This window comes from Acidithiobacillus sp. HP-11, from assembly GCF_015100075.1.
Lineage (GTDB): Bacteria > Pseudomonadota > Gammaproteobacteria > Acidithiobacillales > Acidithiobacillaceae > Acidithiobacillus > Acidithiobacillus thiooxidans.
In genome coordinates, this window is sequence record NZ_JACKYY010000023.1 from 1 (window position 1) to 44080 (window position 44080).

Annotated in this window: 45 protein-coding genes, 1 pseudogene and 1 riboswitch; of the genes and pseudogenes, 18 read left to right on the forward strand and 28 right to left on the reverse strand. The window is 53.7% G+C overall.

The features are described 5' to 3' along the window. The coding region (locus H7F08_RS08210) for a hypothetical protein (protein WP_227487842.1) at positions 1-651 on the forward strand (651 nt) is incomplete at its 5' end. A gap of 57 nt (positions 652-708) precedes the next feature. Here H7F08_RS08210 and H7F08_RS08215 read toward each other — a convergent pair. Both H7F08_RS08215 and H7F08_RS08220 read right to left on the reverse strand, forming a co-directional pair. Then, positions 709-2253: a 2-isopropylmalate synthase gene (locus tag H7F08_RS08215; RefSeq protein WP_193640301.1), complete on the reverse strand. Its 1545-nt coding sequence runs from the start codon at positions 2251-2253 to the stop codon at positions 709-711. A gap of 86 nt (positions 2254-2339) precedes the next feature. After that, positions 2340-3731 carry a sigma-54 interaction domain-containing protein gene (locus H7F08_RS08220; protein ID WP_226831382.1) on the reverse strand — a complete coding sequence of 464 codons (1392 nt, stop codon included), beginning with the start codon at positions 3729-3731 and terminating at the stop codon, positions 2340-2342. Positions 3732-4094: 363 nt separating this feature from the next. On the opposite strand from H7F08_RS08220, the gene H7F08_RS08225 reads away from it, so the two are divergent. The 4 genes from H7F08_RS08225 to H7F08_RS08240 are packed head-to-tail and all read left to right on the forward strand — an operon-like array spanning position 4095 to position 6715. Further along, positions 4095-4472 (forward strand): DsrE/DsrF/DrsH-like family protein, encoded by a 378-nt coding sequence (locus H7F08_RS08225; protein ID WP_226831380.1) that lies wholly within the window; start codon positions 4095-4097, stop codon positions 4470-4472. 12 nt (positions 4473-4484) lie between these two features. Continuing rightward, positions 4485-4715 carry a sulfurtransferase TusA family protein gene (locus tag H7F08_RS08230; RefSeq protein WP_010637198.1) on the forward strand — a complete coding sequence of 77 codons (231 nt, stop codon included), beginning with the start codon at positions 4485-4487 and terminating at the stop codon, positions 4713-4715. Between the two features lie 45 nt (positions 4716-4760). Beyond that, positions 4761-5900, forward strand: a complete 1140-nt coding sequence (locus H7F08_RS08235; protein WP_024894824.1) for an NAD(P)/FAD-dependent oxidoreductase — start codon at positions 4761-4763, stop codon at positions 5898-5900. 11 nt (positions 5901-5911) lie between these two features. Further along, entirely contained in the window at positions 5912-6715 is an 804-nt protein-coding gene (locus H7F08_RS08240) for a hypothetical protein (protein ID WP_075323230.1), read from the forward strand. A gap of 84 nt (positions 6716-6799) precedes the next feature. Here H7F08_RS08240 and H7F08_RS08245 read toward each other — a convergent pair whose 3' ends face one another. The 11 genes from H7F08_RS08245 to H7F08_RS08295 form a co-directional block, all read right to left on the reverse strand. Then, positions 6800-7090 (reverse strand): hypothetical protein, encoded by a 291-nt coding sequence (locus tag H7F08_RS08245; protein WP_024894822.1) that lies wholly within the window; start codon positions 7088-7090, stop codon positions 6800-6802. 124 nt (positions 7091-7214) lie between these two features. Then, positions 7215-7730, reverse strand: coding sequence for a YiiX/YebB-like N1pC/P60 family cysteine hydrolase (locus H7F08_RS08250; protein WP_024894821.1), 516 nt, complete (start codon positions 7728-7730; stop codon positions 7215-7217). Further along, positions 7709-8134, reverse strand: a complete 426-nt coding sequence (locus tag H7F08_RS08255; RefSeq protein ID WP_193640304.1) for a DUF4878 domain-containing protein — start codon at positions 8132-8134, stop codon at positions 7709-7711. Before H7F08_RS08255 ends, H7F08_RS08250 begins: the two co-directional genes overlap by 22 nt. Before the next feature lie 101 nt (positions 8135-8235). Beyond that, positions 8236-8772, reverse strand: a complete 537-nt coding sequence (locus H7F08_RS08260; RefSeq protein WP_193640305.1) for an OmpA family protein — start codon at positions 8770-8772, stop codon at positions 8236-8238. A gap of 167 nt (positions 8773-8939) precedes the next feature. Then, on the reverse strand, positions 8940-9416 hold the full coding sequence (locus H7F08_RS08265; protein WP_193640306.1) for a group I truncated hemoglobin: 477 nt from the start codon (positions 9414-9416) through the stop codon (positions 8940-8942). Positions 9417-9438: 22 nt separating this feature from the next. Next, positions 9439-10557, reverse strand: coding sequence for a DUF3034 family protein (locus H7F08_RS08270; protein ID WP_031575683.1), 1119 nt, complete (start codon positions 10555-10557; stop codon positions 9439-9441). A gap of 324 nt (positions 10558-10881) precedes the next feature. Beyond that, positions 10882-11754, reverse strand: coding sequence for a phosphoribulokinase (locus H7F08_RS08275; protein ID WP_010637179.1), 873 nt, complete (start codon positions 11752-11754; stop codon positions 10882-10884). A 150-nt stretch (positions 11755-11904) separates the two neighbouring features. Further along, positions 11905-12723 carry a methylenetetrahydrofolate reductase [NAD(P)H] gene (gene metF / locus H7F08_RS08280; protein ID WP_031575686.1) on the reverse strand — a complete coding sequence of 273 codons (819 nt, stop codon included), beginning with the start codon at positions 12721-12723 and terminating at the stop codon, positions 11905-11907. Continuing rightward, positions 12723-14129 carry an adenosylhomocysteinase gene (gene ahcY, locus H7F08_RS08285; RefSeq protein ID WP_031575688.1) on the reverse strand — a complete coding sequence of 469 codons (1407 nt, stop codon included), beginning with the start codon at positions 14127-14129 and terminating at the stop codon, positions 12723-12725. Before ahcY ends, metF begins: the two co-directional genes overlap by 1 nt. Positions 14130-14149: 20 nt before the next feature. After that, positions 14150-14233, reverse strand: a riboswitch (S-adenosyl-L-homocysteine riboswitch). 37 nt (positions 14234-14270) lie between these two features. After that, entirely contained in the window at positions 14271-15440 is a 1170-nt protein-coding gene (gene metK / locus H7F08_RS08290; protein ID WP_031575691.1) for a methionine adenosyltransferase, read from the reverse strand. Between the two features lie 128 nt (positions 15441-15568). Next, the gene (locus H7F08_RS08295; RefSeq protein ID WP_226831378.1) at positions 15569-16210 is read right to left on the reverse strand and encodes an outer membrane beta-barrel protein; all 642 of its coding nucleotides are present in this window, start codon (positions 16208-16210) and stop codon (positions 15569-15571) included. 86 nt (positions 16211-16296) lie between these two features. On the opposite strand from H7F08_RS08295, the gene H7F08_RS08300 reads away from it, so the two are divergent. Continuing rightward, positions 16297-17238 carry a carbohydrate kinase family protein gene (locus H7F08_RS08300; protein WP_024894812.1) on the forward strand — a complete coding sequence of 314 codons (942 nt, stop codon included), beginning with the start codon at positions 16297-16299 and terminating at the stop codon, positions 17236-17238. Between the two features lie 56 nt (positions 17239-17294). Here the strand turns inward: H7F08_RS08300 and H7F08_RS08305 are convergent, their stop codons facing one another. Next, on the reverse strand, positions 17295-17681 hold the full coding sequence (locus H7F08_RS08305) for a rhodanese-like domain-containing protein (protein ID WP_010641172.1): 387 nt from the start codon (positions 17679-17681) through the stop codon (positions 17295-17297). A gap of 211 nt (positions 17682-17892) precedes the next feature. Between H7F08_RS08305 and H7F08_RS15670 the strand changes: the two genes are divergently transcribed. The 10 genes from H7F08_RS15670 (at position 17893) to H7F08_RS08350 (ending at position 30818) form a co-directional block, all read left to right on the forward strand. Continuing rightward, on the forward strand, positions 17893-18402 hold the full coding sequence (locus H7F08_RS15670; protein ID WP_264674690.1) for a glycogen/starch/alpha-glucan phosphorylase: 510 nt from the start codon (positions 17893-17895) through the stop codon (positions 18400-18402). After that, on the forward strand, positions 18368-20380 hold the full coding sequence (locus tag H7F08_RS08310) for a glycogen/starch/alpha-glucan phosphorylase (protein ID WP_264674691.1): 2013 nt from the start codon (positions 18368-18370) through the stop codon (positions 20378-20380). The genes H7F08_RS15670 and H7F08_RS08310 overlap by 35 nt, the downstream gene beginning before the upstream one ends. Positions 20381-20446: 66 nt before the next feature. After that, positions 20447-21976, forward strand: coding sequence for a 2,3-bisphosphoglycerate-independent phosphoglycerate mutase (gene gpmI / locus H7F08_RS08315; RefSeq protein ID WP_031575704.1), 1530 nt, complete (start codon positions 20447-20449; stop codon positions 21974-21976). Beyond that, a complete protein-coding gene (locus H7F08_RS08320; protein ID WP_031575708.1) occupies positions 21977-23464 on the forward strand; it encodes a murein hydrolase activator EnvC family protein in 1488 nt (495 codons plus the stop codon). Positions 23465-23524: 60 nt separating this feature from the next. After that, positions 23525-24976: a S41 family peptidase gene (locus tag H7F08_RS08325; protein ID WP_031575711.1), complete on the forward strand. Its 1452-nt coding sequence runs from the start codon at positions 23525-23527 to the stop codon at positions 24974-24976. 109 nt (positions 24977-25085) lie between these two features. Then, on the forward strand, positions 25086-25649 hold the full coding sequence (locus H7F08_RS08330; RefSeq protein ID WP_031575713.1) for a DJ-1 family glyoxalase III: 564 nt from the start codon (positions 25086-25088) through the stop codon (positions 25647-25649). A gap of 63 nt (positions 25650-25712) precedes the next feature. Continuing rightward, entirely contained in the window at positions 25713-26489 is a 777-nt protein-coding gene (locus tag H7F08_RS08335) for a peptidylprolyl isomerase (RefSeq protein WP_024894842.1), read from the forward strand. A 173-nt stretch (positions 26490-26662) separates the two neighbouring features. Further along, a complete protein-coding gene (gene clpS, locus H7F08_RS08340; RefSeq protein ID WP_193640307.1) occupies positions 26663-26971 on the forward strand; it encodes an ATP-dependent Clp protease adapter ClpS in 309 nt (102 codons plus the stop codon). A gap of 5 nt (positions 26972-26976) precedes the next feature. Next, the gene (gene clpA, locus H7F08_RS08345) at positions 26977-29235 is read left to right on the forward strand and encodes an ATP-dependent Clp protease ATP-binding subunit ClpA (RefSeq protein WP_010642911.1); all 2259 of its coding nucleotides are present in this window, start codon (positions 26977-26979) and stop codon (positions 29233-29235) included. A 107-nt stretch (positions 29236-29342) separates the two neighbouring features. Next, positions 29343-30818 (forward strand): protein adenylyltransferase SelO, encoded by a 1476-nt coding sequence (locus H7F08_RS08350; RefSeq protein WP_193640308.1) that lies wholly within the window; start codon positions 29343-29345, stop codon positions 30816-30818. On the opposite strand, the gene H7F08_RS08355 is transcribed toward H7F08_RS08350, so the two are convergent. The 12 genes from H7F08_RS08355 to H7F08_RS08410 form a co-directional block, all read right to left on the reverse strand. Next, positions 30794-31501, reverse strand: a complete 708-nt coding sequence (locus H7F08_RS08355; RefSeq protein ID WP_031575719.1) for a type 1 glutamine amidotransferase — start codon at positions 31499-31501, stop codon at positions 30794-30796. The genes H7F08_RS08350 and H7F08_RS08355 overlap by 25 nt on opposite strands. A 156-nt stretch (positions 31502-31657) precedes the next feature. After that, complete coding sequence (locus tag H7F08_RS08360; protein WP_024894838.1) at positions 31658-32314, reverse strand: peroxiredoxin; 657 nt, start codon at positions 32312-32314, stop codon at positions 31658-31660. Positions 32315-32458: 144 nt separating this feature from the next. Continuing rightward, positions 32459-32842, reverse strand: a complete 384-nt coding sequence (locus tag H7F08_RS08365) for a hypothetical protein (protein ID WP_024894837.1) — start codon at positions 32840-32842, stop codon at positions 32459-32461. A 92-nt stretch (positions 32843-32934) separates the two neighbouring features. Further along, positions 32935-33456 (reverse strand): inorganic diphosphatase, encoded by a 522-nt coding sequence (gene ppa, locus H7F08_RS08370; protein WP_081577584.1) that lies wholly within the window; start codon positions 33454-33456, stop codon positions 32935-32937. A gap of 21 nt (positions 33457-33477) precedes the next feature. After that, positions 33478-34236 carry a 3-deoxy-manno-octulosonate cytidylyltransferase gene (kdsB, locus tag H7F08_RS08375; RefSeq protein WP_193640309.1) on the reverse strand — a complete coding sequence of 253 codons (759 nt, stop codon included), beginning with the start codon at positions 34234-34236 and terminating at the stop codon, positions 33478-33480. Then, positions 34233-34415: a Trm112 family protein gene (locus tag H7F08_RS08380; RefSeq protein WP_010637160.1), complete on the reverse strand. Its 183-nt coding sequence runs from the start codon at positions 34413-34415 to the stop codon at positions 34233-34235. The genes kdsB and H7F08_RS08380 overlap by 4 nt, the downstream gene beginning before the upstream one ends. Continuing rightward, positions 34405-35418, reverse strand: coding sequence for a tetraacyldisaccharide 4'-kinase (gene lpxK, locus H7F08_RS08385; protein ID WP_193640310.1), 1014 nt, complete (start codon positions 35416-35418; stop codon positions 34405-34407). The genes H7F08_RS08380 and lpxK overlap by 11 nt, the downstream gene beginning before the upstream one ends. Continuing rightward, the gene (locus H7F08_RS08390) at positions 35415-36560 is read right to left on the reverse strand and encodes a hypothetical protein (protein ID WP_193640311.1); all 1146 of its coding nucleotides are present in this window, start codon (positions 36558-36560) and stop codon (positions 35415-35417) included. The genes lpxK and H7F08_RS08390 overlap by 4 nt, the downstream gene beginning before the upstream one ends. A gap of 3 nt (positions 36561-36563) precedes the next feature. Next, the gene (locus H7F08_RS08395) at positions 36564-37208 is read right to left on the reverse strand and encodes a lysophospholipid acyltransferase family protein (RefSeq protein ID WP_226831529.1); all 645 of its coding nucleotides are present in this window, start codon (positions 37206-37208) and stop codon (positions 36564-36566) included. Positions 37209-37238: 30 nt separating this feature from the next. Next, positions 37239-37643: an ExbD/TolR family protein gene (locus H7F08_RS08400; RefSeq protein WP_142087435.1), complete on the reverse strand. Its 405-nt coding sequence runs from the start codon at positions 37641-37643 to the stop codon at positions 37239-37241. After that, positions 37640-38260: a MotA/TolQ/ExbB proton channel family protein gene (locus H7F08_RS08405; protein WP_010637155.1), complete on the reverse strand. Its 621-nt coding sequence runs from the start codon at positions 38258-38260 to the stop codon at positions 37640-37642. Before H7F08_RS08405 ends, H7F08_RS08400 begins: the two co-directional genes overlap by 4 nt. An 84-nt stretch (positions 38261-38344) precedes the next feature. Next, complete coding sequence (locus H7F08_RS08410) at positions 38345-40558, reverse strand: ComEC/Rec2 family competence protein (RefSeq protein ID WP_226831528.1); 2214 nt, start codon at positions 40556-40558, stop codon at positions 38345-38347. Here H7F08_RS08410 and H7F08_RS08415 point away from each other — a divergent pair. After that, the gene (locus tag H7F08_RS08415) at positions 40543-41106 is read left to right on the forward strand and encodes a DUF2062 domain-containing protein (RefSeq protein ID WP_193640312.1); all 564 of its coding nucleotides are present in this window, start codon (positions 40543-40545) and stop codon (positions 41104-41106) included. The genes H7F08_RS08410 and H7F08_RS08415 overlap by 16 nt on opposite strands. A gap of 266 nt (positions 41107-41372) precedes the next feature. Here H7F08_RS08415 and H7F08_RS08420 read toward each other — a convergent pair. Further along, positions 41373-42724: pseudogene (locus H7F08_RS08420) on the reverse strand (IS1182 family transposase). 316 nt (positions 42725-43040) lie between these two features. Here H7F08_RS08420 and H7F08_RS08425 point away from each other — a divergent pair. Further along, the gene (locus H7F08_RS08425) at positions 43041-43196 is read left to right on the forward strand and encodes a hypothetical protein (RefSeq protein WP_193640314.1); all 156 of its coding nucleotides are present in this window, start codon (positions 43041-43043) and stop codon (positions 43194-43196) included. 10 nt (positions 43197-43206) lie between these two features. Here the strand turns inward: H7F08_RS08425 and H7F08_RS08430 are convergent. Further along, positions 43207-44080: ATP-binding protein (locus tag H7F08_RS08430; RefSeq protein WP_193640315.1), on the reverse strand; the 874-nt coding region annotated here is incomplete at its 5' end.

Genomic DNA, 44080 nt, shown 5'->3' on the forward strand with positions numbered 1-44080 from the left:
GTGCCCGATCAATCAATGAAAGATCGGGCACAGGCCGTCCTCAGCGAAACCCCCCAATTCCAGCAAGTGAACGAACTCCCCGAATGGCGCTTACAGTTTGCCCGACTACAAGGACAACGTGGCCAGGCGCTACTTATTCAGGGCAAACTGCAAAATGCGATACAGCAAAATGGTGAGGCGGAAAAGCTGCTGACCACATTACGCGAACAATTCAAGAATAATGACATGCCCGCTCTAAGCCTGCAGTCCGCCCTCAATCTGAATAATCAGGCTCAAATATTCGCCTGCACCAGCGACCACGAGCAAGTGATTACTTTGCTGGATAAATCAGCGCGCATATTTGAAGAATTGCGGGAAAACATGAATAAAGACTTTGGTCCGCATTTGTGGATTAGCTTGGCCAAGACTCACCTACAACGAGCCAATTCGGAGTTGGCCATGGGAAAGCCCAAGATTGCACAAACTTCCTGTGAGCACGCCACAACTATCCTTGAAAACCTGCGCAACCAGGAAAACATCACTCATACATCAGTTCTTTTGCAAACATTGGCCGAGTCTCTTAGCCTACAGGGTAAAATTTACGCGCTCTTGGGTGACACGCAGTCTGCCATGGGGGCTTTCGACCAAGCCGTCAACATACTGTCTGCCTAAGTATTTTGAATGAAGGATGACCCGGCGTTGTCTTGAAACAGTCGGGTCCGTTCTTTCCTATAGTTGCGGATGCTGGCGATGTGACGGACCCTGCAAACGATTCATCGCCGAAAGGTAAGCCTTGGCACTGGCCACAACAATATCAGTATCGGCACCCTGTCCATTCACGGCCCGACCACTGGCGTCCTGCAGACGCACGGTCACATCGCCCTGGGCATCGGTACCTGTGGTAATAGCATTGACTGAATACAGCAGCAAACGGGTTTCACTGTTCAAAATACTTTCCATGGCCTGGAATGCCGCATCTACCGGCCCGCCACCTACGGCCTTGGCGGTTTTGGCCACCCCGTCCACCCAGACTTCCACCGTAGCTTCGGGATGCGTACCCATTTCCGAGCAAACCCGCAAATAACCCAGACGATAATGTTCAGCCTGCTCTTCCTGCAGGTCTTCGTTGACCAGCGCCTGCAGGTCTTCATCAAATATTTCCGCCTTACGGTCGGCAAGATCCTTGAAGCGGGCAAAAACCTGATCCAGCGTGTCTTTCTCCAGATGAATCCCCAATGCCTCCAGACGCGCACGTACCGCCGCCCGACCGGAAAGTTTTCCCAGCGTCATGCGATTGGCCGACCAGCCCACATCTTCCGCACGCATGATCTCATAGGTCTCCCGATGCTTGAGCACACCATCCTGGTGAATGCCTGACTCATGGGCAAAAGCATTCGCCCCGACAATGGCCTTGTTGGGCTGGACCGGAAAGCCGGTAATCGTAGACACCAACTTGCTGGTAGCCACAATCTGGCTGGTATCAATGCGGGTATCACAGGCAAAGGCATCTTGCCGCGTGCGCACCGCCATCACGATTTCTTCCAGGGCGGCATTACCCGCCCGTTCACCCAGACCGTTGATCGTGCATTCAACCTGTCGGGCACCATGCTGCACAGCAGACAGGGAGTTGGCCACCGCCAGGCCCAGATCATTGTGGCAGTGTACTGAAAAAATGGCTTGATCGGCATTGGGAATCCGGTTGCGCAAATTGGCAATTAGCTGACCAAAGCGATCTGGCAGATTATAACCAACGGTGTCAGGAATATTGATGGTACGGGCTCCTGCTTGAATGACTGCTTCAATCACCCGGCACAGGAAATCTTCCTCGGAACGGCCCGCATCTTCCGCTGAAAACTCCACATCATCACAATATTGCCGCGCCAGTTTTACCGCAGCCACTGCACGTTCCAGAACCTGCTCCGGGCTCATCCGTAATTTTGCCTGCATATGAATCGGGCTGGTGGCAATGAAGGTATGAATACGTGCAGCATTGGCTTCCTTCAACGCCTCACCGGCACGGCGAATGTCTTCATCGCGCGCCCGCGACAGCCCGCATACCCGACTTTCACGTACGGTCCTGGCGATGGCTAGCACGGCGGCAAAATCCCCGGGGCTGGCAACTGGAAAACCGGCTTCAATGACATCCACCTGCAAGCGTTCCAAGGCCTGGGCAATACGCAGTTTTTCATCCCGGGTCATGGAAGCACCCGGGGATTGCTCGCCGTCGCGCAAGGTAGTGTCAAAAATAATCAAATGCTCTTTGGACGTTGTCATAGCTTGTGTCTCCCAATCAATTGAGAGGATTGTACCCCGCTACAGACAATTAACGAAGACAATGCATCTTCTTCTTCGTGAAGGATTCAGGCACCTCGCCGCAACCAGCGATAAACAGTGCGCTCACTGACCCCGAGGGTTTCCGCCACCCTCCGCCGGTTGCCTTGATACTGACGCAACAAAGCCTCCAGATCATCCGGTTGCGCGCCACCGCGTGGGACTGATGGCGCAGGTCCAAAATCTCTCACTGCACCCGGCGAAGCCGCATGCGCCTCAAACGCTGGTCTGGCTCCCGTAAAATTCAGATGATTTGCCTGAATAACCGGTCCATCCGCCAGTGCTGCTGCTTTTTGCAGAATATTGCGCAACTCCCGAACATTTCCCGGAAAATCATAAGTAAACAGGCGCCGTTCTGCATCTTTCGACAGCGTCCACTGCCCCCCCCAACTTTTACCAATGCGTTCCAGCAACACCGCCGCAATACCCGCAATATCATCACGACGATCCCGCAAGGGCGGTAAATCAATGGTAATAGCCGCGAGACGATAATATAAATCTTCCCGAAATTGTCTTTGCCCGGCCATTTCCAATAAATTACGGTTGGTCGCCGCGATGATACGCACATCGGCATGCAAGGTCTCTGAGCCCCCCAAACGCCGGAAAGTCCCGGTTTCCAGAACCCGCAATAATTTAGCCTGCATACTTAAGGGCAATTCCCCCACCTCATCCAGAAACAGGGTTCCCCGGTCGGCCATTTCATACAGTCCACGCTTACGTCCCAGACAACCTGTGAAAGCACCTCTTTCATGACCCAGTATTTCACTTTCAAAAAGTGTTTCTGGTAGCGAGGTACAATCCACAGTAATAAATGCTTCAGAGGCCCGTGCAGAAAATTGATGCAGCGCGCTGGCTGCCAACTCCTTGCCGACCCCACTTTCACCATAAAGCAAAATACTGGCATCCGTACGGCCCGCCATTTCAATGTGATTCAGACATTTCATGAATGCCGGAGAACGGCCCACCATGCGCATGTCACCACAAGTAATGTCTTCTTCCTGATGCGGCAAGCGAATGATTTCCTCACCAAGATAGGTATTCCCTTCCTGATCTTTGATGGCATGTCCACGAATACGCACATGTTCAGCATGATTCTGGTGATCATAGTGAATGTGCCGGACATCGTGGGCTTCTCCCGTTGTAAAAACAGCCTGATGGGGACAATCTTCTCCACGCATATGGCAAGGCACCGGCGAATGGTGGGAAATTTCATGACAGCAACGTCCTATGACCTCGTCGGATTGCACGCCATAGGCTTCCTGATAGGCCCGGTTCGCCGCAATGATCCGGTAGTGGTCATCAATCAAAACCATTGGATTCTGCTGAATATTCAAAACACTCTGAACATCCAGACCAGTTGCTGACTGATGCTTTTTTGTGGGCTTATGCACATCAGGAGTAGTACGGTCACGATTCTGCATTTCCATAATTTGCCTCGGCGTCTGGTCGGCTACTGCTTTTAAGATCTAAAAAATATCCTTTCGTAAATAATACGCATCCTCTTTCTTTTTGGATGCAAGAAAATTTCTATTACCATAACTTAATTATATTTGTTTATGAACAAGGTGTTCTGCTTGTCAGCACATGTCATGACATGTCATGACACATTTCATCCGTCGCGATATAAAAATGAGTTAGCAATACAGTTAATTAGTTTATTCTTAATTTTTAATTATCTAGCGTGATAAGCGAGTTAGCTTCAATCTAATAACGTCCATACAGGCTGGCATATTTACTGCTATTACTGAACCATTCACTTACGATGGGGAGACAAAATGTCAGGCATGCACATCATTTGTTTAAGTGGCGAGCGCGAGAAGTTGCAATTCGCAGCCATGGCGGCGTCCGTAGCGGCGGTATCCGGAACCGACGTCCATATTTTTCTGTCGATGAACGCCTTCCCCTACTTTGTGAAGGGTCATAGCAAGGAAGCCCCCGCTGAAGGCAAGCTGGGAGAGGTCATGGCCGAACGTAAAGTGCCCCCCTTCTACCAGATTTTCGAGCAGGCGGTGGAACTGGGCGATGCCAAAATCTGGGCTTGCTCCATGGCTATGGATGTTCTCGGCGTCAAAGAGGACGGCATGGAGGAAATCGTAGCCGGGCCTCTGGGCCTGACCAAATTCCTGAGTGACGCCGAAAATGGTCAGATTCTGACTTTTTAAAAGGAGGAGCACATGAGTGAACGCGTTGTAGATGCCCGTGGCAGTTTTTGTCCGGGGCCGCTGATGGAACTGATTTCCAACATGAAAATGATGCAGGTCGGGGACACCCTGGAATTGTTGTCCACAGATGCCGGTTCTGCTGCGGATGTGCCGGAGTGGATCAAAAAAGTCGGTCACGAAATGGTAGATACTGAGCAGGACGGCGAAGGCACCTGGCACATTCGGGTCCGCAAGGCCAAGTAAGCGCACAAACAATCGCAGGCGTAAAACCCTAAGGAGAGTGACATCATGAGAATTCTGGTCATAGGTGGCGGTATGGGCGGTACTATTTTTGCCAATCATCTGGCACGGCGTATTCACCATGAAATGAAAACCGGCAAGGCACGCATCACGATGTTGTCCGCCAGTCATGAGCATGTGTATCAACCCGGCTGGTTGTATGTCGCCATGGGTCGGGCGACGCCCGATGAACTGGTCCGCGAACAGCAAAGCCTGCTGGAGCCGGGGATTGAATTTCATGTGGATCCGGTTGAAGAATTTCATCTGGCCGAGAACCATGTCAAATGCAAAAGCGGCAAGGTGCATGAGTATGACCTCATCGTCATTTCGACCGGTTCGCGTGCCCTGCCCGAGAAAGTTCCCGGTCTCAAGGAAAATTCCATCAACTGCTATACCGCAGAAAATGCCGTAGAATTCTTCAAGCAACTGTCGGACTTCAAGGGTGGACGCATCGTGGTCACCGTCGGTCTGCCGCACAAGTGCCCGATGATTCCCCTGGAAATCACTTTCGCCATGCACGACTTCATCAAGGATCGCGGCCTGCTGGACAAGACCGAGTTCTACTACACCTACCCCATTGGCCGGGTTCACAGTCTGGAAAATGTCGCCAAGTGGGCAGCGCCGGAATTTGACCGGATGGGCATTAAATACGAAACCCTGTTCAACATGAAGGAAGTGGATGGTAAGAATGCCCAGGTACTGAGTGAAGAAGGCGGAGCAGTGAAATACGATCTGCTGGTAGCCGTGCCGCCCCATAAGGGTCAGGAAGTCATCGAGAAGAACGGTCTGGGTGAAAACGGCTGGATTCCCACCAATCGCTCTTCCCTGCACATGGAAGGAGAACATGGCAAGAATGTTCTGGTACTGGGAGATACCACCAATTTGCCCATCAGTAAGGCCGGTTCAACCGCCCACTTCGAAGCGGAAGTGGCTGCCGAGAATGTGGCGGCGGTCATCAAGATGGGACGGCCAGTGCGCAGTTATGATGGCAAGGTGTTCTGCTTCATTGAGGCGGGCAAGGACCGGGCAACGTATGCCATGTTCGATTATAAAACCCCACCCCAGCCGAAAGCGCCTACCGGAGCCGTACACGCCTTCAAGATGTCCTATAACAAACTCTATTGGGCTACCGCCCGTGGTTTACTCTGAGGAGGTGACGTATGGCTGCGGTCATGGCAGAAACTTCTGAAGATGAACTGCAACGCGCCCAGGAAGCCCTAGTCCATCTGGTGCAGAACGGGGATCTCGAACGCATTGTGCACCTAGCACGACTGAGTGGTGCGGCAGCAGACTCCATGAGTGATGAGATGGTGGGTCGTCTGGCGGGGTTGGCCAGCGACGGTCTGGATTTGGTGGATCAGGTCACCCGCAGTCAGGTGGCGCGGGCCCTGCCGGCCATCAGCTCCCTGGTGGAAAACGGGGATCTGGAGCGCATCGTGCAACTGGCCCGGCTGAGTGGGGCCGCCGCCGATTCCATGAGCGATGAAATGGTGGGTCGCTTGGCCGGTCTGGCCAGCGATGGCATGGATTTACTGGATCGGGTGAACCGCAGTCAGGTGGTCAATGCTTTACCGGCCATCTCGGCACTGGTCGAAAACGGCGATCTGGAGCGCATCGTTCATCTGGCCCGCATGGCGGGTGCCGCTGGCGATTCTATGAATGATGAGATGGTCTCACGCCTGGCCACTTTGGCAACTGATGCCATGTGCCTGCTGGATCGGGCAACGCGCACCGGGGTCATGGACCGTTTGCTCGCTGTCGCTGAGAAAATGGATCAGGATCATATCCTCACCGATTTCCTGCACTGCCTCAGTGGCGCCACTGAGGAGGCCGCCAGCGCCCCCATTCCCAAGGGAGGAATCGCCGGACTCTGGGACATGATGAAAAAACCGGAAACCCAGCAAACCATCCAGTTCCTCATGCTGGTCGGCAAACATTTCCGTTCCTGCCGACTCAGGCACTGATCATGAACTAACTTTTACCGTTTTAACGTGTTCTACTCGCCCCGCTTGCAGCCCCTGTTGTTCAGGGGCTTTTTTATTTAAGCGTTAGCTAGAAATAGGTGTATAGGCAAAGCAATATCCATGTGGGCTGATTTTGCCCGCAACCACTTTACAGGTGCCATCCGCACTGGGAGAGGCTCCCGGTACAAAATGTGCGCAATTACTGCACATGTCCTTGCCACTGGGATGATCCTGATAACTGACAGAACTTTTGCTTTGCAACCCACCTGCAGTACCAGCCTCAGCCATGGATGAAAACACCAAAGGAGCCACTGCGGCCGCTGCGGCTATTTTACCTGTTGATTTCAACCATTCACGACGATTCATAGATTTCATAGTATATTCTCCCAAATGATGAATGAGGCGCCTATAAAGGGCCCACTTAGTTCTACGTAATCTGCGCCGGAATGGATGCAGGCAACAGAAAATTGATCCCCATCATATATTCATAATTGGACAATCAACTGCGTAGAGTAAAAACATTATTGAATACCGGCTTCATTCCGATCAAATCTCCCGGAAATACCACCTTCCGCACCCCTACCAAGGGTATGGATAAAGTACTTAACTCCGCTGAGATCAGGTTGATCTGTATTTGCAAAAATGCCTTATAAACAAACTCGGAACAATATAATGCCCGATCATCCTGCAAGTCATAATTATCATCAAAAGGAATACGCAACTTCACCTGTTTATGACACCAGTGAAACAAATTTTCACACTGTGGTTCTACCAAGCTAATCGGTATGTAGCCCACTTTTACAGCACGTTCCGGCGCACAAAAATCGTCCAGGCTACCCATATGCACCCCACCTCGGGTGCGTTCCGTAGACGGTATGCTTTCAAATAAAGCACCACCTACCAAAACCCCGACATGCGTCCAGGGCCCGCGATTTTTGAGGCGCACCAGGCGTGCCTCTACCCCCAGCCCTTCGCGAAGCAGTAGATATGCCGTCAGTCCACACTCACGAACCATTTCCCGTCCCTGCGTACCAGTTGCAACGTCGTATTCCGAGGGCTTCCTTTCTCAGGAATCAGGCTGATAATCACCGTGGCATGCTCAATGCCATGTATCATGGTCCGTTGGTTTTTGACTATTTTGGCCTCCTTCAAACCGCCTTCAGCTTGCAGACGCTGATAAGTAGCCATCACATATCCATTCACTTTCGCTTCTTCGAGCCGCAGTGCATAGGGTTGTGCAGGATTTTGCACCTCAGGTCCCCAATAAACCAGTTTGTCTACTTTCTGGATGTCCCCTTTCGCCATACCATGCACAAAATGCATAGCCGTATTCTCTGGCCCTGAACTCGAAAACAGTCCACAGGCTGAGATTCCCACTGTTAATCCAGCCACTGTGAGTTTTTTTAGAATACTTCGCACACAAATTCTCCTCGATTAAAGCGATCCAAAGAAAAACAGGCAATACCTTAAGCGCATTGCCTGTTGATCATGACGTCTTGACTGGTGATTCATCAAGCCAGTTAGTACACAGTTTTATGTACCTTGATACTGGAATTGATTTCTACGCGCTGATTCAGGAAACGTCCCCGTGGCGTCGCATTGCTGGCGACGGGATCCAGATAGGAATGCCCCTTCGTCATAATCCGTGAAGCAGCTATACCATGCGCTTCCAGATAACCGGCAACGCTTTGTGCACGTTGCTCAGAGAGTTTTTGATTGTAAGCAAAACTACCTGTTTTACTGCAGTAACCATTCACATCCAGAACAGCGGCTGAATGTTTATGGGCAAAATCGGCCACCTGATCCAGCACGGCAATATCATGGCTGATCAGTTTGGAAGAATTGGTCTGGAAATTAATCCCGGTAATGGTAATTGGTTTACTCTCCAGAACCGTATGCTGCACCGGTGCAATAGGTGCCACAGGTGCGGGTTTTGCGGCTGGAGCCGCCGGTGCGGCCGGGGGAATCCCGGGAGAACAGGCAAAAGGATTAGTACCACAGCCAGCAGCGGCCAAGACCACTGCCACAGCCAGTGTTTGCTTGTATATTTTTTTCATATTACGTCTCCTTAGTAGCTGATTTTTTGGGTAGATGCATTCACTTTCTACAATTTTAACCAACAAATTCAATGACAAAATAGGCCCCATCCAGGATGGAGCCTGAAGTTCCCGATTTTGCTAGCGGGAGGAGGAGACTGCATACAACATTTACTTGATGTCCCTTTTCAGCCCAAGGGGCCGTTAGCGGTGACGATTTGTGGTTCCATGGAAGCCAGAATAGCAATCAGGTAATTCTGCGCCGACATGGGAATCCTTTGGGTTTGCATCGCATCCATCATGTCCTGGGCCAGATAGTTGAAGGCTGCCGTAGTAACACCCATCCCTTCATGGGCTTTACGCATACTCAGGCCGGTGTATTTGCAGGGACCGCCCACCGCCATACACACCTGCTGCACCAATTCGTACTTCAGGTGGGGGATATTGGTATGTGCGAAGTAGTAGTTGATGTGCGGGTCATTAGCAACATTACCCACAAACGTATTAATCAGCTTGGTAATGCCCGCCTTACCGCCGTACTGGGCATAGTAATCCTGAGCGGATGCGGTCGAAATTCCCATCATGGCAACAGCCGTAAACCCTGCCGCCAAAGCGACACCCTTGGCTACTGCCGAAAGACGGGAAGAGGTTGGTATAAATGACATGGTAAACTCCTCTTAAATTAGGTCAAAAGCTGCTGGTCAGAGATAAATACAGACCGTTTTGGTTCTTTTCTGTGGCAATAGTACCCAAATCCACATAGGCTGCTGTCAGTGAAAGCTGCTTGTAGGGGAACCAAGCGACATAAACGTCTTTCCAGGCACTCGTTTTGGATACCGCATCACCGACAGCACCCAAATGTAGAGGAATACCTCCTCCCGGCGTAACAACTGTACCAGAAGCTGCTATGAGTTGATTTTGTGGCATATCTCGATACTCAGCACCCAAGACCACATGGCGGTTCAGAAAAACACCCACCGAAGCAGCCGGCAATACTTTGTAACCCATACCATTGACGCCACCGAAACCCAGCAAGCCTTGCTGATTGGCGTTGGTAACATCAATATTTACATCCGCTAAAGTCGTCAACCCGAATATACCGTTAATCCAGACTTTAGTAGCCGATAGATAATAGCTGACGCCATTACGCTTAACACCCAGTGTCGCTGCAAAATCTTTGGGCATCTCATTGTGGTGGAAATCGACACCCACGGATACCTGTGGTTCCCACCAGTTTTGATCGTAAATAACATTCCCGAAGAGACGCACCTTCAGACCTACGATATCCTGATTTAAATCGTAATTGCTACCAAAAAATGCGGGACCCCCGGCAAATGCTTTATCGGCAGTCAAACCCGCTGTGGTCGTCGTTCCGTACGGGAAGGATACACCTGGTGTTGTTACTGCTGTGCCAAGAATCTTATTATCAAGTACCTGCCCTGTATTACCTAAACTAAACCCCTGCCGGGCAAAAGAGATCTCAACCCGGTTGAATAATCCGACCGATGCGCCGTAAGCGTTCAAGTTATAGTTGTTCAGCAATACATGTGAATAAAAAGCGGTCGCGCCAATTTGCTGATTGGTGCCATAACCCGAAATCACTGCCCAGGGGTTGATACCACCACCAGCAGCACCGTCTATCGCTGTTACTGCTCCGGTGCCCAAAATACGGCCCTGGCCAAATAAACAGGCCGAACCTATCGCCGCATTGGCGGCCACAGGGACCATTGCACCCAACGTGCAGGCCACTGCCAGAATGACTGCTTTTGTAGCGGGTGATTTCGCAGACTTACCCATAATTTTCATACCTCCTCCTAGCCGTTAAGCGGTTCTTGAATGCCAGAGCACTCAAAAAACTTAAGAGCAAGAAAGGGGCCAAAATCTCAGAAACCTCTACAACACACAAGAATTATTTGTAACAACTTGTTTATTATGAACAAGCATCAACACATCATACAAATAGAACTGTTTGTATTTCTTCTGATTCTGCATGACACGTCATGACATCTCTACAGTTTCGTCATGACAGAAACTGCTGATCTGCCTTCTCTGGCTTAAAATGCAGGACATAAAAAATCCGGTATCGATGTTACCGATACCGGATGTCACCAGGATGAAACTAACGCGCTATCAGAGTGCTTCTTTTTTTTCATCCAGCATCTGTTCAATGCGCGGACCGAGAATCACTTCCATGGCGAAGCCCATTTTCGTACCCGGAATAACCAGGGTATTGGAGCGCGACATAAAGCTTCCGGGAATCATTTGCAATAAGGTCGGGAAATGCTCAATTTTGTGATCCCGAAAGCGAATGACTACCATGCTCTCATCAGGTGTGGGAATATCCCGGGCAATGAAAGGATTGGATGTATCCACCAAAGGGACACGTTGAAAGTTGATATGCGCGCGCGAAAACTGGGGGGTTATATGATTAATATAATCGGGCATGCGGCGCAAAATTGTGTCCACAATGGCTTCCGCTGAATACCCACGCTGGGAATTATCACGATGAATTTTCTGGATCCATTCGAGATTCACAACCGGCACGACACCAACCAGAAGATCCACATAATTGGCGACATCCACATCTTCGGTTTTCACCCCGCCGTGCAGCCCTTCATAAAAAAGCAGATCGGTGCCAGTAGGCATATCCTGCCATGGCGTAAAGGTTCCCGGAGCACTACCCCGCAGTTCCGCTTCCTCATCATCATGCACGTAGTAACGCATCTGGCCATGACCGGTCTCTCCGTAACTACGGAACAGACGTTCCAGAGACTCAAAATCATTACCTTCGGGACCAAAGTGGCTGATGGTCTTACCTTCTGCTGCTGCTTTGGCAATGGCTTCACGCATTTCCGCCCGGTTATAACGGTGAAAACTGTCTCCTTCAATGATGACCGGATTGACCTTCAGGCGCCGGAAAATGTCATGAAATGCATGTTTGACCGTAGTTGTACCAGCTCCCGAAGAGCCGGTGACCGCAACAACAGGATACTTTTTAGACATGGTATGAACCTCTTATAGTGAAAAATTCTTTTGCTGACCAATATATTCCATGGCCGTCTTGAATCCAGTTTAACAAAGGTTATCAGCCGGTCAACATAAAACACGCCATTACCAACGCTTTCGAGGCTTCGATAATGGCGTCAAAAGTACTTAAAGCCCGAGATTCTGCCAGATGGCCGTAGTCGCCTCGGACTGATTCAGCGTATAAAAATGCAGGCTGGGTGCGCCTTGCGCAAGTAATGTCTCACACTGCCGACTCAGCAACTCAATCCCCAACTGATATTGGGACTGCAGATCTTCCCCATAAGCTTCCATGCGGCGCCGCAGATATTGCGGTAATTCGGCTCCGCACATGGCCGAAAAACGGGAAATCTGTTCAAAATTTGTGATGGGCATGACACCCACTACAATCGGCACCTCAACGCCCCGCCGTTGTAAATCATCCCGGAGCTGCAAGTACGCATCGGGATTATAAAAATACTGGGTGATAACCGCATCTGCACCCGACTGCACCTTTTCCACTAGATGCTGCAAATCCTCTTCAGCAGAAACGGCCTTGGGATGCACTTCCGGATAACCGGCTACATAAATTTTAAAACCGCCGAACTGACGGATAAAACCCACCAGATCGGCTGCATATTCAAAATGACCAGGGTTACTCATGCCTTCTGGTAAATCACCACGCAGGGCGACAATGCGCTGAATACCTTGGGCCCGGTAATCTTCCAGAATCTCCCGGATACCCGATTCCGTTGAGCCAATGCACGAAAGATGCGGAACAGCTTCCAGATCATAGTCCTTGCGGATCATGTCCACCGTGGCAAAAGTTCGTTCACGGGTGGAACCACCAGCCCCAAAAGTCACTGAGGCATATTCCGGCCCCAAAGGTAACAGAGCAGCAATGGTTTCGCGCAGGCGCTCCTCGCCTGCAGCATTTTTGGGCGGAAAAAACTCGACGGAGTGCGCCATCAGTAACGATACGCGTCGTTCTTGAAAGGCCCGTGGACGTCAACGCCCAGATATTCGGCTTGAGCTGTTGTCAACTGGGTCAGCACCCCGGCAAAACCTTCCACCATGTAACGGGCCACTTCTTCATCCAGGGTTTTCGGCAGGACGGTGACGCTGATGTGCGAAGACTTCTGTGCGGCAGGCAGATCAGCAAAGCGCTCCCCGTAAAGATGTATCTGCGCCAACACCTGATCGGCAAAAGAACCATCCATGATGCGACTGGGATGCCCGGTAGCATTGCCCAGATTCACCAGTCTGCCTTCAGAAAGGAGAATCAGGTAATCATCACTGTCTGCATCAAAGTCCCTGCCTGCCGGCGCATCACGATACACTTTATGCACCTGAGCCTTAACCTCGTCCCAGGCCCAGTTCGCACGCATGAAAGCCGTATCAATTTCATTATCGAAATGACCAATATTACAAACGACAGCGCCTTTCTTGAGGGCCTTCAACATGCCCGCATCGCAGACATTGTAATTACCGGTAGCAGTAACCAGTAAGTCCGTCTGGCCCAGCAGATCCCGATCAATACAGGCATCGGTACCATCGTTGATACCCTTTTTGTAGGGCGAAACCACTTCATACCCATCCATGCAGGCCTGCATGGCACAAATGGGATCCACTTCGGTGACGCGCACAATCATGCCTTCCTGACGCAGGGAGGCTGCCGAGCCCTTGCCCACATCCCCATAGCCCAGAACCAGGGCGCGCTTACCAGACAACAAATGGTCCGTGGCTCGCTTGATGGCATCATTGAGGGAGTGACGACAACCGTATTTGTTGTCATTTTTGCTTTTGGTCACCGAGTCGTTGACATTGATGGCCGGCACCTTGAGCTTGCCTTCCCTGGCCATTTCCCAAAGACGATGCACACCTGTGGTCGTTTCTTCGGAAACACCATGGATGCCCTCCAGCAACTCGGGATACTTCTCATGGAGCAATCCTGTGAGGTCTCCACCATCATCCAGCAGCATATTGGGGCGCCAGCCGTCAGGACCCATAATGGTCTGTTCTACGCACCACCAGTATTCTTCCTCGCTTTCGCCCTTCCAGGCAAAAACAGGAACGCCTGCGGCTGCAACAGCTGCTGCAGCCTGATCCTGCGTAGAAAAAATGTTGCAGGAAGACCAGCGCACTTCAGCCCCCAAAGCCACCAGGGTTTCGATAAGTACAGCGGTCTGGATGGTCATATGAATGCAGCCCGCAATACGCGCACCCTGCAAGGGCTGCTGAGCCTGATATTTCCGGCGGATAGCCATCAATGCCGGCATTTCCGTTTCAGCAATACGGACTTCCTTACGTCCCCAGGCGGCCAGAGACATATCAGCCACTTTAAAGTCTTCACCCGTTTTAAGCACAGCATTCATGTAGGTAGTTCCTTTGATCATGAAAGCGAGCGCGGTTTTACACGAAGGAAAACGGGCCGAGCCTGACCACCAGAGACCTGGCGACTGCAGCGCTCCTCGGCCCGAACTTCCGGCGGAGAGGTTCTCCGCGCAGAGGTCTTTTTATCGCAATCCAGCAGCATCCCGCAAGGCTGCAGCCTTGTCGGTACGTTCCCAGGTAAATTCCGGTTCTTCACGACCGAAATGCCCATAAGCAGCGGTTTTACCATAAATCGGACGGAGCAGATCCAGCATCTGAATAATACCCTTGGGACGCAGATCAAAATGCTCACGGACCAGCGCCGCGATGCGATCATCATCAATTTTACCGGTGCCAAAAGTATCAACCATCAGGCTGACCGGCTGGGATACCCCAATGGCATAAGCCACCTGAACTTCACAGCGACTCGCCAGACCTGCAGCAACAATATTTTTAGCAACGTAACGACCGGCGTAAGAAGAAGATCGGTCTACCTTGGAAGGATCCTTACCTGAAAAAGCACCACCACCGTGACTGCCCTGACCACCGTAGGTGTCTACAATGATTTTGCGGCCCGTCAGGCCACAATCGCCTACGGGTCCGCCAATGACAAAGCGTCCGGTGGGGTTGATCAGATATTTGGTATCCTTGTGCAGCATTTCCGGCGGCAATACCGGCTTGATGATTTCTTCCCGCACCGCTTCCACCAGATCGGCATGACTGATATCTGGGCTGTGCTGGGTGGAGAGGACGACGGCATCAATAGCCACCGGGCGACCATCTTCGTAACGCACCGTCACCTGACTTTTGGCGTCGGGACGTAACCAGGGCAGGCGGCCATCCTTACGTACCAGAGCCTGGCGTTCGGTCAGACGATGGGCAAAATAAATGGGAGTTGGCATCAGCACGTCGGTTTCATCACAGGCAAAACCAAACATGAGACCCTGATCACCAGCGCCCTGGTCCAGATCCAGACCGGCCCCTTCATTCACACCCTGGGCAATATCCGGAGACTGCTTGTCGAGCGTCTGCATCACTGCGCAGGAGGCCCAGTCAAAGCCCATTTCCGATGAATCATAGCCAATCCGGCGCACCGTCTGACGGGCAACGTCTGCGTAATCGACGGTAGCCGTCGTCGTAATTTCGCCGGCCAGAACAATAAGGCCGGTAGTAATCAGGGTTTCAGCGGCTACCCGACCACGCGGATCCTGCGCCAGAATGGCATCAAGGATGGCATCGGAAATCTGGTCTGCGACCTTATCGGGATGACCTTCGGAAACAGACTCAGAAGTAAAAAGATGGCTTTTGGACATGCGTTCAGGCTCCTTGCTGGCGTGGCCGATGAATTGATCGTCGACGGGGACAGAGCGCACTATAGCAAAGGATACACGGCCAAGCGAAGTGAAAGACGCTCACCCCGCAAACAAAATCCACTCAAGCTTCAGGGATGGGCAGGACCGATGACTGGAAAGGCCGATTTTTTGCTGCCGCCCCAAAAATAGGAAATACCGCCCGTCACCTGCACATTGTTGAGGTTTGCGGCGCTGGGCGTCGGGGTATTGAACAGCAGTTGATCCTGGACATCCAGGCGCAACCCAAAATGATCCCCCAGGGAATATTGATAACCCAGTCCCAATACGCCCATCAGCGAAGTACCGCGCCCCAGATCCTGATTAAAGCGATTACTGGAAGCACCCAGACCCAGAGAAACATAGGGGGTGTCCGGGCCGGCAAAGGCGTACACATTGCCGAGCAGCGCGCCACTGTACTGGTTAGCGTCAGCATTGGGTGCAGCGTCCTGCAAATGGGCAAAAGCCGCAGCCACCTGCGCCTCGACACCCAGATGCGCACTGAGACGTTGCCCCAAACGCAATCCCAGCACCGCATTACCATCATGATGAGCGAGCCCAGTAGCACCGCTGAAAAAAGTATTACCCCCGAAAAGGTTCACATAGGTCTGATCGTGGGCAGCAGAACCCTCAGCCCAAGCCGGAACGGCAAGAGCCAGCATGGAAACCGCCAGCAATGTACGCAAACCCCTGTTCATGACCAGACCCACCCCGGACAGGACAACACAATTCATAAAAACCTGTTATGATAATAGTCTGTTTTCAGCAAAAATACCACACCCAACCCAACAATTTGACAAAAACCCAACAAGGAGTTGCCATGTCCACACTCGTCTGCGGATCACTGGCCTTTGATACCATTATGGTGTTTCAGGACCGTTTCAAGGCCCACATCCTGCCTGAGCAAGTACACATGCTGAATGTGTCTTTTACCGTACCGGAAATGCGTCGCGATTTTGGCGGTTGTGCCGGTAACATTGCTTACAATCTCAAGCTGCTGGGAGGAAACCCCGTCATTGCCGGCACCGCTGGCCAGGATTTCACACCCTACCTTGAGCACATCAAACAGCAGGGCCTGGATACCCATCTGATTCGCATCCTCCCCGATCATTATACGGCGCAGGCCTTTATCACCACCGATCTGGACGACAATCAGATCACCGCTTTTCATCCCGGTGCAATGTTTATGGCCCAGGAAAACCATCTGGACGGGCAAATCCCCAGCGATGTGCACTGGGCCATTGTCTCACCCGATGGTTTGGGGGCCATGATCCAGCATCTGGAGGACTTGACCCGCGCAGGCATTCCCACACTGTTTGATCCCGGACAGGGGCTGCCGCTGTTTGACGCAGCAACCCTGACCCGTCTCATTGATATGGCCGACTATCTGACGGTTAATGACTACGAATGCCAGATGGTTCAGGCCCGTACCGGCTTGAGCGTCGCGGAGTTACGCCAGCGCCTGAAAGCGCTGATCGTCACCAAAGGCGAACAGGGTTCCGTCATCTATCACGAAGACCAGGAAACCCACATTCCTGCAGCAAAACCCAGGGCCGTACTTGATCCCACCGGTTGCGGCGACGCCTATCGGGCAGGTTTGCTTTACGGCCTTGAACATAATCTGGGCTGGGAAACCAGTGGTAAAATTGCCTCGTTGATGGGCGCCTACAAAATCGAAACGGCTGGCACCCAAAATCATCATTTCACTTGGAGCGAATTCAAAAAACGTTACCAGGAAAATTTTGGAAGCCAGATTGAGTAATTGATGCCGTCGCTTCAATCGGGCCGCTGCCAGCGGCCCGATTGAAGGTCAACGCATCAGGTCACAATGGGCTTATCTTCTGCATCCCAGACATTGATGCCGCCACCCAGGTTATATACCTCGTTAAAACCCATTTCCTGCAAAGTGACGGCAGAAAGTGCGGAACGCGTTCCGCTGTCACAATACAACACCACCACCTGATCCCGCGCCTGGGATAACACCGGGTGGCAATGCCCGTAATCCGGATCAGCGAGGGCTTCCAGATAGCCTCGGGGAACATGAATAGCGTCCGGTAGATGCCCCTCGACAAAAGCATGGGCTTCCCGCACATCCACCAGCACCAAGTCGTCGCGGGTACGCAACCAGTCTTCCAGAGTATCGCAATCCACTTCACGAATCTGACTGCGCGCACTGCGTATAAAATCCGCCAAAGATTTAGCCATGGACGACTCCTTTTCAAGAGGATGAAACGCTGACCGGAGATCTGGCCAGATATATTTTTGTCACCTCAAGATTAGCATCTTTGCCACGCTGATCTGAAATAGTGCCCATCCATGAAATATCTGCAAATTCCAACACCATAACCCCTTTCAATTCCCCATAACATCATTCTATGATGGGGGTGTCGACCATCCGCACATGAGGAGCCACATCATGCCTGCCAGACGTCCTGCGAAAATCGTCTGTGTCTTACCCCCTCTTGGTATGGATGCCAGCAGCCTGTGCTCCGATACCCGTCATTACCTGTTTCATACCTTGGGTGCAGAGGCAGAAACCGGTTCAAAAATTAATGTATATACCGCGCTATCCATGAGCCTGCGTGATCGTCTGGTGGAACGCTGGAAAAAAACCCACAAGAAAGTTATGGAAGAGAAAGGCAAACGTACTTTCTACCTGTCCCTCGAATTTTTGCTGGGCCGCACCATGGGTAACGCCCTACTTAATCTGGGGTTGGAAGAAGCGGCAGGAGCAGCGCTTGAACAGGAACACCGGCAGTTGACGGACATCATTGAGACCGAACCCGATGCCGGCTTGGGAAATGGCGGTTTGGGTCGTCTGGCTGCCTGCTTTCTCGATAGTTGTGCGTCACTGGGGCTCCCCGTCACGGGTTATGGCATACGCTACAGTTATGGCATGTTTCGTCAGGAAATTCGGGGGGGGTGAGCAGGTCGAAGAACCCGACCACTGGCTGAAAAATGGTTACCCCTGGGAACTGAAACGACCAGAACGCGTGCGTCATATTCATTTTTTCGGGCGCAGCGATGTCTATAAGGATGCTCAGGGCAAATTACATCATCGTTGGGTGGATACCCACGATGTCCTCGCTGTCCCTTATGACATTCCCATACCGGGTTATCGCAATGAGGTCGTCAACACCCTGCGACTGTGGCGCGCTGCCTCCACCGATATATTTGATCTCGGCGAATTCAATGCGGGTGCCTATCCCGAAGCCGTAGCGGCCAAAAATAATGCTGAACATATCAGCATGGTGCTTTACCCCAATGACAGCAGTGAAAATGGTAAGGAACTGCGTTTGCGTCAGCAGTATTTTCTGGCCTCGGCCAGTCTACAGGATGTGATGGCCGACTGGGTCGCTGTACATGGTGAAAATTTTACCCATTTTGCCGAACATCACTGTTTTCAGCTCAACGATACGCATCCCAGTTGCGCAGTACCGGAACTGATGCGCCTGTTGATGGATGAACATGGCCTGGACTGGGATAGCGCCTGGAAAATTACCAGCCACACCATGGCCTATACCAACCATACCCTGCTTCCAGAAGCTCTGGAACGCTGGCCGGTACGCCTGTTTCGCCAGCTCCTGCCGCGCCTTCTGGAAATCATTTTTGAAATCAATGGCCGTTTCCTGCAGGAAGTGGCCCGTCGGGCGCCAGGGGATAATGCCTTACTACAACGCCTGTCCATCATCGAGGAAAATGGCGAACAAATGGTCCGCATGGCCCACCTGGCGGTGGTGGGGAGCTTTTCCGTCAACGGCGTAGCCGCACTGCACACGGAACTGCTTTGCGACGAGCTATTCGCCGACTTCCACAAGCTCTGGCCCCAAAAGTTCAACAACAAAACCAATGGCGTCACGCCCCGGCGCTGGTTGCAGTGGGCCAACCCCGCCTTGCGGGAACTGCTTACCGAGCAAATTGGTCCTGACTGGAAGAACGACCTGGATCATCTCAAGGCCCTGGCCCCCTTTGCAGAAGACGCCACGTTCCGCAAACGCTGGGATGCGGTTCGCCAAATTAACAAGGCCCGCCTCGCCAGACTGGTTCTGGAACAAACCGGTGTGCATTTTATTCCGGGTGCCATGGTTGATACCCAGGTCAAACGCATTCATGAATACAAGCGGCAACTGCTCAACGCCCTCCATGTCATTCACCTTTATGATCGCATCAAACGCGGTGAAGGCTCCGAAGTCACCCCGCGTAATGTGCTATTCGCCGGGAAAGCCGCCCCCGGTTATTTCATGGCCAAGCGGATCATCAAACTCATCAACAACATTGCCAACGTGGTCAATCATGATGCCGATACCGCCGGTCGCTTGCGGGTCTGTTTCCTGCCGGACTATCGGGTTTCCCTTATGGAACAGATTTGTGCAGCCACCGATTTGTCCGAGCAAATTTCCACGGCAGGCAAGGAAGCCTCAGGAACCGGCAACATGAAGTTCATGATGAACGGCGCACTGACGATTGGTACGCTGGATGGTGCCAATATTGAAATACGCGATGCCGTCGGGCCCGAACACTTTTTTCTGTTTGGCCTGAATGCCCAGGAAGTCAGTCAGTTAAGGGGCAACTATCATCCAGAAGTTTATTTGCAGGCCGACCACGATCTGCAGAGAGTGATGGATCTCCTGCACAGCGGGTATTTCAATGCCTTTGAACCGGGCATTTTTGATCCCATCATGCACACCCTCAATAATCCGCATGATCCCTGGATGGTACTGGCCGACTTCACCAGCTATAAGCTGAAACAACAGGAGGCAGCAGCATTGTGGCGTGACCAGACCGAATGGCAGCGTCTGAGTATTTTGAACAGTGCTGCCAGCGGTGTCTTTTCCAGCGACCGCACCATTCGGGAATATAATGCCGATATCTGGCATCTCAAACCCCTGGTGATGACCCCATGACAGAATTCGCCTGATCTGCTTTAATGCGTCCTTAATTTGTATTCCTTCCCGGTTTAGAGGAAATTGATGGCCCACACACCGCGCCCCGTACTGTTGCTGATCCTGGATGGCTGGGGTTATCGCGAAGATCCTGAAAACAATGCCATTGCCCTGGCCCATACGCCTAACTGGGACGGCTGGTGGCGTAGCCATCCTCATAACCTCCTCAATGCCTCCGGGGCTTCCGTAGGGTTGCCCGGCGGACAGATGGGCAACAGTGAAGTCGGGCATATCAATATCGGGGCCGGACGGGTTGTTTACCAGGAATACGAACGCATCAACCGTGGCATCATGGACGCAAGTTTCTATAAAAACAGCGCACTTTGTGCGGCAGTTGATACGGCCAAAGCTCAGGGCGGAGCGGTCCATATCCTTGGATTACTCTCGGCGGGGGGGGTTCATTCCCACGAAGAACACCTGTTTGCCGCCCTGCGTCTGGCTCGAAGTCGGGGAGCGGAACGGGTGTACGTACATGCTTTTCTGGATGGACGCGACACCCTACCCCGCTGCGCGGAAAATTCTCTGGAAAAACTGTCAGCCGAATTGAAAACCCACGGTGGCGAACTGGCCTCGCTGATTGGTAGGTTTTATGCCATGGATCGGGATCATCGCTGGGATCGGGTACAACAGGCTTATGATTTGCTTACTCTTGGCAAAGGTACCCACTATGCCACGGGTCAGGAGGCGCTGGCCGCCGCTTATGCCCGGGGCGAAAGTGATGAATTTGTTGCCCCCTCACAAATCGGCGGCACACCCATCTGTATTAAGGATCATGACGCCGTCCTGTTCATGAACTTTCGTTCTGATCGCGCCCGGCAGATTACCCGCCCCTTCATTGAGCCCGACTTCGACGGCTTTCCCCGTCAGGCCACGCCCAAACTCGCAGATTTTGTGACACTCACTGAATATAGTGAACATTTTGACGTCCATGTGGCTTTTCCTCCGACCCGGCTCAAAAACACCTTCGGGGAATGGCTTGCCCAACACGGATTACATCAGTTACGCATTGCCGAAACAGAAAAATACGCGCATGTAACCTTCTTTCTGAATGGTGGCGACGAAACCGTTTATCCTGGCGAAGACCGGATTTTGATTCCTTCTCCCAAGGTCACCACCTACGATCTGCAGCCGGAAATGAGTGTGAACGCTCTGACGGATGCGCTGGTAGAGCAGGTGGAAAGTCGCCGATATGATGCCATCATCTGCAATATTGCCAACCCCGATATGGTTGGTCACAGCGGCAAACTCAGTGCCGCCATTGCGGCAGTAGAGGCCGTCGATCAAAGCCTCGGACGTATTGTCAGCGCCGTACGTAATGTCGGTGGAGAAGTTCTGATTACCGCAGACCATGGGAATGTTGAGCAGATGCTGGATACCGAAAGTGGTCAGGCACACACTTCGCATACCTGCAACCCGGTCCCCCTGTTGTATATTGGACGTCCTGCCGAGCTATTGTCGGGCGGTGCTCTGGAAGATCTGGCGCCAACGCTTCTGCATCTTATGGGTTTGCCCAAACCACCGGAAATGGGCGGAAAAAATCTGGTGCAGACTGCCTAAATGACCTCGAGGATTTTGCTCCGTTCGGTTACTCTGCTGATACTGACCGGATTACTCCCACTGGGAGCAGATGCCAGTTCGCTTCAGGAAAAAATCCAAAACAGTCGCGAAAAACTGGAGCATCTCCACGAGAATCTGGGGCAAATTCAGGCCCATCTGAACGCCGGTCAAAAAACCCAGGCGGAGCTGCGCGACGAAATCAAAACGCTTGATCTAAAAATTGCGACGACCCGAAAAAAGCTGGCTGACATTCAGGCGCAACAACAACAAACCCAATTAAAACTGAATGAACTGAAACAAAAAATAACGGCATTGCAGGCAGAGTTGGTCCAGCAGAAAGAAATTCTGGGTAAACAATTGCGGGGGGCTTACATGCTCGGTGGGACAACCCCCCTCGCGGTCTGGCTACAAACCGAAAAGCCCGGAGAATTGGGACGGATGAGTGTTTATTACGCTTCCCTGGCCAAAGCCCGCAGCACGCTCATTGTAAAAACCCAAAATACGGCGGCACAAATCGTTCAGACACAACACCAGGTAGAGCTGAGAGAAGCGGGATTAGTGAAACTCGCCACGCAAATCCAGGCCCAGGAAAATACCCTGAACCAGCAGCGTCAGCAACATGCCACTCTCGAAAATCAGCTGACCGACCGGATCGCCAAAGACAAGGCCAAAATTGCCGAATTACAGGCTAACGCCAATATTCTTAATGGCTTGGTGAGTCGCCTGGTGGTTCAGTTCCGACACCAGGAGGCTGTTGCCGAAGCAGCGCGACGCAAGGCAGCGGCCGAAGCGGCGGCGCGTGCGGCAGCGCAAGCACGCGCCGCCGCCGAGGCAAGAGCTGCCCAACAACGCCGCCTGGCTGCGGAAAAGCGTGCCGAACAACGCGCTGCAGCCGTGCAAAAAGCCGAGGAACAACAGCGTGCGGAACAAGTCCAACGTGCTGCCGAAAATGCTGCACCTCCGACGACCGAAGTTCATCCGCCGCACATTACCACGGTTCCCCAGAAACCTGTTCCGGCAGCGGTCTCACCCTCGATACCTCCGCCGCCAGCACCTCGGCCTGCTCCCAGCCCGAGCATCAGCCCGCCCAGCACCCCGATCATCGGCCATGGCCGTTATCCGGCACCCGTTAACGGTCCCATTACCGCACGCTATGGCAGTCCGCGCGTAACCGGCGGTCTCGACTGGCAGGGTATTACTTTTCAGGCGGCACAAGGAACACCGGTTCGCGCCATTGCTCCCGGCATGGTACTTTATGCTGGCCCGCTCAGAGGTTACGGACAAATTGTGATTGTCCAGATTGGTCATAGCCTGCTCAGCATCTATGGACATCTGGGTTCCACCGATGCCCATGTCGGTGAACAAATCGCTGCAGGGCATCAGGTAGGCACGGTAGGCAGTGGCGGTGAACTGGGTAATGATGGACTTTACTTTGAAATTCGCAACGCCGGTCATCCCGTCAATCCTCTGGATTACATTCACAACTGAATTTCATCCGGATCCTCCGATTCCTGGAAACCGGACCCATGCTTTTTGGAGAAATGCATTATGATCCCGCTCAATCGCATCCTGTCGCGCCCAGCTGGCACATGGCTCAAGCTCAGTGTTGTGTTGATGCTGGGCCTGGGCAGCAGTTACGCGGGTAGTGCTTACGCAGATGCGGATCAGAACCACATCCCCCTGGAACAAATCCAGACCCTCAGTCAGGTCTTTGAAATCGTCAAATCCAATTATGTGGACCCTACTTCTGACAAAAAATTAATGACCGGTGCCATCAGTGGCATGGTCAGCGCCCTCGACCCGCACTCCGCTTACCTGACGCCCAAAGAATTCAAGGAGATGCAGGTGGTCACCGATGGCAAGTTTGGTGGCCTCGGCATTGAAGTGACCGGAGATCATGGTGTGCTTAAGGTCGTCGCTCCTATTGATGGCACTCCTGCCGCCAAAGCTGGCGTCGAACCCGGAGACCTGATTGTCAAAATTGACGGCAAGGCACTGCAGGGTATTGGTCTGCAAAAAACCGTGGACATGATGCGCGGCAAACCGGGCACTCAGGTCACCCTGACCATTTTGCGTCCGCATCAGAATCAGCCCATCCACTTGACCCTTACCCGCGCCATTATCAAGGTTCAGAGTGTACGCTCAGCCATGCTGGCACCGGATTATGGCTATATTCGCATCAGTCAGTTCCAGGAAAACACCGGTCGGAAAACGCGCCAGGCCGTGGAGCAACTGGAAAAAACCGCTCATGGACACCTGAAAGGTCTGATTCTGGATTTACGTAATAATCCCGGTGGGGTCCTTGGCGCCGGTGTAGAAACCGCAGATACCTTTTTAAACAAGGGACTGATTGTTTACACCAAAGGGCGAACCCCCGACAGCGACATGCGCTTTACGGCACATGGCCCGGATTATCTTCACGGCGCGCCCATGATCGTCTTGATCAATGGCGGCTCTGCTTCGGCTGCCGAAATTGTCACTGGCGCACTCAAGGACGACCACCGTGCCCTCGTCATGGGGCAGCGCAGTTTTGGTAAAGGTTCTGTCCAGACCGTCATCCCCCTGAGTAATGGTGGCGCGCTCAAACTGACCACCGCTCTGTACTACACGCCGGCGGGTTGCTCCATTCAAAGTCAGGGCATTGTGCCCAATGTGGAAATTCAGCCTGCCAATCCCCAGCTGCGAGCGATGGATGAAGATCTGCTCAAGGAATCGGAATTACAGGGCGTTCTCAAAGCTCCCGACACTTGCAGCAAGGTAAAACCGCAGTACACCATTACGGCACCGGCCAGCAAGCCCGCCCTCGTCACAGCAAAAACCAGTAGTGGCTCTGCTTCGGAAGAGGCCATGGAAGCTGCCAGCGTCCTCAAACCGAATCTGGGAAAAGATTATGTTTTGCGCGAGGCTTTGGCAATTCTCGAAAAACAGGCAGTACCTGTTGATGAAAATGGTCATAGCGTTCAGGAAGTGATTCCCTTGTCTGTTGCCTCTGGCCAATAAATTTGAATCGGGATAAATCCCATGAAAATGCGGTCAAAGCACCGTGGTTTCTGAAATGAGCGGACTTGATAATCATGCACTTAGGTAAAAATTACGAGGTTGCTGTCTAATGTCTTCAGCCATTCAGGTACTCATACCGGTCGCCGACGGCTTTGAAGATATGGAAGTCGTTATTTGTAGTGACATTCTGCGCCGTGCCGGATGTCAGGTGACGATCGTCGCGTTGCGCCCGGGGCCGGTCACCGGTGGTCGCGGCCTCTGCCTGATCCCCGACACCACCTGGGATGAGCTGGCCGCTACCGAGGTGGACGTGATTGTGCTTCCCGGAGGAGCAGCCGGCGTTGAAAACCTCGAAAAACACAGCCCTCTTCGGGAGTTGCTGCTTCAGCGGAAACAGCAGGGGAAACTGATTGCGGCCATTTGTGCGGCACCGGGTTTGCTGGCCCGCCAACACTTGTTGGAAAACCGCCATGTAACGGCCTACCCGGGAGTGCTGGATCCGCTCAGCAAGGAATATCATTATGAAAGTTCTGCCGTAGTCGTTGATGGTCCACTAATCAGTTCACGTGGTCCCGGTACGGCTATGGACTTTGCCCTTACCTTGGTGGAACTCCTTCTGGGTCCTGAAAAAAGACAGGAAACAGAAATTCCACTGCAACGTAGTTCCTGCTAACACTTCCCCTTTGTCTGTGACTATGGATAATAGGGGAGCATTACTTAACCTGAAGGAAAATTTATGAAACTTCGCGCGGTCATTCTTGCTGCCACTCTCAGCGCTTTTGCAGTACCTGCTTTTGCTGCTCCTGTAGCCACTGTCAACGGTACCCCCATCGACAATAGTGAAGTCCAGGCCATCATGTCCATGAGTCCGGCGCTGGCCAAAGAGCCCAATGCCCACGAGCAGGTCGTGCAGAATCTGGTCAACATGGAAGTCCTGTCCCAGTATGCCACCAGCCATAACCTGGCTCAGTCTCCTGATGTCAAAGAACGACTGGCTATGGCCAAGCGCCAGATATTGGCAGATGCCGCTGTAGACCAATATGTTCAGGAGCATCCAGTTCCCGAATCCGATATTCAGGCGGCGTACAACAAATTTGTGCAGGCCATGGGCAAAAAAGAATACGAAGTCCGGCATATTCTGGTCAAAACCAAGGCAGAAGCCGACAAGATCATGGCTGAACTCAAGGCTGGCAAGAAATTTTCAACCTTGGCAGAAAAAGACTCCATCGACAAGGCCAGTGCAGCCCATGGCGGCGAACTCGGCTGGATTGTTCCTGGTATGGTGGTACCGCCTTTCGCCCAGGCTATCGAAACCGCGCCGATTGACAAGCCTGTAGGTCCGGTACAGACCCAGTTCGGCTACCATGTCATTGAAGTACAGGCGACGCGTGCTTTGACCCCGCCGCCTTTGAGTGCCATGAAGGATCGCATCAAGGCCCAGCTTTCCCAGCAGGAAGCCGCCAAGTTCGTATCCCAGCTGCGGAGTCAGGCGAAAATCAACATTACCAAGTAATTGCAGCAGTTTTGCATCTGCTGGCGCCGGGATTTTCCCGGCGCTTTTTTTTGTCGGTGCCCGCCCCCATATCCAATCGAGCCTGAGCTGTTTTTTTAAGCGGTTTCGCCTTGCCAGCGGTCGGGGCAGACGCCACAATGAAGGCAGACAAAGTAAATCATGGAGCTTGGGAAATGAGTAAAACGCAGTATCGCCGCAGTACGATCCTGGAGCGTGATCCGAAGACGGAAGAGCCGAGGATGTACAAGGTATTGCTGATGAATGATGACTTCACGCCGATGGATTATGTCGTGCATGTTCTTGAAGCCTATTTCCATAAACCTCATGAGGAAGCCGTTGCGGTGATGATGTCCGTACATCATCAGGGTAAGGGTCTCTGCGGTATATTCCCTTATGATCTGGCCGAAACCAAGGTCGCACTGGTCACGGCAGATGCCCGGCAACACCAGCACCCACTCCGCTGCATCATGGAAAAGGAGTAGTCCTAATGATTGACAAGGCCTTGGAAAAATCCATCAACCAGGCATTTCAGATTGCCCGTCAATACGGTCATGAGTATGCGTCTGTAGAACATTTGCTGCTGGCTCTGCTGGACAACCCAGAAGGGCTGGATGTACTCAAGGCCTGTGGCGGGAATGCCGAGCATCTATCCATGGAATTGCAAAACTTTCTGGAGCGCAAGGTGCCCGCCATGGGCCCCGCCGGAACCGTCAACACCCAGCCCTCCGTAGGGTTTCAGCGGGTCATTCAGCGCGCCCTCTACCATGTCCAATCCGCAGGCAAGGATGCCGTTTCCGGGGCCAATGTTATTGTCGCCATGTTTGCCGAGCGCGAATCCCATGCGGTTTACTTCTTGCAGAAAGAACACGTTACCCGACTTGACGTTGTCAACTATCTGGCGCACGGAATGCGCAAGGATGAAGCCATGGACGAGGAAGAAGAAGAAGTCGAAGGGAGTACCGAAAAAAAGGGCAACAGCAAGGACCCTCTGCAGGCTTATGCACGCAATCTCAATGCCATGGCCCGTGCCGGACGCCTGGACCCGCTGATCGGGCGTCAGGAGGAAGTCATCAGAGCCTTGCAGGTATTGGCACGTCGCCGCAAAAACAATCCCTTGTTTGTCGGCGAACCGGGGGTCGGCAAGACGGCTATTGTGGAAGGCATTGCCAGAGCCATTGTCGCCGGGAAAGTGCCGGAAATGCTGGAGAATGTCACCATATACGCGCTGGATCTGGGTGCCCTGATTGCCGGATCCCGATATCGGGGAGACTTTGAGGAACGCCTCAAGGCGGTTTTGAAAGCGCTGCGCAAACAGCCGGGCAGCATTCTCTTCATTGATGAAATTCACACTCTGATTGGTGCCGGAGCAGCCTCCGGAGGCGCCATGGATGCTTCCAACCTGCTCAAGCCAGCGTTGGCCTCCGGCGAGCTCAAATGCATTGGAGCCACTACTTATCAGGAGTTCCGCCAGCATTTCGAGAAAGACCGGGCGCTTACCCGGCGCTTCCAGAAAATTGATGTTCCGGAGCCCTCTCAGGAAGAATCTGTGCAAATACTACGCGGGCTAAAAGGCCAGTTTGAGCAGCACCACAATCTCCGCTACACCGACACGGCGCTGCGGGCAGCAGTGGAGCTTTCGGTCAAGCATATTCATGATCGCCACTTGCCTGACAAAGCCATTGATCTGATTGACGAAGTGGGTGCGGCTCAGGCATTACTGCCTCCCTCGCGGCGGAAAAAAAGCATTGGCGTCCACGACATTGAAGAAATGGTGGCCCGCGTAGCGCGCATTCCCGGCAAAAATGTTTCTTTAGATGATCGTCAGGCGCTGAAAAATCTGGAAAGAGATCTGGGTCTGGTCATCTACGGACAGGCAAAAGCCATTCATGAGCTTTCCGCAGCCATCAAAATGGCCCGGGCCGGGCTCCGGCATCACGAAAAACCGGTGGGCACATTCCTGTTTTCCGGACCCACTGGCGTGGGCAAAACCGAACTCAGCCGCCAGTTGTCCAGCCTGCTGGGTATCCCGTTATTGCGCTTCGACATGAGTGAATACATGGAGCGCCATACGGTATCCCGTCTCATTGGCGCGCCTCCGGGTTATGTGGGGCATGATCAGGCCGGTCAACTGACGGAAGCGGTCAGTCGTAACCCCCATTCCGTGCTGCTGCTCGACGAAATTGAAAAAGCCCATCCGGATATTTTCAATGTATTGCTGCAAGTCATGGACCACGGCAAGCTGACCGATGCTGGCGGTCGTTCGGTAGATTTCCGCAACGTCGTCCTGATCATGACCACCAATGCCGGCGCCGAGACCCGAAACAAGGCCAGCATTGGCTTCATGAAGCCCGCAGAACTGGAAGGTGGCCAGGAAATGGAAACCATCCGGCGGGTATTTTCACCGGAATTCCGAAATCGTCTGGACGCGGTTGTGCCCTTCAGCGCCCTGTCTCGGGACACCATTCTCCATGTGGTCGACAAATTCATCATGGAACTGGATGAGCAACTCCTCAGCAAGGGATACAGTCTCGAAATCAGTCCTGAACTCCGACAATGGCTGGGCGATAAGGGCTATGATCCGCAAATGGGCGCACGGCCCATGGCGCGCGTCATTCAGGAACACCTAAAAAAGCCTCTGGCCGAGCATATTCTTTTTGGAGATCTGCCCAAGGGCACCCGGATCAGCGCCACACTGGAAGACGGTGCAGTGAAGTTGCGGATTCCCGAAGCGGTGACCCAGGAATGAACCTGAAAACAGCAGAGGGTCCGGCGGCTTTGCCGCAATTTTGGCTCGTGCCGTTAGCACAGAAAGCCTCCGGGCCCTCTGCCAAATTCTGGATACTTCGATAAATCATGAGCACTTACGGCTTTCATTTTGACAATAGCTACGCCCGTGAACTGGAGGGATTTTTCGCCCCCTGGCAAGCGGCAATGGTGCCCTCCCCCCATATGTTGCTTTTCAACCATGCTCTGGCGACGCAACTGGGACTGGACGCTGCCGCCCTGGAGAGTGACCAGGGCGCTGCTATTTTTTCCGGCAATGAAATTCCGCAGGGTGCGCAGCCTTTGGCCCAGGCTTATGCCGGGCATCAGTTTGGCAATCTATCCCCGCAATTGGGAGATGGTCGAGCCTTGTTGCTGGGTGAACTACTCGACCCGAACGGTCAACGTTGGGACCTCCAGCTCAAAGGCTCCGGACGCACCCCTTTTTCGCGCGGTGGGGACGGCAAAGCAGCCATTGGCCCCGTACTCCGGGAATACCTCATGGGTGAAGCCATGGCCGCCCTCGGCATACCTACTACCCGCGCACTGGCGGCCGTCAGCACCGGGGAAATCATTCATCGCGACATGCCGCTGCCCGGTGCCATTCTGGCGCGCATTGCGGCCAGTCATATTCGCGTCGGTACTTTTCAGTTTTTTGCGATTCGTAATGATCCGGAAAAAGTCCGGCAACTGGCCGATTACACGATTGCCCGTCATTATCCTGCAGTACAAAGCGTTACCAATCCCTATCTCGCCCTGTTTAATGCCGTCGCCGACCGGCAGGCGGCGCTGCTTGCCCGGTGGATGCTGGTGGGATTCATCCATGGCGTCATGAACACCGACAACATGAGCATTGCCGGAGAGACCATTGATTACGGTCCCTGCGCTTTCATGGACCGCTACGACCCTGCCACCGTATTCAGCTCTATCGACAGTCAGGGACGCTATGCCTACGGCAATCAACCGCTGATCGCCCAGTGGAATCTGACCCGTTTTGCGGAAACTCTGGTCGAACTGGTTGATCCTGACAGCGAAGCCGCCATTCGCCAGCTGACCGCAGCCATCAACCATTTCCCGAAAGTTTATGCAGCTTACTGGCTACAGGGTATGCGCGCCAAACTGGGCCTGCACACAGAGGAAGAACAGGACCAGGAATTGGCCCAGGACTTTCTGACGACGCTTGAAGGTCAATCCGTGGATTATACCCGGGCATTCCGAAGCCTGTCGGCTGTAGCTCTGGGGAACCCTGCGGCGTTGCGCAGCCAGTTTGAAGATGCTGCAACTGCGGATGCCTGGTTGCAACGCTGGCAGGATCGCCTGGCGCGGGAACGCATGCAGGCTGAGGAAATAGCACGACATATGGATCAGGTGAATCCCATCTATATCCCGCGCAATCATAAAGTGGAAGAAGCCCTGAATGCAGCCACCCAAAACCGCGATCGCGGTCTTTTCCGCCAGCTGCTCGAAGTCCTCGCCGAGCCTTTTACTGAACGCCCCGGTCTGGAAAGCTACGCGCAGCCCGCACCCGAAAGCTTCGGAGTTTACAAAACCTTCTGTGGCACCTGAGTGCTGAGAAAATCCAGAACGCGCTGAACCTGTGCGTGGATTTGCTCATAAGCGTCTGAAGGAGCATCCAGCATCTGCTCCACACTCTGAATAGTAGGCTGATCGGGAATAATTTCATCCGCACAGTGCCGGATCAGGGCATCAATGCTGAACGCCGTACTTTCCAGGTGGAATTGTAATCCTATGATTTGATTTCCTATCTGAAAAGCCTGATTCTCACAGGCGGCGCTATGGGCCAGACGGGTCGCTCCAGGCGGCAAATCAAAAGTCTCGCCATGCCAATGGAAAGCCTGTATTTGCCGGGGAAATTGAAAATGATCGGCGTCAGATACTTCCGCATATACGGGAAACCAGCCAATCTCCTTCTGCTTGCCCGGAACAACCTGCGCCCCGCAGACATTAGCAACCAGCTGCGCACCCAGACAAATGCCCAGAATCGGCAAATCCGCTGCTATGGTTTCACCAATAAAGCGTTTTTCCGCAGACAACCAGGGATAAGTCGCTTCATCGTGAATACTCATTGGACCACCGAGAATAATCAGTAAATCAAACTCTGTGGTTGCTGGCAATGCGCTATTTTCATAAAAGCGCGTCCAGGACACTCTGGCTTTGCGGTCCTCAAGCCAGGTTTCCATACTACCCAGTCCTTCAAAAGCCACATGCTGGAGAACATGAACGCGCATCGCTGAAAATCCTCCTAAGATATTTCTCCCGACCCTTGAGATTATGCCCTGAATGGGGAGGATTCAACTGAAAATGTTTTTGATTAAATTAAAAACATAAGCCCCGTCAAATCCGGATGAACCTGACGGGGCCATGACTACAACACTTAGCAGCCCTTATTTTTTAGGGGCTTTAGCCATCCGTAAGTAGGGCAGCTTGATATTGATATCGCCAAACTTGTCTTTGGCCTGTTCATCATTGAGGGACAGCGCCACGATCACATCCTGACCGGGTACCCAGTTGGCCGGGGTGGCAATCGGCACCCCATCGGTAATCTGAATGGCATCCAGAGCCCGCAGAATTTCCGCAAAGTTGCGGCCTACTGACATGGGGTAGAGCATGGTGAGCCGTATTTTCTTGTCGGGTCCGATGATAAATACCGAGCGAACCGTTGCCGTATTGGCTGCCGTCCGGCTGTCCGGAAGATAGGCATCCGCAGGGAGCATGTCGTAGAGCTTGGAAACGTGCAGAGAAGTGTCATCGATAATCGGGAAATCGGCAGGTGCGCCCGCAAAGGCTTCAATATCCCGCTTCCACTTTTTGTGCTCTTCCACATTGTCCACAGAGACGCCCATGACCTTGGTGTTGCGTTTGGCGAATTCGGGAGCCAGTTGGGCTACCGCACCAAATTCGGTGGTGCAAACCGGGGTGAAGTCACGCGGGTGGGAGAAGAGAATGGCGTAGCTATCGCCAATCCACTCATGGAGATTAATCTTTCCGGCTGTGGAGTCAACGGTAAAATCTGGAGCAACATCATTAATACGAATCGTCATCTGAGTCATCCTCTCTATATAACCAACGAAGCAACGGGTCAGGAACTGCTCAACTTCACTACGAAAGTCAATATCCCATATCCACTTTAGACTGTCAATATATATTTTATTAGTTAAATATTAGACCAATTATAAATTATTAGCTTAAGCACTACGCCAGTAGGGAGCCAATAACAAAGCCTCTGGCACCAGCGTCTTGATGGCGGCAGGAATTTCGAGGGTTAGACCGGGGCGAGGGCGTATACTCACCCAGAGCAAATTGGTGCGCATGTTCATATCTGCAAATACCACCCAGGCACCATAATGTTTGAGTACTGCATTGATAATACGCAAGGTATGCTGCTGACGCAGGCCGCTACGATCCCGTAATCCGGGGATAAGCATACGAAAATCAGCGAGAAGATGACCGTTTTCGTCACGACTGGGAACCCTTCGCCAGAGCGGCTCGTCAGGGTGCAGGGCGGCATGAAAGGAGTTTTTCAGGCCTTTTTGTTGCGGTTGCCGGGATACTGGCGGTGCTGCAGACATGGGGTTGTCTCCTGCATGTGCGAGTCACCCCCCTAGTCTGCCTGCTCTGCCTAGGGGCGGCAAGCCCCGGCAGAGCAACGCGATGAAAAAACCTAACCGTGTCTTTTGACGTCCGCTTCGATGATTTTGCGGGCTTCGGCCAAGTTAGCCCAGTCCTTCATTTTCACCCATTTGCCTGGCTCCAAGTCCTTGTAATGTTCAAAGAAATGCCGAATCTGCTGACGAATGTTTTCCGGCAGATCTTCGACATCGCGAATGTCCGCATAGCCTCCAGCCACCTTTTCATGGGGTACGGCGACAATTTTTGCATCTATACCGTGTTCATCTTCCATCATCAGTACACCAACCGGACGCGCCCGAATCACCGTACCGGGAGCCACCGCCTGGGGAGACCAAACCAGACAATCGGTGGGGTCACCATCATCAGACAGGGTGTTGGGAATAAATCCGTAATTGAGAGGGTAGTGCATGGCAGTGAACAGAAACCGATCAACAAACACCGCGCCCGCTTCTTTATCCATTTCATACTTGACGGAAGAACCCTGGGGAACTTCAATCACCACATTGATATCATCTGGCAAGGACTTACCAGCCGGTATTTTTTTCAGATCCATACGACACTCCTTGAGGTTGGTTTAAGAAAAGAGGGTACGCACTCGCTCCAGATCAGCCGCCGTATCGACGCCAGATGCGGGAGCTTCTGCTGCGCAATATACCGCAATTTGCACGCCACGCTCCAACGCCCGCATTTGTTCCAGGGATTCAATCTGCTCCAGGGCGCTGGCGGGCCATTGCGCATAATCCTGGAGAAATCCAACGCGATAAGCATATAGGCCCAGATGTCGCCACCAGTTTCCGGAATCAGGAAGAGCTGCTCCTGCCCGCAGGGGAAATTGCTCCCGGCACCAGGGAACAGGCGCGCGGGAAAAATACTGGGCATGGCCCAGATCATTGCGGATCAGTTTCACGACATGCGGATCTGCGAGCTCATCCCAGTGCCCAATGGGAACTGCAGCGGTGGCCATCTGCAAGCCGGCATCTTCCAGTAATAGTTGGGCCGTAGCCTGCAGAAGTGCGGGATTCATTCCGGGTTCATCTCCCTGCAGATTGACAATAATTGCCTCCGCAGGCAATTCCAGCAGACGCGCAGCTTCGGCAAGACGTTCCGTACCGCAAACATGGGCCGTGGACGTCAGTACTGCTTCGCCATCGTAGCTCTGAATGCATTCAACAATTTCTTGATGATCAGCGGCAACGACCACCCGGGAAGCGCCACTTTCGAGCGCCCGGCGCCGCACCTGTTCAATCATGGGCAAACCACCAACATCCAGCATGACCTTGCGCGGCAGGCGCGTAGATGCCAGGCGCGCCGGAATAAGCACACAAAAACTCATGCGGGTTTATCCTCGTAAGGTTTGGCTTCATCCAGTAAAAGAACAGGAATATCATCGCGAATGGGATATTGCAGATGACAACGCGGGCAACACAGGGACTGACGCTGTGCACAAGGTTGCAGACTCCCCTTGCATTGGGGGCAGGCCAACAAATCCAGCAAACGACGATCAATGCTCATGGTTTCTCCAGTTTGATAGCGCCCCTTCCAGCCAGGGCATGAAATCCGGTACCAGTTCGGCGCTAATCCGCAAAGCCCAATCGTCAGGCTGCGCAAATTTCCGACATTTTACGGCATCTTTTTCGGTCATGACGAGGGGGCGCGACAGTGTCTCCAGATCTGCCTGCGTAAATACGTGATGATCCGGAAAAAACCGGGAATCTGCACCTACGTCAGCCCCCAGAGTAGCCAAGGTATCCACGAAGCGTTGTGGGCGGGCTATTCCCGTGACCACCGTCCAGTGTTCTCCGGTCAGACTGTCCAGGCTGCGGATACGTTGTGGATCCGCAACCGCCTGTAAATCCTGAGGACGCACCTGAAAACCGAATTGGGGGGGAGATTCAGTCTGCGCCAGGGCACTGGCTGCGGCAGCATCCACCAGCAAGGCGTCAGCCGCCGCCAGGGCCACCCGGGGCTCGCGCAATGGCCCAGCGGGAAGACAGTAGCCGTTGCCAAAAGGGCGCGATCCAGACATCACCAGCAGACGCAAGCTCGGATGCAAGGCAAGGTGCTGGAAACCATCATCCAGCAAAGCGAGATCAAAGCCGTCGGCTACGGCTGCAGCAATGGCCTGGTGACGATCGGGACAAATATATACCGCCTGGGTTTGATTCTGCAGTTGCGCCAGGAGCAGTGGTTCGTCACCGGCACGCTCGGGAGAATCATGCGCCTGAACCCGATAGGGCCAATGCGGTGGATGCGCGCCGTAACCGCGACTGATGATGGCAACCTGCCATCCCGCCTGCTGCAGCACCTGTGCCAAGGCTGCCACCAAAGGCGTCTTGCCACTGCCGCCCACACTCAGGTTGCCGACCACAATGGTCGGAATATCTGCTTCCCGACCATGGATATGGCGCCGCCGCCAGGTGGCAACCGCGCCCGTCAGCCCCCCCAGCGGTCGTAAACTCGTGGCGAGCCAGCCACCCTCTTGCCATTGCTGTTCGAGGGTCTGGCGGAAACTCACCAGTCAAAAACCCGCTGCAAAAATTCCGGAAGACGTTCTCCCGCCAGGCGTCGCTCCTGCCAGAAAACCCGGCGGGTTGCGTCGCCGCGTTGCCGTGCTTGCATCACATCGGCATATAGATCCTGCCAGTGCTGAAGCACCTGACTGGGATTATTGAGGGCTTGCACAGCACCGGCTTCGAGTTGTCGGGCAGCATTGAGGTCAACTCCGGGGTGCACGCTCACCGGTCGGGAGCCCGCATAAACCTGCCACTGCAGGAAAGGTGCGGCAGACTGCAGATGCACCGCCTGCGCAGCCGCCGCCAAGGCGGGATACCAGCGGTCTTCATCCACGGCCAGAACAGAACCGGCAGGCAGGGGCTGGCGCCGCCATTTTGATAACAGCGGTAAGTCTTCCGGCCTTTCAGCTCCACCCAGAAACAGCAGTCCCTGGCGAGAAAGCGGCGAAGCCGCCCAGGCCTGACGCCAGTCCTGCCATTGTTTTCCGGTCAAGCCCTCGACCCACCACAGCAGTCCCTCATCCGTGCCACTGATCATGCTGCGGAAATTGGGATCGACCTGGGCAATGGTAAAAAGCGTCGCAAAATCCACCGGTTCCTGCAGCACCGCTGCGCTGACCTTTCCCTGCCACTGCTCCGCCTGTCGCGCATCCCGGGGATAGACCGCTTCGAGCAGAGTCGGTACAGGGTTTTTGGGGTCTGCAGCCATCAGCACGCTGGGGATTTGTCGCTGCTTCAGGGCAGCACTCAGCCCCTTGCGCGGCATCTGACCCAAGGCCAGGTAACGCAGCGGTTTGAGTTTATCCAGAGTCCGCTCCACAGCCTGAGCATGATCGCAGGGTCCAAAACCATAGCCCAGCCGCTCCAGGGATTCGGTATGCTGCTGCAATAACTGCGGATATTCCGTTTCAAAAGTCATGACCATACGCAGGTCCCGGCGTTTTTCAGCAATGGCTCTGGACAGCTCAATACCCAGACGCTGATTGTCGGGATCGCTGAAACTCTGCATCCAGAGAATAGGTCCGCGCTCACCGGGAGCTTTAATCCAGCCCCAGCGCGCATTGGCCTGTCCTCTGCGACCGGCACGGGCATCCTGCCAACTTGCCCAGCGGCCGCGCAACAAACCATTTTCGTAATAGCTCATAATTTAATCATACTCACGGCCCACCAGCGTGTCGGCCTGTTTGCGCAAATCAATCATGCTTGTTTCCAGTTGCTTCTGCAGCTCGGTTTGGAGAAGATCGTCGGCATCCCGGGGAATGTACAGCGCCTCACCCCAGGTAACGACAAGACGTGTTGCTAACCGGGGCAGCAAAAAACCATCCCAACTGGAAAAGCGCCTGGCTCGCCGCGCAGAATAACTCACCGGGATGATCGGCAGGCCGGAAATGCGGGCGAGATCAATGACCCCTTTCTGCAGCACCTCCCGAGGACCTCTGGGACCATCAGGAGTAATCGCCAGAGTTCGCCCACTCAGAGCAGCCTTGAGCATCCCTCTCCCCCCTTTTACCGCACCCCGACGCGTTGAGCCGCGTATGGCGGAATATCCCCAGTAAGCCAGGGTCATGGCAATGAGTTCACCGTCCCGATGTTCGCTGATGAGCACATCAATATCACGACCACCCACCCGTCGGTAAGCTTCCGTAATCATCACCCCGCGTCCATGCCAGAAGGCCAGAATAAAAGGTTTTCCAGCAACAATCAGTTGCCGCACCTGGGCATCGCCAAACTCTTCCCAGCGCAAAGTCGCAGATATACCCCTGATCAGATAGGCCGCCAGTCGGGCAGCCAAGCGCAGGGAACGCCCTTCCAGCCGCACTGCTCAGCGATTACTCAAAGTGGCAAAACTGATCCGGGTCAGCCCCGCTTCCTGGGCCGCATCCAACACATCAATCACATATTGCTGCGTGGTGTTTTTATCCGCACGCAACACAATCACGCGTTGCGGATCTTTTGCCGCAAGAGCCTTGAGCCGTCCCAACAAATCCGCCATGGGCACGGGCTGCTTGTCCATCTGCACCTGTCCACTGGCGCTGAGATCAATGGTGATGGGCGTTTTCGGCAAACCGGCGGCGGCCTGCTGAGCTTTGGGTAATTGCATGGATAAATGGGATTGATGCTCAAAACTGCTGGTCACCATAAAAAAAAGCAGCAGCACCAGCACGATGTCGACCATGGACACCACATTGATGTCGGGCTCTTCGTTGACGCGCGGGCGCAGATTCATTTTCCTGCTCCTCCGGAAAGGGTATTCACCACTTTCAGGGCTTCTTTTTCTATGGCCAGGACCATTCCATCTACTTGTCCCTTGAAATAACGATAGAACATCAGACTGGGGATGGCGACAATAAGACCGCTGGCAGTGGTAATAAGCGCCTCGGCAATGCCGCTGGCCAGGGCCTTGGGATCACCCGCCCCGACCATGCCAATGGCCGCGAAAGCATGCATGATGCCGAAAACCGTGCCCAGCAAACCCAGCAGGGGCGAAACCCCGGCAATACTTCCCAGAAAATTCAGGAAACGGTCGAGATGGGCGACTTCCTGGCGACCACTTTCTTCGACGGTTTCCTTGATGGCATCCCGGGATTGCCCTGCCTGTTGCAAGGCTACCAGCATCAGCCGCGCCAATGGGGTATCGTTTTCATAGAGCAGCTTGACGGCTTGCTGCACTTTTCCCGACTCCACCAGATCAGTGACCCGGGGGGCGAGATCCTTGGGCGCAATGCGGGCCTTACGCAGGACCCAGAAACGGTTTCCGATAATCGCCAGGGCGATGACGGCCAGCAGAATCAGAAGGGGTAGGACAAAACCACCCAGTTTAAATAACTGCAGCAACTCCTGCACACCGCCTCCAGCATTCAATCAGATTGGACGAAGCAGGAATATAGCACAAGACCCGACAAACGGCAGTGGCAGCAATCTGATTTTTCAATCCTCTATTTGCCAGTAAGCCCGCACTGGAGAAACAGATTGGACAAAATGCCGGTTTTGCCAGGACCATATCCCGGATGGGTCGTCCCCCGCATAGTGAATGGCTGCATTGGGCATGAGCCCGGCCAGAAAAGCCCGCTCTGCAGTCACGAAACTGGCTGGCGCGAAAGCCAGTTTTACCTGCCGAAAAGACAAAGACCCAACTTTTCCGAAGCGCTGTAGCGTAGCCAAATCCATGTCTCCCAGAATCAGCAGATCAGGACCTGCTCCCCAGGATAAAATACAGGGCTGGACGGCTTTACCCAAATCCACAAAATGCATTCCAGCAGGCGGATTGGGGGCATCCTTGCGACAAACAGAAAGCAGTCCGGGGTTTTGCGGGTAGTTCCTTGCGCCTGGCGGCCCCCACTGATGTATTGCCGACAGGGCGGGCAAGGGTGTGGAAATATCGGTGCGCACCCAGTCCGAGACCCGGGTCAGTCCTTTTTGCTGCAAAACTGCCGAAAGTCCCTGACCTGCTTCACGCCGCGTAGCGGATTTCCAGAGATTGGCGGTCATCACGCCACTATCCTGCGCCTTTTGCCAAAACAGGACCATACCGGAATGCACCAAGAGATTGCGCAGCTCAAAATTCGTATTCCCTTCAGCGGGCACCAGAAGCGGCACCAGTCCGAGTAGTGCCAGAGGGCGACCAGGCCAACCTTTGGGAAGAAAGAAAATGCTGAGTCCGGCTGTTGCGGCCAGTAAAGCCCAGATCCGCCCGGTGCCCGTCCGCACCTGAGCTAAAGGAATATGGAGCAAGGCGCTGAGGAGCGCCGTAATCCCGTCCATCTGCACGGCCACCAGGCGAAAAAGTATCCGACTGAGCCATTCCATATCCACCAGCGCCAGAAGGGTTCCCAACAAGGCAAGAGGAACCGCCAGCAGCTCGACCAGAGGAATCACCAGAATATTGGCCAGCGGCGAAACCAGTGAAATCTGCCCGAAAAGGCCCGCCAGGATCGGCAGCAAGCCAATAAACACAGCCCATTGACTGCGCAGCAGGGTACGCCAGCCCCCTTCCCCATAGCCAACAGCCACCAAGGCCGCTACCGCCCCCAGAGAGAGCCAGAAACCGACATCCACCATAGCTCCAGGGTTCCCTAAAACAATAAGCAGCGCGGCCAGAGCTAAGCCCTGCCAGGCCTGATGCGACCTGCCCAGCAACCAGGCTATTGCCGCTGCGCTGATCATCCAGGCGGCGCGTTCGCCGGGAATCTGCATACCCGCAAAACTGGCGTAAGCCCAGGCGGCCGGAATACTGGCGATTACCCCCGCCGTTTGTGCCGGCCAACGCGTTACCAGCCAGGGAATACGCCGCCAGCCCCATTGTACCAGCCACAAAATCAGACCAGCGACTACCGCCACATGCGAACCGGAAATCACCAACAAATGGGCCGTACCCGTATCTCGGTAAACCTGCCAGATTTGCGGGGAAAGCTGGTTACCCACCCCCACGCTAAGGGCCTGGACGAAACCGGCTGATTCACGGTCCAGCGCCATATTGGTCGCCTGCAGCACGGCCTGGCGGGCAGCAGCAATCTGATCACCCAGATTCCACAAGGAAGGCGGCAGCAGTCGGGCATTTTCGATGCGTGCCACGCCCCCAATACCCTCCCAGAAGCGCTTACGGTCAAGATCCGCAAAGGGACTCTTGGGCAAAGTGCTGAGCGCTTCACTATGCAGTTGCAGCTGCCAACGCTGGCCAACCACCGGCAGTTCGGGAAGGGATCCGTGAATCTGCAAAATGGCGGGATGTTTTCCGGCAGGAGAATCGCCCGACCAACGCTCGGGAGTCAGTTGAAAGCGATAATCGCGCCCGCCCAATTGGGGAATGGAGCTGATGCGTCCCTCCACCGAAAAAGTCCGGGCGCTGGTCCAATGCACGGCGAGGCGCGACTCAGCCTGCCAGACACCCCAAGAGAAAGCCGCCACAGCCAGAGTCAACAGCACCCCATGTCGCCATTTCCAGGCAAAGGGCAAGGACACAAGACATAAGAGCAAGGAAATCCACAGCGGGGGTAACTGCCGGAAACTGTGAAAAGCCCCCATTCCCAGACCGGCAGCCAGCACCACCAAAACCAAAGACGGCCAGGATTTGGTTCCAGGCAAGAGCTTGGCTACACTAGGGCGAATATTGTTGTGGAAATATCCCATTGCGCCTACCCGCATTTGTCCGCCTTCCCACCCGTGAGGAAATCCTCAAAAAACGTCCCCTCGGACGTTTTACCCATTATCTGGCGCGCCCGGTGCTCTGGCACCCGCATCGCCATAGTGTCGCCCGTGCTGCCGCCATTGGGACTTTTATTGGAAGCCTGCCTTTTTTTGGGCATTTACTCAGCATCACTTTGCTCTGCCTCTGGCGCAGAGCCTACATCCCCATCGGCTGGGTTATGCCCTGGGTGGTCACGGGTCCGTTAACTATCATACCGTTTTTTTTCGCTTGTTATGAATTCGGTTTCTGGCTACTCACCCAGTTGCACATCGCGCCTGCCATCACCATCCATTATCGTGATATTCATCAAATATTTCATGGTGATATCGGCATCATGGCGATGGGGGACCGACTCTGGCATGCCTACCTGGTAACCTGGATAGGCAGCCTGATACTGGGCGCCGCCCTCGCCCTGGTGACTTATTTTGGCATCATGCAGGGCTGGCGCATCTGGGTGATCTGGCGTCTGCACCGCAGACGGCTACGTCAGAGCAGAGCCAGATAAAAGGGGTAGTTATAATTATTATCATCCAATCGCTTTGCCACCAATACGACTGAGCAGTCGCCGCGCCATTGCTTCACGTCACTGTGCACTGAGGTCACCGGAATATCGTGGTCAGCTTCTGCAAACCTAAAAACCGTCTAGCAGCCCGTCGGTTTTAACATCGGACTACCGCCAAATTTTAGCCCGATTTTTTTGAAATGGCTCATTTTGGGTCTTTTTCGGTCATTATTACCCTGTTTTTTGCGGTTTATCTGCATTTTCCTGCCCTACAGACGCAATACGGCCATGCGTTTTATGTTCCACGCCAGGCAGACCAGACTCCATTCTCCTTGAACCTGACGCAGGCCGCGCAAGGAGAACTGCCGGAATCCCATCACCGATTTGATAATCCCGAAGACCGGTTCTACCGTTTGTTTGCGCAGACGGTAAACACTTCGGCCTGCCTGCGTCTTCAGACGATGTATCATCGCCTGCATGCGGGTCGCATTTTCCGGGAGGGCTTCCGGTTCTGTGTGCCGTTGCCGCCAGTCGGGATGGTGCTCTTCTCTGGCCACGGCAATGAATGGGGTGATCCCCAGTGCTTCGCAGGCCTCCACATTCTTTTCGCTGCAATAACCCGTATCGGCCACCAGCGCTGCTATTGGTCCCAGTTGCGCTGTTTGTGCCTGGAGGGTTTCCAGCATGGGGATGACCTGTTCCTTGTCATTGGGGGCCTGACTGACCCCGGTGGCTACCACCAGCATCGTCTGGTCATCCACGGCGGCCTGGGCATTATAGGTTTGTTCAAAGCCACCGCCTGAGACCGGCATGATGCGGGATTCTTCATCGGTGAGATTGATCTGGTCTTGCGCTTTAGGCGCAGGGTCCGGTGCCTGGGGGGCTTTGCCTCGGGGTTTTTGCCCCAGGGCTTCTTGTTCCGCACGGCGCGCCATTTTCGTGTCGTAATGTTCTTTCTCTTTGGCATAACGGACCTGTGCCCGCTCGGCAATCTTCGCCTTGGCCACTGCCATCACGGCCAACCGGTCTTCTCGACGCTGGATCTCTTCGGGCAGATTCACGCCCTCGGGAATTACAGACTGATCCGCTTGTTCTGCCAGCGCAAAGAGCTCCTGCACTTCGGCTTGGAGATGACGCTCCATTTGCTCAATATGCCCATGGGACAGGGCTTGATGTTTGGAAGCGTTGGCGTGAATCTTGGTGCCATCCAGACACACCCGACCAATCTTCAGCAGTTTCATCTCCTGCGCCAGTTCCAGCACCTGCACGAACAATCCTTGCAGTTCGCCCAGAAAACGGCGACGGAAGGTGGCCAGGGTATCGTGATCCGGATGGCTGCCTGCCGCGAGGTAACGGAAAGCCACGGAATCGTAGGTGGCTTGTTCCAGTTTACGGCTGGAAAAGACCCCGTTGGCATAGCCGTAGACCAGAATCGCCAGGAGGATGGCCGGGTGATAGGCCTTATGACCACGACCCGCATATTCTTGGACCAGTAGCGAGAGATCGAGCTGATCAATGACTTCCACAATAAAACGGGCCAGGTGCCCTTCCGGGAGCCAGTCGTCCATGGAGGGGGCAGAAGATAATCGGTCTTGCGGTCAGTATCGAGGAATTGGGCCATGAAATCACTCATCACATTGAATCATAAGTAATTATATGATAATTTTAGGCAAAGTGAAAGTCCGACAGCCTGCTAGCTTCGAAAGTTTACATCCTAAATTCCATTGTAATAAAGTTTGCTCCTGGGGCTGAGTTCCAGAATCATCATCTCCAAGAAGAGAATCTGATTTTTCTGATCCTGTTGCAACCGGCCGAGCTTCTTAGTGAAGCCCCGGCGTCACATAAAATGGTCGATTGAACAAGACAATGAATGTACTCTACAAATCGCCGTGCCAGTGTGCGCGGTGCAATAGACGCCCATTTTCTCGACCGTGTTCGTGGCCGACTTTCCGGTGGGAGAAACCATTTCTCAGGAAGGCTCTCTGCAAGGCCCCCTCAGTGGCAAATGCGGCAATATTGCCTGGCACGATCTCAGCCCTGCCGCCGAAGCCAATCTCCGCAAGTTGTGCCCGGCGCAAAAGCCGACACCCTGAACAGATCGGTTCAGTAAGGCTGACGCAAGGGCAGGACCAGTTCGGCAACCAGGCCGCCATCAGGGGCATTATACAAATTCAACTGCCCGTTATGGTAGGCCATAACCCGTTCGACAATGGCCAAGCCCAGACCAATCCCACCGCCCTTGCCCGCCTGGGCAAAAGGAGCGCGTACGGTTTGTAACTGAGATTCAGCAATCCCTGAACCATGATCCCGCACCCGGATCAGCATCTGCTGGCCGACTTTTTCGGCATAAATATCTACGGGTCCCACGCCGTGCACCTGAGCATTATCAATCAGATTTTGCAGAGCCCGCGCCAAACCGATCTCCTGGATGGCCAATTTCGGCAAAGGACCAGGCGAAGGATGCCAGCGCACATCAGCCTGCTGACGCAGCACCAGTTGCTGCAACCAGCTCCCGATATCGGTTTCCACCAGCAGCTCGCGTTCGCCGCTGCGCGCATATCCCATGAACTGATGGATGACTTTGTCCATTTCCTGAATATTGTCGATGATTTCCTGCCGGGCTTCTTCCTCAGCTGGCAGAAACTCCGCACTTAAACGCATCCGCGTCAGAGGCGTCCGCAAATCATGGGAAACGCCCACCAGAACCATTTCCCGCTCTCGCCACAAACGCTGCAGGTCGCGCAGGGTCTGATTGAACCTTTCCGCCAGACGCCGTAAATCCGCAGGCCCTGCTTCCGGCAAATCCCCCAGGGTATCCCCGCTGCGCAAGCGATCTACGCCCTGCATCAAACGCGTCAGGGGGCGGGTAACCTGGCGGACAACCAAATACGCGCCCAACCAGGACAAGAGCAGAATAGCGGCAAGCTTGAACCAGGGCAGAGGTAAGCCCTGGTTCAAGCTTGCCGCTATTCTGCTC

What these genes read in the sequence shown, in the direction of transcription:
- H7F08_RS08220 (WP_226831382.1), bottom strand. Translation starts at nt 3,731, where the DNA reads ATGCAGAATCGTGACCGTACTACTCCTGATGTGCATAAGCCCACAAAA.
- H7F08_RS08240 (WP_075323230.1), top strand. Translation starts at nt 5,912, where the DNA reads ATGGCTGCGGTCATGGCAGAAACTTCTGAAGATGAACTGCAACGCGCC.
- H7F08_RS08365 (WP_024894837.1), bottom strand. Translation starts at nt 32,842, where the DNA reads ATGTCTGCAGCACCGCCAGTATCCCGGCAACCGCAACAAAAAGGCCTG.
- H7F08_RS08330 (WP_031575713.1), top strand. Translation starts at nt 25,086, where the DNA reads ATGTCTTCAGCCATTCAGGTACTCATACCGGTCGCCGACGGCTTTGAA.
- H7F08_RS08320 (WP_031575708.1), top strand. Translation starts at nt 21,977, where the DNA reads ATGACCTCGAGGATTTTGCTCCGTTCGGTTACTCTGCTGATACTGACC.
- H7F08_RS08295 (WP_226831378.1), bottom strand. Translation starts at nt 16,210, where the DNA reads ATGAATTGTGTTGTCCTGTCCGGGGTGGGTCTGGTCATGAACAGGGGT.
- H7F08_RS08325 (WP_031575711.1), top strand. Translation starts at nt 23,525, where the DNA reads ATGATCCCGCTCAATCGCATCCTGTCGCGCCCAGCTGGCACATGGCTC.
- H7F08_RS08230 (WP_010637198.1), top strand. Translation starts at nt 4,485, where the DNA reads ATGAGTGAACGCGTTGTAGATGCCCGTGGCAGTTTTTGTCCGGGGCCG.
- H7F08_RS08305 (WP_010641172.1), bottom strand. Translation starts at nt 17,681, where the DNA reads ATGGCTAAATCTTTGGCGGATTTTATACGCAGTGCGCGCAGTCAGATT.
- gpmI (WP_031575704.1), top strand. Translation starts at nt 20,447, where the DNA reads ATGGCCCACACACCGCGCCCCGTACTGTTGCTGATCCTGGATGGCTGG.
- H7F08_RS08335 (WP_024894842.1), top strand. Translation starts at nt 25,713, where the DNA reads ATGAAACTTCGCGCGGTCATTCTTGCTGCCACTCTCAGCGCTTTTGCA.
- kdsB (WP_193640309.1), bottom strand. Translation starts at nt 34,236, where the DNA reads ATGAGTTTTTGTGTGCTTATTCCGGCGCGCCTGGCATCTACGCGCCTG.
- ppa (WP_081577584.1), bottom strand. Translation starts at nt 33,456, where the DNA reads ATGGATCTGAAAAAAATACCGGCTGGTAAGTCCTTGCCAGATGATATC.
- H7F08_RS08270 (WP_031575683.1), bottom strand. Translation starts at nt 10,557, where the DNA reads ATGAAAATTATGGGTAAGTCTGCGAAATCACCCGCTACAAAAGCAGTC.
- clpS (WP_193640307.1), top strand. Translation starts at nt 26,663, where the DNA reads ATGAGTAAAACGCAGTATCGCCGCAGTACGATCCTGGAGCGTGATCCG.
- H7F08_RS08260 (WP_193640305.1), bottom strand. Translation starts at nt 8,772, where the DNA reads ATGAAAAAAATATACAAGCAAACACTGGCTGTGGCAGTGGTCTTGGCC.
- H7F08_RS08390 (WP_193640311.1), bottom strand. Translation starts at nt 36,560, where the DNA reads ATGAGCTATTACGAAAATGGTTTGTTGCGCGGCCGCTGGGCAAGTTGG.
- H7F08_RS08235 (WP_024894824.1), top strand. Translation starts at nt 4,761, where the DNA reads ATGAGAATTCTGGTCATAGGTGGCGGTATGGGCGGTACTATTTTTGCC.
- H7F08_RS08245 (WP_024894822.1), bottom strand. Translation starts at nt 7,090, where the DNA reads ATGAAATCTATGAATCGTCGTGAATGGTTGAAATCAACAGGTAAAATA.
- H7F08_RS08410 (WP_226831528.1), bottom strand. Translation starts at nt 40,558, where the DNA reads ATGCGGGTAGGCGCAATGGGATATTTCCACAACAATATTCGCCCTAGT.
- H7F08_RS08360 (WP_024894838.1), bottom strand. Translation starts at nt 32,314, where the DNA reads ATGACGATTCGTATTAATGATGTTGCTCCAGATTTTACCGTTGACTCC.
- H7F08_RS08355 (WP_031575719.1), bottom strand. Translation starts at nt 31,501, where the DNA reads ATGCGCGTTCATGTTCTCCAGCATGTGGCTTTTGAAGGACTGGGTAGT.
- ahcY (WP_031575688.1), bottom strand. Translation starts at nt 14,129, where the DNA reads ATGAATGCTGTGCTTAAAACGGGTGAAGACTTTAAAGTGGCTGATATG.
- H7F08_RS08250 (WP_024894821.1), bottom strand. Translation starts at nt 7,730, where the DNA reads ATGGTTCGTGAGTGTGGACTGACGGCATATCTACTGCTTCGCGAAGGG.
- H7F08_RS08310 (WP_264674691.1), top strand. Translation starts at nt 18,368, where the DNA reads ATGGCATGTTTCGTCAGGAAATTCGGGGGGGGTGAGCAGGTCGAAGAA.
- H7F08_RS15670 (WP_264674690.1), top strand. Translation starts at nt 17,893, where the DNA reads ATGCCTGCCAGACGTCCTGCGAAAATCGTCTGTGTCTTACCCCCTCTT.
- metK (WP_031575691.1), bottom strand. Translation starts at nt 15,440, where the DNA reads ATGTCCAAAAGCCATCTTTTTACTTCTGAGTCTGTTTCCGAAGGTCAT.
- H7F08_RS08380 (WP_010637160.1), bottom strand. Translation starts at nt 34,415, where the DNA reads ATGAGCATTGATCGTCGTTTGCTGGATTTGTTGGCCTGCCCCCAATGC.
- clpA (WP_010642911.1), top strand. Translation starts at nt 26,977, where the DNA reads ATGATTGACAAGGCCTTGGAAAAATCCATCAACCAGGCATTTCAGATT.
- H7F08_RS08225 (WP_226831380.1), top strand. Translation starts at nt 4,095, where the DNA reads ATGCACATCATTTGTTTAAGTGGCGAGCGCGAGAAGTTGCAATTCGCA.
- H7F08_RS08350 (WP_193640308.1), top strand. Translation starts at nt 29,343, where the DNA reads ATGAGCACTTACGGCTTTCATTTTGACAATAGCTACGCCCGTGAACTG.
- H7F08_RS08300 (WP_024894812.1), top strand. Translation starts at nt 16,297, where the DNA reads ATGTCCACACTCGTCTGCGGATCACTGGCCTTTGATACCATTATGGTG.
- H7F08_RS08215 (WP_193640301.1), bottom strand. Translation starts at nt 2,253, where the DNA reads ATGACAACGTCCAAAGAGCATTTGATTATTTTTGACACTACCTTGCGC.
- H7F08_RS08275 (WP_010637179.1), bottom strand. Translation starts at nt 11,754, where the DNA reads ATGTCTAAAAAGTATCCTGTTGTTGCGGTCACCGGCTCTTCGGGAGCT.
- metF (WP_031575686.1), bottom strand. Translation starts at nt 12,723, where the DNA reads ATGGCGCACTCCGTCGAGTTTTTTCCGCCCAAAAATGCTGCAGGCGAG.
- H7F08_RS08400 (WP_142087435.1), bottom strand. Translation starts at nt 37,643, where the DNA reads ATGAATCTGCGCCCGCGCGTCAACGAAGAGCCCGACATCAATGTGGTG.
- H7F08_RS08265 (WP_193640306.1), bottom strand. Translation starts at nt 9,416, where the DNA reads ATGTCATTTATACCAACCTCTTCCCGTCTTTCGGCAGTAGCCAAGGGT.